Source organism: Bradyrhizobium sp. BLXBL-03 (assembly GCF_051853015.1).
GTDB lineage: Bacteria > Pseudomonadota > Alphaproteobacteria > Rhizobiales > Xanthobacteraceae > Bradyrhizobium > Bradyrhizobium manausense.
This window is the reverse complement of record NZ_CP182470.1, coordinates 57672-114584: the sequence shown is the minus strand read 5'-3', so window position 1 is coordinate 114584 and position 56913 is coordinate 57672. Positions and strand designations below refer to the sequence as shown.

Genomic DNA, 56913 nt, shown 5'->3' with positions numbered 1-56913 from the left:
AGCTGGAACTTGCCGCCTGTTATCACGACGCGGGCGCAGAGCTCCACCAGCGGCCATTCCGCATAGGTCCGGCTGATCGCGCGCTTGTAGGACGCGCGCTCGCCCTCGAGCGGAGCCGGAAGCGCAATGCTCCTGATCATCTCGCCTGCTGCGAGCGTGTGATCGGCGTGCGCGACCGAGCCATCGCCGAGCAGATCCGCGATCGAGAGTCCGCTGCGCCGGTCCGTGGCGATGGTCGCATCATAGGCGAGCAGGGCCGCGGCCATGGTGGAGGGATGCGGCGCGACGCACGGGCCGAGATCGAAGGCAACGCCATAGAGATGATTGCCCGAGCGGGCAGGGCAGGTGGTGCCGCCTTTCTTCAGGCAATCGATGTCGGCCCGGCGGAAGTACCAGCAGCGCGACCGCTGCGCGAGATTGCCGCCAAGCGTTGCGACCTGGCGCACCTGTGGCGTGGCGAGGCCTTGCGCGCTCGCCGCGATGCCGGGATAGGCAGCGGCGATGCGCGCGTCCGTTGCGATCGTGGCGATGGTGGTCAGCGCGCCGATCCGGGCTGCTCCGTTGGCGTCCCAGGTGATCGCCTTGTCGCCGCTGGCCGAGATATCGACCACCAATCCCTGCGACACGCCGCTGCGGCGGCGTTCGCTGAAATCGGTGCCTCCGGCGCGGAATTCAGGCGTGGGCCTGGCAGTCGGCCTGGCGGTCATGACGGCGACACTCATGCTGCATCCCTCCCCTTCAGCGCGGCCACCAGGCGATCGGGCCGGAACGGAATTTCGGTCAGTCTCACGCCGAGCGCATCGCGGATGGCGTTGGCGATCGCGGGCGAGGTCGGCACGGTGGCGACTTCGCCCATGCCGACGCTGCCACCGGGCACATGCTCGAAACCGGCCTCGTCGAAATGCACCTCCAGTTTCGGCATGTCGGCAATCCCCGGAATGCGGTAATCCTCCATGCTGCCGCTCAGGATGTGGCCGCTCAATGGATCAGTCTCCCGCGCCTCATAGAGTGCGTAGCCGATGCCCTGGATCACCGCGCCGGCGGCCTGGCTTCGCGCCAGCATCGGCGCGGCGAGCTTGCCGATCGAAAGGCCGGTATAGGCGTTGAGCACGCGCACATGGCCGAGCCAGGTGTCGACCTCGACTTCCATCACCTGCACCGAGCTCGGCACGCCGGCGCCGACCACCATGTGGTTCATCAGGCGCAGCACCCAACCGAACACCCGGCCCATGATGCCCGCCTCGTGCAGCGCGGGCCGGATGCCGGGCGGCGGCGTGCCGTCCTCCTGGCGTCTTGCCGACACGGCGATATCAGGGGAAGCCGCGATCATCTCGCGCCACGGCGCGTTCGAGCCCGGAGCGGGTGTGCGCGACGCGGTGCGCTTGATTTCCGCCTTCAGCTTGTCGATGGCGAGCAGGGTCGGCGGCACCACCGAGGCGGTGACGCGGCTGCCGCCGGAGCCCGGCCCTCGCGGCAGGTTGGAGCGGCCGATGCGAACCTCCACGTCCTGTGGCTCGAGATCGAACGCTTTCGCGACAGTGTTCGCGATCACGCTGCGCGTGCCCGTGCCGATATCCTGGACCGCGCAGCTTGCGACGATGCGGCCGCCCTTGACCGCGAGCTCGACCGAGGAGCCGGTCTGCCAGAGATAGAGCCAGTAGCCGGTGGCGACGCCGACGCCGCGCCGGTAGCGCCCTTCTTGCGCGGCGGCTGGCTTGCGGTTCTTCCAGACGTCGAGGCCGGCGGCCCAGTCGTATAGCCGCTGGCGGTTGGGATCGGGGTCCCAGCGCTTGCGCAGTTGGATCGGGTCGATCTTCATGCGCAGCGCGGCTTCATCAACCGCCTGCTCCAGCGCAAACGACATCGGCGGACCGCCGGGGCCGCGGAACGGCGCGCCGGGCGGCAAATTGCTCAGCACGTCGTAGTCGACGAGCTCTTTCGCGTCGGCCGGATAGATCAGCCGCGCCAAGCCCGCGATCAGCGAGTTCACGGCGGCGCCGGTATCGGCATGCGCGGTGAGCGACAGCGCCTTGAGGCGGCCTTCCGTCGAAGGCAGCAAGGACAGTTTCAGCTCGGCGGCAGGACGATAGCCGGCGACGGAAAGCTCCTCTTCGCGATCGAAGGCGACACGTACCGGCGCCTTGGCGGCGCGCGCGAGCTCGATCGCGGCGATGGTCTCGAGGCCAAGGCTGCCCTTGGAGCCGAAGCCGCCGCCGACATGATCGGCGATCACACGCACCTTGTCGTGCGGAAGGCCATAGCGCTTGGCGATCTTCTCCATGCTCTCGTGAATGGCCTGGGTCGAGATGTGCACGGTGAGCTGATCGCCGTCGAACCTGGCCACGGCGGCATGTGGTTCGAGGCTTGCGTGCTGTTGCGTCGAGACGCGGAAGGTTTCCTCGACCAGCAGCGGATTGCGTTGCGCCCGCGCTTCGTCAAGCCAGCTTTTGGCCTGCTTGGCTTTCTGCGAGAATGGCGCCGAAGGTCCGCGCACATTGCCCTTCCACGACACCGGAGCGCCGCCGGCGCCCTCGGACACGTTGCCGGCACGCTTGCGGTCCTTCTTGTCGAACACGATTGGCGCATCGTCGCGTCGCGCTGCATCGAGCCCGATCACCGCGGGGAAAGGCTCGGGCTTGAAGCTGATCGCGGCGATGGCCTGCAATGCGGTGCGGCGATCCCTGGCCGCGACGGCCGCAATCGGCGCGCCGACGAAGCGGACCATGTTGTCATCGTCGAGCAGGGGAACGACCGCGGCGACACCGGGAATAGTGCGTGCCGGCGCCAGGTCAAGGGAGGTGATCCTCGCATGCGCGACGTGCGCACGCAGGATGACGCCCTCGAGCTGGCCGTCATGGTGGATGTCGACGGTGTAGCGGGCCAGTCCCGTCACCTTGTCGCGGGCTTCCAGCCGCGGCGCGACGGGATCGTTGCCGTCGAAGCGGCCCGAACAAGCCTCCGCCACCGCGCGAAAAATGCCTTCATAAGCGCCGCAGCGGCAGAGATGCCCTGACAGCGCGGCGGCGATTTCCTCGCGCGAGGGCGTCGCCGTGCCCTTGGTGGCGCGCCAACTGTCATGGAAGGCGGTGGCTTCGACGACAAAGCCCGGCGTGCAGAAGCCGCATTGCAGAGCGTCGTGCGCCATGAACGCCTTCTGCACCGGATGCAATCCGGTGCTGCCTATGCCCTCGATGGTGGTCAGCGCTTTGCCGGCGGCCGCCTGCGCCGGCAACAGGCAGCTCACGACGGGCACGCCGTCGAGCAGCACGGTGCAGGCGCCGCAGACGCCGGAGCCGCAGACGAGCTTGGTGCCGGTGAGGCCGCCATCGCGGATCACGTCGATCAAGAGCGCATCCGGATCGTCTGGCAGCACCAGAGGCCTTCCATTGATGGTCGTGGCGGTCATCTTCGAACTCCCGTTTTGCGTGGGGACTTCTTCGCTGACGGCGCCATCGCGCCGGCGATCAGCATGCGCAGCATGGTCTCGAGCTGTTTCAGGAACGCCTCGAGCGGCTGCATGGCAGGGAAAGCGGATTTGGTGCCGTGGATCGCCATCTCGACGCAGCGCGCCAGCTCGCGCACGCTGACGCCGCTTGCGAGGGTGAGCTTTCGCTTGCGGCAGACCCGCGCGATCGTGGTCGCGATCTCGTCGGCGAAACGGCTGGAATAGCTCTGGTAGAGGTCGCGCGCCTGCGCGAGATGCTCGGAAAACAGCTCCTCGGTGTGGGGCGAGTCCTTGAGCGAAGCGAGCAGCGACTGCATCCGCGCGCCGATCTGGGCGACCAGGATGTCGGCGAGCCCGAGGCCCGCTTCTTCCGCCGCCTTCGCGGCCGCGATTTCGGCAGCGAGCCCCTGCTCGTAGAGCCGCTCGATCACGGCGCGAAACAGCGCCTCCTTGGAGGCGAAGTGATGATAGAGCGCCTGCCGCGTCAGCCCGGCTTCCTCCGCCGCCTGCTCGATCGAGGAGCGGCGGAAGCCGTGGCGACGGAACACGCGCATGGCGGCGTCGAGGATGCGATCCTGGGGAGGGGCCTTGGCCTGCATTTTGTCAGATTTGACAAATGTGAAGGAACTGTCAAATCACGGATTGATGACGGTTGCATGCGCGCGAGAGACGAGGCCTGGGTCCCGGTTCTGCGCCGCACCGCTTCGCGCTGCAGCGCGTCCGGGACAGGAGATTTCGGCGCGTCGCCGCCTCAAACTCTGTCATTGCCAGCGTAGCGAAGCAATCCAGGATCTTTCCACGGAGAGATTCTGGATTGCTTCGTCGCAAGTGCTCTTCGCAATGACGACGCGGAAGCTTCATCACCCAAAATGAAAACGGGCACGCCTTCCTGCGAAGGCATGCCCGTCAAAAATCTATTCGTGCGACGCTTGTCGCGCTCAGTGCACGCTCATCGCTTGCAGCTCGTTGCTCCAGGCGTTGGCGATTGCGGCTTCGCGGCTGTCGGTCAGCATGATCGGCGTGCCGTCGGCGGCGTGGAGCGCGAACAGCTTGAGGCCGGGCGCAATCTTCGGGGCTTCGGGGAACAGGCCGGGCACATCCTCGGAGCGGATCTGCTTCACATAGGCGATGTGGCCTTCGCCGAGGTTTGCCAGCGTCTCGGGTGAGACGTTCCTGGCTTCGTATTCGAACGCAACGTGACCTTCACTCATGGTCTCGACTCCTTCACAGAACTAAGCGGTCGAGTCCGCTACTCGTTCCATTATTCGTGCTCATTGATAGCGATTGTCTTAACGATCCTCTCCGGTTCTGGCCGGGCCAGGTCGATCGACAACAACCCGTTCTTCAGATCCGCACCCAGCACCAGCATCCCCTCTGCCAGCACGAAGGTGCGCTGGAAGTGGCGCGCGGCGATGCCGCGATGGATGTATTGCCGGGTCTTGTCGTCCTGCTGCCGCCCGCGAATGACGAGCTGGTTTTCCTCAATGGTTACATCGAGTTGGTCGCGGGTGAAGCCGGCGACCGCCAGCGTGATGCGCAAACGCTCGGGCTGGCCGTCCGATCGGTCGCACCTCTCGATATTGTAGGGAGGGTAGCCGTCGGCGCCTTTGACGACGCGATCGAGCACGCGCTCGATTTCGTCGAAGCCCAGAAGGAACGGACTGGAAAGCGTGGGAACACGAGACATAGTTTACAAAGTCCTCGCGGAAAGCGACTTTGGTGTTTCGGGGCCCCATCAAGGCACCCCTTGGTCAGCAATATGGGCATATCCCCGTGCGGGTTCAAGCACGTAGCAGCGGGCTGTGGATTCACTGCTTGCGCTGCCGCGCGGCGGTGCCGGATTTCCGGACGATTCTCCCAATGAAAACAGAGCCCCTTCTACTGTGCATGGGGTTGTTTTCGACAGGTTAGGCCGGGAGCCGATCAGACCTCGATCCGCGTCCGTCCATCGCCACTGAACAGATGCAGCTTGTTGCGGCCTGCGGCGACACGGATCCTCGCGCCGATCGCGGGCGCCTCGGTTCCGGGAATGCGGACGATGACCTCGCCCGGCGGCAGTTCGCCCGGGGTGGCCGCGACACGCTGCTCGTCCTGGGCCCGCGAGCCGTAGACGAAAGTCTCGGCGCCGACGCGCTCGATCGCGTCGACGGTCAGCGACAGCGCAACGCCGCCTGACGGCGTCTGGTCGGTGATGACGAGATCCTCGGGGCGGATGCCGAGGATGCCGGCCTCGCCTGCGGCGCCGCCGAGCTGCGACTTGATCTCGTCCTGGCGTGTCGACATCAGGTTCATCGGCGGTGCGCCGATGAATGAGGCGACGAAAGTGGTCGCCGGCTTCTCGTAGATCGCCAAGGGATTGCCGACCTGCTCGACCTGGCCGCCGTTCATCACCACCAGGATGTCGGCGAGCGTCATCGCCTCGAGCTGGTCGTGGGTGACGTAGATCGAAGTGACGTTGAGCCGGCGCTGCAATTTGCGGATCTCGACGCGCATCGAGATGCGCAGCTTGGCATCCAGGTTCGACAGCGGCTCGTCGAACAGGAACACCTTGGGCTGGCGCACGATGGCGCGGCCCATCGCGACGCGCTGGCGCTGGCCGCCGGAGAGCTGGCGCGGCTTGCGCTCCAGCATGGCGGAGAGCTCGAGCACCCGCGCGGCTTCCTCGACGCGGGTCTTGATCTCGGCTTCCGGCATGCCGCGATTGCGCAGGCCGTAGGCCATGTTGTTGAACACGCTCATATGCGGATAGAGCGCGTAGTTCTGGAACACCATCGCGATGTCGCGATCGGCGGGCTCGATTCCGTTGACGACCTTGCCGCCGATGTCGATCTCGCCGCCGGTGACGGTCTCGAGGCCGGCGACCATGCGGAGCAGCGTGGACTTGCCGCAACCGCTTGGTCCGACCAGCACGCAGAACTGGCCGTCGCCGACATCGACGTTGACGCCCTTGATGGCCTCGAAGCCGCCGCTGTAGGTCTTGCGGACGTTGCGCAGGGTGACGTTGGCCATCTCTCTTTACTTCTCCGTCTCGACCAGGCCGCGCACGAACAATTTCTGCATGGCGACGACGACGAACACCGGCGGCAGCATGGCCAGCACGGCGGTCGCCATCACGATCGGCCATTCGGTCAGCGCATCGTTGGTGGTCATCATCTTGCGGATGCCGATCTGGATGGTCTGCATGTCGTCGCGCGTGGTGATGAGCAGCGGCCAGAGATATTGATTCCAGCCGAGAATGAAGAGGATCACGAACAGCGCCGCCATGTTGGTGCGCGACAGCGGCAGCAGCGTATCCCAGAAGAAGCGCAAGGGACCGGCGCCGTCGATCCGCGAGGCCTCCAGCAATTCATCCGGCACGGTCATGAAGAATTGGCGGAACAGCAGCGTCGCCGTCGCCGACGCGATCAGCGGCAGCGCCAGGCCCGCATAGCTGTCGAGCATGTGCAAATCGGCGACGATCTTGTAGGTCGGATAGATGCGCACCTCGACCGGCAGCATCAGGGTGATGAAGATGATCCAGAAGATCGCCATCCGGAACGGAAAGCGGAAATACACGATCGCATAGGCCGAGATGATCGAGATCGCGATCTTGCCGATCGCGATCGCCAGCGCCATCACCAGCGAATTGAACATCATGTTGCCGACGGGCTCGCGGGTCGAGCCGCTCGTGCCGACGAAAATCGTCTGGTAATAGACCTCGAAGAAATGGCCGCCCGGGAGCAGGGACATCTGGCCGTTGGCGATCAACGCGTTGTCCTGGGTCGACGCGACAAAGGCCACGTAGACCGGAAAGGCGACGATCGCGATCCCGATCCAGAGGATGATGTGGGCGACGTAACGCCTGAAGCCCTCTTGCTCGACCATCAGTAGGTCACCTTGCGTTCGACGAAGCGGAACTGGATTCCGGTGAGCACGATCACCATGATCATCAGGATCACCGATTGCGCCGCCGAGCTGCCGAGATTTCCGCCGATCAGACCGTCATTATAGACCTTGTAGACCAGCGTGACGGTCGAGGTGCCGGGGCCACCGCGGGTCATGGTGTCAATGATGCCGAAGGTGTCGAAGAAGGCGTAGACGATGTTGACGACCAGCAGGAAGAAGATGGTGGGCGACAGCAGCGGGAAGGTCACGGTCCAGAACCGCCGCATCGGGCGCGCGCCGTCGATCGCGGCGGCCTCGAGCACGCTTTTCGGAATGGCCGCGAGCCCTGCGAGGAAGAACAGGAAATTATAGGAGATCTGCTTCCAGGCGGCGGCGAGGATGACGAGTGTCGCGGCCTGGTTGCCGTCGAGCAGCGGATTCCATTCAATGCCGGCGGCGCGCAAATAGCGCGAGAGCACGCCGAGCGAGGGATGCAGCATGAACACCCAGAGCACGCCAACCACCGGCGGCGCCACCGCATAGGGCCAGATCAGCAGCGTGCGATACACCGCGCCGCCGCGCAAGGGCTTGTCCGCCATCACCGCGAGCAGCAGCGCGACCGAGAGCGAGGACGTCGCGATCGCGAACGAGAAGAAGAAGGTGCGGACGACGGTCTCGAAATAGGCGGGCTCGCTGAACAGCTCGAGATAATTCTCGAACCAGACGAAGCTCGTCGAGAGCCCGAACGCGTCCTGGAGCAGGAACGACTGGATCACGGCCTGCAAGGCCGGCCAGTAGAAGAAAATCAGGACGATCGCGAGTTGCGGGGCAACCAGCGCGTAAGGCAGCAGCTTTGATTGGAAAATCGCTTGCTTTTGCATGATGGGGTAGCGCGGGCGGGCCGCTGGTCGATGCGGCCCGCCGGCGCCTTCGCCTTATTTTACGGCGGTCTTCTCGAACTGGCGCAGCATGGTGTTGCCGCGCTCGACCGAGGCGTCGAGCGCCTGCTTGGCGGTCTTCTTGCCGGCGAGCGCCTGCTCGATCTCTTCCGCCCAGACGTCGCGCAGCTGGACCATGTTGCCGAGGCGCAAGCCGCGCGAATTCTCGGTCGGCTCCTTGTTGGTCAGCTCGAGCAGCGGGGTCTCGAGATAGGGCTGATCCTTGTAGAAGCCCTCGGCCTTAGCCTTCTCGTAGGCGGCCTTGGTGATCGGCAGATAGCCCGAGGCCTTGTGGATGTAGACCTGGCGATCGGTGTCCGACAGGAAGGTCAGGAATTTCGCGACGCCCTTGTACTCGTCGGCCGACTTGCCGCCCATCACCCAGAGCGAGGCACCGCCGATGATCGAGTTCTGCGGCGCGCCCTTGACGTCGGGATAGTAAGGCATCGGAACGGCGGTGAAGTTGAACTTGGCCTGCGCCTTGACGTTGCCGAAGAAGGCCGACGAGGTCAGGTAGATCGCGCACTCGCCCGAGGTGAAGCGGCCTTCGCCCTGGTTGGTGCGGCCGGCGTAGTCGTAGGTCTTGTCCTTCTGCAGCTCGACCAGTTTCTCGAGATGCTTCTCCTGCAGCGGTGCGTTGAACTCGAGCTTGGTGTCGAAGCCGTCAAGGCCGTTCGCCTTGCTGGCGAGCGGCACGTTGTGCCAGGCAGAGAGCTGCTCGAGATTGACCCAGGTGACCCAGGAGTTGGAGAAGCCGCAGGTCGGATGGCCGTTGTCGTGCAGCTTCTTGGCGACCTCGAACACTTCGGGCCAGGTCTTCGGGATCTCGGCATTGACCTTCTTCAGCTCGTCGAGATTGACCCACATGACTGTCGACGACGAGTTGAACGGGAAGGACAGCATTTCGCCCTTCGAGGTCGAGTAGTAGCCGGTGATCGCGGACAGATAGGCCTTCGGATCGAACTTCTCGCCGGCGTCGGCCATCAGCTTGTAGACCGGCTTCACGGCGCCGGTCGCGGCCATCATGGTCGCGGTGCCGACCTCGAACACCTGCATGATATGCGGCGCATTGCCGGCGCGGAACGCGGCGATGCCGGCGTTCATGGTGTCGGGATAGCTGCCCTTGTAGGTCGGGATGACCTTGTAGTCGCTCTGCGCCGCGTTGAAGTCGTTGGCGAGCTTGACGATGACGTCGTTGTTCGCACCGGTCATCGCGTGCCACCACTGGATTTCAGTCACGGCCAGCGCCGGCGAAGCCGTCATGCCGACCGCGATTGCGACAGCGGCAGCCGCCCCAAAGAATCGAAGAGCCATCAAGAATCCTCCCTCAGCCGTCAATAAAGAAGCGCTTGCGCTAGCAGCGCCATATGACGTTCACATGACTGTGTAAGCGGCCGAAACGAAAGCGGCAAGCGCCGGAAAAGGGAAGTCGTCAAATAGGCGAACGCGCCGCGCAACGGCGGGCGTTCGCGGTGCACACCAATGCCCGCGCCGCACTGCGGCATCACGCGTCGGATGCGGCAGTTGGGCCTAGCGCTTGCGCTCGGGCCCGCAGACCACGCCGCTCTCGACCATCGCGTCGATCTCCGACCTTGAGTAGCCGAACTCGCCCAGCACCTCCTGGGAGTGCTGGCTGAACTTCGGCGGCAGCCGGCGCAGGCTCGGCTTGCTGCGATCGAGCCGGATCGGCGAAGCCACGCCCTTGTACCAGTCCTTCTCGATGACATCGCCGCGGGCGACGGTGTGCGGATTGGTCAGCGCCTGGTCGATCTTCTGCACGGGACCTGCGGGCAGGCCCGCGGCGAGCAGGCGATTGCATAGCGGCTCGGCCTCGTGCTGGCTGAACACCGCGGCCAGCTCGGCGCGCAGCGCCTCGCGATTGGCGATGCGGTCCTTGTTGCGGGCAAAGCGCGGGTCGGTGCCGAGCTCGGGCTTGCCGATCTCCTTGGCGAGCTTGCGGAAGGTGCCGTCATTGCCGACGCCGATGAAGATGTTGTCGGTCTTGGTCGGGAAGATCGCGTACGGCACGAGGTTCGGGTGCTCGTTGCCGGTGAGGCCAGGCGGCTTGCCATGCATGAAATAATTCGCGGTGTGGGGATGCATGATGGCAAGGCCGGTCTCGTACAGCGTCGTCTCCAGGAACTGGCCCTTGCCGGAGCGTTGCCGCTCGGACAGCGCCATCAGGATGCCGATCGCGGCGTAGAGGCCTGTGGTGATGTCGACCAGGGGCACGCCGATCCGCATCGGGCCGCTCTCGGGCGATCCGGTCGCCGCGATCATTCCGGTCATGGCCTGGATGATGGCGTCATAGCCGGGATTGCCGCCGCGCGGGCCGTCGGCGCCGAAGCCGCAGATCCGGCAATGCACGAGGCGCGGAAATTTCTGGGCGAGCACATCGTTGCCGATGCCCCATTTCTCCAGCGTGCCCGGCTTGAAATTCTCGATCAGGACGTCGGCCGTCTCCAGCATCTTGAGCAGCACGAGGCGGCCGCCTTCGGAGGCGAGGTCGAGACCGATCGAGCGCTTGTTTCTGTTGATGCCGATGAAATAGGCCGCGTCGTCGTCGTGGAAGGGAGGACCCCAGTCGCGCACCTCGTCGCCCGCGGGCGGCTCGACCTTGATCACGTCGGCGCCGTGGTCGGCGAGGATCTGGGTGCAATAGGGGCCACCAAGCACGCGCGTGAGATCGATGACGCGCAGTCCGCTCATTGCGCCTGTGTCAGTCATGCCTTGCTTCCCTGTGTCGATATTGATCACAGGCCTAGCGAGGTTCGAACGCGCCAGCAATGGCCTGTCGCGTGGGGGCGTATGCGTCGCCGCGCAATCCCGCAGCGTGGGAAATCTCGCGGAAGCGGCCGGCCCGAGAGGGATCCCGGGCCAGCCATTCACCGTCGGGATCAGACGACGGTCAAGCGAACGTCGACATTACCGCGCGTCGCGTTGGAGTAAGGGCACACCTGGTGCGCCTTCTCGACCAGCGCTTCGGCGTCCGCACGGGACAGGCCCGGCAGCGAGACGGCGAGATCAATGTCGAGGCCGAAGCCGCCGGCCGAGCGCGGGCCGATGCCGACCGTCGAGGTCACGGAGGCGTCGGCGGGAACCTTCGGGCCGCCCTGCGAGGCCACGAACTTCATGGCGCCGATAAAGCAGGCGGCATAGCCGGCCGCAAACAGCTGCTCGGGATTGTTGCCGGCGCCGCCGCCGCCGCCGAGTTCCTTCGGCGTGGTCAGCTTGACGTCGAGCGCGCCGTCGAGGGTCGCAGCATGGCCGTCACGGCCGCCGGTGGCTTTCGCGCTGGTCTTGTAAAGGACGTTCACGGACATTTTCGTCTCCCTGAGGGGCTTCGGTTGGGGTGCGGTCTGTATTGCAAACAATTAGATTGTGCGCAATTGAAATCCGCATGCCTCACATTTAATTGTTCGCAATTGAATGTAGGCCCGCCCGGTCCCACAATGCGGGCCAGTCTCAAGAGATTCTCTATGGCCCGGAAATCAGCGACCCTCGATCCGCAACGCCTCGACAACCAGATCTGCTTCGCGGTCTATTCGGCCGCGCACGCCTTTAACCGCGTCTACAAGCCGCTGCTCGACCGCCTCGGCCTCACCTATCCGCAATATCTTGTCATGCTGGTGCTGTGGGAGCGCGATGACGTGCCGGTGAAGGATATCGGCGAAAGGCTGTTTCTGGATTCAGGCACGCTGACGCCGCTCCTGAAGCGGCTCGAGGCCGCGCACCTGGTCAAGCGCACGCGCTCGAGCGAGGACGAGCGCCAGGTCCTGATCGCCCTGACCCCGCAGGGGCATGCGCTGAGGGAGAAAGCGCGCAGCGTGCCGCAATCGATCCTCGCGGCGTCGGATTGCACGGTGTCGGAGCTGGTCGCGATGAAAGACGAGATTGTCGCGCTGAGGGATCGGTTGAATGCGGTGATTGGGGAGTAGGCCCGCGAACGCGCACGGTCAGAAATGCTTCTTGGCGAACGCGCGACCAGAGCCAGATTTCAGATATCGCTCGAATGCGGCAGCTCGTGCAGCGTCGTCGAAAGCGAAATACGTGCGAATTCGCCAAGGGCCGTATTTTGACGTGTGCGGCACCTCGCCAGCATTGTGTTTTGCCAGGCGCGCCCGCAGATCATCGGTGATGCCGACATAGAAGTGCTCGGAATCGAGACTTTCGAGGATATAGACGTATTTCAACCTGCTTCCTCCCCAGAGGGTAGGATAGCAGATCTGAGACACGTTTAGGATGTTGTTGGCGATAGGGCAGACAGCGTGGATATCAGCCCCAGTCCGCCGTCGCCCTTCGGGCTATGGCGGGACAGCCTTCGCTCACTTCGCTACGAGGGACTTCCTCAGGCTTGCCCAGCCGAAGCTCGCGAAGCGAGCGAAGGCTGGTGGAGCCAGGCGGGATCGAACCGCCGACCTCTTGCATGCCATGCAAGCGCTCTCCCAGCTGAGCTATGGCCCCTTAACCCTTGGGATGATCCTGGGGGATCACTCCCGACCGGCGAGCCTTCCGACTCGCGCGGTGCACCCTTTTTCACAGATCAGGACTGATCTCAAGTCTCTTCATCGCCCCCGACATCACCAATGATGTCGGTCACGTCCTCATCGCCCTCTTCTTCGTCGGCAATGAAGGTCGAATCATCGTCATCGTCGTCGTCGAGGGTCTCGTCGACCTCGATATCGTCCTCGGATTCGGGCACGACGGCTTTGACCTTGCCGGTGTTCTCCTCGGCATCGGCCTCCTCGAGCGAGACCAACTCTTCGTTCTCGGCCGGCTCCGGCGCGGTGTCCGCAGCTGCAGCGTGGCGGGCCTCGGCCCCGCGGGTGCCGCGGGCGGGCGCCACAGGCGCGATCGGCACAACCTCGCCGGTATAGGGCGAGATCACCGGATTCTTGTTGAGGTCATAGAACTTCTTGCCCGTGGTCGGGCAAATACGTTTGGTTCCGAGTTCGGACTTGGCCACGGCAGAGGAATCCTGGGATGTCTGAAAAGCGGTGTTTCACTTGGCTAGTTGGCGGCCCGCTGTCAATAGCGCATTACGGGAGAAAGACATGCTCGTGACGGCGGGGAGGCCATGTGGTAGTGCCCGCCAGCCTCCGAGGCGCAGCCAAGGACACAATCTTGACCCATTCCGACAAGCCGACACCCCTGAAGTCGAGCCCAAGCGGTCCCCTGACCGGAAAAGTACGGGTACCCGGAGACAAGTCGATCTCCCACCGTGCCCTCATCCTGGGCGCGCTGGCAGTCGGAGAGACCCGCATTACGGGCCTGCTCGAGGGCGAGGACGTCCTCAACACCGCCAAGTCCATGCAGGCCCTCGGCGCGAAGGTCGAGCGCACCGGCGACTTCGCCTGGAAAGTGAATGGCGTGGGTGTCGGCGGCTTTGCCCAGCCCAAGGCGGCGCTGGATTTCGGCAACTCCGGCACCGGTTGCCGGCTGGTCATGGGCGCCGTTGCCGGCTGCCCGATCTCGGCTGACTTCGACGGCGATGCCTCGCTGCGCAGCCGCCCGATGCGCCGGATCCTCGATCCGCTCGAAAAGATGGGCGCCAAGGTCGTCTCTGGCGGCGAGGGCGGCCGCCTGCCCTTGACCATCCAGGGCGCGCGCGATCCGCTGCCGATCACCTACAAGACCCCGGTCGCCTCCGCTCAGATCAAGTCGGCGGTGCTGCTGGCCGGCCTCGCCGCGCCGGGCACCACCACCGTGATCGAGAGCGAGGCCAGCCGCGACCACACCGAGCTGATGCTGAAGCATTTCGGCGCCGACATCACCTCGGTCGCCGAGGGCGCTCACGGCCGCCGCATCACGCTGGTCGGCCAGCCCGAGCTGCATGGCGCGACCGTCATCGTGCCCGCCGATCCCTCGTCTGCAGCTTTTCCTGTCGTCGCGGCGCTGATCGTCGAAGGCTCCGACATCGTTCTGTCCGACGTGATGACCAATCCGCTGCGCACCGGCCTGTTCACGACGCTGCGTGAAATGGGCGCGTCGATCGAGGAAAGCGAAATGCGCGGTGATGCCGGCGAGCCGATGGCACGCCTGCGCGTGCGCGCCTCAAAGCTGCGCGGCGTCGAGGTGCCGCCGGAGCGCGCGCCCTCGATGATCGACGAGTATCTGGTGCTGGCCGTGGCGGCGTCGTTTGCCGAAGGCACCACCATCATGCGGGGCCTGCAGGAGCTGCGCGTCAAGGAATCCGACCGGCTCGAGGCCACCGCCGCGATGCTCCGCGTCAACGGCGTCAAGGTCGAGGTCTCCGGCGACGACCTGATCGTCGAGGGGCGCGGCCATGTGCCCGGCGGCGGGACTGTCGCCACCCATATGGATCACCGCATCGCGATGTCTGCGCTGGTGATGGGCTGCGCCTCCGACCAGCCGGTGATCGTCGACGACACCGCCTTCATCGCCACGAGTTTCCCTGACTTCATTCCGATGATGCGTTCCCTTGGGGCCGAGTTTTCATGATTATCGCCATCGATGGTCCCGCGGCCTCGGGCAAAGGCACGCTCGGCAAGCGCCTCGCCCATCATTATGGCTATCGTCACCTCGATACCGGCGTGATCTACCGCGCGGTGGCCTATGCCCTGATGCAGTCCGGCACCGATCTCCACGACGAGGCCGCGGCGGTGCAGGCCGCCTTGGAACTCGATCCCGAAAAGTTCGGCAATCCCGCCCTGAAGACCCAGGAGGCCGGTGAGGGCGCCTCGATCGTCTCGGCGATCCCCAAAGTCCGTGAGGTCCTGGTCAATTTCCAGCGGCAATTCGCCGCCGACCCGCCCGGGGCGGTGCTGGACGGAAGGGACATTGGAACCGTGATCTGCCCCCATGCCGACGTGAAAATCTTCGTCGTGGCCGACCCCAGGGTCCGCGCTCGCCGGCGCACCATGGAGGCCAGGGCGCGGGGCGAGGACGCGGACGAGGCGGCCGTGCTCGCCGACATCATCCGGCGCGACGAACGGGACAAGAACCGGCCGATTGCGCCTTTAAAACCGGCCCCGGATGCTTACTTGCTAGATAACTCCCAACTGGATATAGAAGGCGGCGTCCGGGCCGCGATCGACATTATCGAGGCTGTCCGAGCGGGCCGGTCGCGGGGTTAAGCCGCAGCCGTCATTGGAGGAAGTGCCCGCTCCCGCTCTTTGAGGTCGATACTCTCGGTCCCTGTTTGGGGATCGACGCGATCCAGGCTCCGGACACAACGATTTCCACGTATCGAACGCGCGGGCCTCTGCCGGCCCGCTTCCGCTGTTTCGGTTTCAGGCCGGAGCAGCGAGCGGTCGCTCGAAGGTCTTGCGGACCTTCCGACACTGCGCGCGCGATACGCCCATGAACCCAACGGCCGGCAAGACATCCGCAACTGGAGAACAAATGGCTTCGACTTCCGCTGATACCTATAGCCCGTCGCGTGACGATTTCGCCGCGATGCTCGACGAGTCCTTCGCGGGTGGCAACCTGCAGGAGAGCTCGGTCGTCAAGGGCAAGGTGGTTGCAATTGAAAAGGACATGGCCGTCATCGACGTCGGCCTGAAGACCGAAGGCCGCGTTGCGCTGCGCGAATTTTCCGGCCCCGGCCGTGACAGCGAAATCAAGGTTGGCGACGAGGTGGAAGTGTTCCTCGATCGCATCGAGAACGCCCTCGGCGAGGCCGTGCTGTCGCGCGACAAGGCGCGCCGCGAAGAGAGCTGGGGCAAGCTGGAGAAGGCGTTCCAGAACAACGAGAAGGTCACGGGCGTCATCTTCAACCAGGTCAAGGGCGGCTTCACCGTCGACCTCGACGGTGCCGTTGCCTTCCTGCCGCGTTCGCAGGTCGACATCCGTCCGATCCGCGACGTTGCGCCGCTGATGAACAACGCGCAGCCGTTCCAGATCCTCAAGATGGACCGCCGCCGCGGCAACATCGTCGTCTCCCGCCGCACGGTGCTCGAAGAGACCCGCGCCGAGCAGCGTCAGGAGCTGGTGCAGAACCTCGAAGAGGGTCAGGTCATCGACGGCGTGGTCAAGAACATCACCGATTACGGTGCGTTCGTTGATCTCGGCGGCATCGACGGCCTGCTGCACGTCACCGACATCGCGTGGCGCCGCGTCAACCACCCGACCGAGGTGCTCTCGATCGGCCAGACCGTGAAGGTCAAGATCATCAAGATCAACCACGAGACGCACCGCATCTCGCTGGGCATGAAGCAGCTGCTGGACGATCCGTGGCAGGGCATCGAAGCCAAGTACCCGCTGGGTGCCCGCTTCACCGGCCGCGTCACCAACATCACCGACTACGGTGCGTTCGTCGAGCTCGAGCCGGGCATCGAAGGCCTGATCCACGTCTCCGAGATGTCGTGGACCAAGAAGAACATGCACCCCGGCAAGATCGTGTCGACCTCGCAGGAAGTCGACGTGCAGGTGCTGGAAGTGGATTCCGTCAAGCGCCGTATCTCGCTCGGCCTCAAGCAGACCATGCGCAACCCGTGGGAGGTCTTCGTCGAAGGTCACCCGACCGGTTCGGTGGTCGAGGGCGAGGTCAAGAACAAGACCGAGTTCGGTCTGTTCCTGGGCCTCGAGGGCGACGTCGACGGCATGGTCCACCTCTCCGACCTCGACTGGAAGCTTCCGGGCGAGCAGGTGATCGACAACTACAAGAAGGGCGACATGGTGAAGGCCGTGGTGCTCGATGTGGACGTCGAGAAGGAGCGCATCTCGCTCGGCATCAAGCAGCTCGAAGGCGACCCCTTCGCCGAGCCGGGCGATGTCAAGAAGGGCGCGGTCGTGACCTGCGAAGTGCTCGAAGTGAAGGAGAGCGGTATCGAGGTGAAGATCGCCGGGACCGACTTCTCGACCTTCATCAAGCGCTCGGAGCTCGCGCGTGACCGCAACGACCAGCGCGCCGAACGCTTCGCGGTCGGCGAGAAGGTCGATGCCCGCGTGATCCAGTTCGACAAGAAGGCCCGCAAGGTCCAGGTGTCGATCAAGGCGCTCGAGGTCGCCGAAGAGAAGGAAGCCATCGCGCAGTACGGCTCCTCGGATTCGGGTGCGACGCTCGGCGACATCCTGGGCACCGCGCTCAAGAACCGCGACAGCAAGTAAGCGAAACGCTGGTTTCGCTGACATCGAAGCCCCGGCTCTGGCCGGGGCTTTTTTGTTGGTGCCCGTAGCCCGGATGGAGCACAGCGAAATCCGGGACAGTCTTCCGTGCGGCAGAACCCGGATTGCGCTGCGCTGCATCCGGGCTACGCAGCCACAGCCTTGTTTTCTTCAAATTGCGCCGCAATTGATGTATCGAGACGAGCTGAGGGTCACAATGTGACCGCACAACGCCAGCGGCCTTTCATTTGGAGATATCTCGATGTCGCTCGATTCGGACATCATCGTCGATCGCCGCAAGATCCGCCGCAAGCTGACGTTCTGGCGCGTGGTGGCCGCGCTGATCGCGATCGCCGCGATCGCGGGCTTTGCGCTGATCGCAACGCCCGGTGCGCGCGGCAGCTTCGTCTCCGCCGGCTCCATCGCGCGTGTGCAGATCGAGGGCCTGATCCGCAGCGATGCCGAGCGCACGCGGGCGCTGGAGCGGCTGGAGAATTCGCAGGCCGCCGCCGTGATCGTTCACGTCAACTCGCCCGGCGGCACCACCGCCGGCTCCGAGCAGCTCTATGATTCCTTGATGCGCCTGAAGGCGAAGAAGCCGCTGGTCGTGGTGGTCGAGGGCCTTGCGGCCTCCGGCGGCTACATCACCGCGATCGCGAGCGACCACATCATCGCCCAGCAGAGCTCGCTGGTCGGCTCGATTGGGGTGCTGTTCCAGTTCCCCAACGTCGCCGAGCTCCTGAAGACCATCGGCGTCAAGGTCGAGGAGGTAAAATCCACGCCGCTCAAGGCCGCGCCCAACGGCTTTGAGCCGACCAGCCCGGAAGCGCGCGCCGCACTGGATGCGCTGGTGAAGGATTCCTATGCCTGGTTCAAGGATCTGGTGAAGCAGCGCCGTGGCATGGATGACACGCAGCTCGAAAAAGTCGTCGATGGCCGTGTCTTCACCGGCCGCCAGGCCATCGATCTCAAGCTGATTGATCAGCTCGGCGACGAGAAGACCGCGGTCACCTGGCTGGAGGAACAGAAAGGCGTCAAGAAGGGTCTTTCCGTGCGCGATTACAAGCTCGAGCCGCGCTTTGGCGACCTGACCCTCTTCAAGACGGCGGCCTCAGTGACCCTGGAAGCGCTTGGATTCAGCGCGATTGCGCATCAAATCGAGCAAACCGGCGTCGTGCAGGCGGTTGATCGTGCCGGGCTGGATGGAATGCTGGCGCTGTGGCAGCCGGCCGCGTCCAATTGAGCTGAAACTGACGGAACCGCGCGAGCTCCGGACCCTTTTCCCGTCCGGCGGGTGGCTTTGCAGCCCGCTTTTTCGGCAAATGTCACGCACTTTCACGACGCCTACCCTTCATTTAGCGTCTTGACAGATCAAGGCATTTTCACGGAAATGGTCATCCGCACGCTTCCGGGTCCTATCTCTCGATGATCAAATCCGAACTTGTTCAGCGTATCGCCGAGCACAACCCGCATCTGTACCAGCGGGATGTCGAGAACATTGTGAATGCGATTCTCGAAGAGATCGTAGCGGCACTCGCGCGCGGTGACCGCGTCGAGCTGCGCGGCTTCGGCGCTTTCTCGGTCAAGCATCGCCCCGCCCGCGCCGGTCGCAATCCGCGCACCGGCGCGCATGTCCCCGTCGATCAGAAGAGCGTTCCGTTCTTCAAGACCGGCAAGGAAATGCGCGAGCGGCTTAACCGCGACCATCCCGATCCAGGCGCGCCCGATTAGGTCTGTCGTCCGGGTTTGGCCGAACCGCCGTTTGATGCGGCGGCAGGTGATTCAAGGCGAGCGACACGCGATGCGAAAGTTTCTGACCTGGCTGTTCGTGACTCCGCTGGTCCTGATCCTGGTGACCTTTGCGGCCGCCAACCGGCATGAGGTCACCGTCTCCTTCGATCCCTTCATGGCGAAGGATCCGGCGCTGTCGCGCGACATTCCGTTGTTCCTGCTGCTGATCCTGACGGCTGCCTTGGGCGTCGTGGTCGGCGGCTGCGCGGTCTGGTTCGGCCAGCGGCACTGGCGCCGCGCCGCACGCCGGCATGAGGCGGATGCCCGGGCCGCGCGGGGCGAGTTGGCCGGGCTGCGGGCTCAGGCGGCAGCGGCCAAGCCCGAGGCCCAGCGCCTCCCGGTGCCCTCAGGAGTGGGCCTTTACGGGCCTATCGGGCGAGACAAGCAGCGCGCGACGTTGTAGAAGCGGCCCGAACTGAAAAGCCCGTTTCCCGGCCGCCGCTTGCGGCCTCCAACTGCTTTGAGGCCATGTCCCTGCTCGTCAAGATCTGCGGCCTGTCCACGCGCGAGACGCTTCAAACGGCGCTCGACGCGGGCGCCGACATGGTGGGGTTCGTGTTCTTTCCGCCCTCGCCGCGGCACGTCTCGTTGGAGACGGGACGCGATCTCGGCCGGCAGGTGAAAAAGCGCGCGCTGAAAGTGGCGCTCACGGTCGATGCCGACGATGCCACGCTCGACAACATCATGGACGCGCTGTCGCCTGACATCTTCCAGCTCCACGGCCAGGAGAGCGTGGCGCGGTTGCGTGACATCAAGCAGAGGTTCGGCCGCCCGGTGATGAAGGCGGTGCCGGTCGCGGCCGCGGCCGATCTCGCCGTGCTGCCCGGTTACGCCGCGGTCGCCGACCGCATCCTGTTCGACGCCCGTGCGCCGAAGGACGCCACAAGGCCTGGCGGCCTGGGGGAGCCGTTCGACTGGCACCTGCTCGAAAATCTCGATCTCAAGCTGCCCTATATGGTCTCGGGCGGGCTTCACGCCGGCAATGTTGTCGAAGCCCTGCGCGTCACCGGCGCCGGCGGCGTCGACGTGTCCTCCGGCGTCGAGAGCGCTCCCGGCGTGAAAGATCCTGAAATGATCGAGGCCTTCATTCGCGCCGCGCGCGCCACTCAAGAGTTGAGCGTTCGATGACCATCGCCAAACCAAATTCCTATCGCAGCGGGCCCGACGAGCGCGGCCATTTCGGCATTTTCGGCGGACGCTTCGTCGCCGAAACCCTGATGCCGCTGATCCTCGATCTGGAGAAGGCCTACACCGCGGCCAAGGCCGATCCGGCCTTCCAGGCCGAGATGAACGGCTATCTCAAGAACTATGTCGGCCGGCCCTCGCCGTTGTATTTTGCCGAGCGTCTCACCGAACATCTCGGCGGCGCCAAGATTTACCTCAAGCGCGAAGAGCTCAACCACACCGGCTCGCACAAGGTGAACAACGTGCTCGGCCAGATCATGCTGGCGCGGCGCATGGGCAAGAAGCGCATCATCGCCGAGACCGGTGCCGGACAGCACGGTGTCGCCACCGCGACGCTGTGCGCGCGCTTCGGCCTCGAATGCGTCGTCTATATGGGCGCCGTCGACGTCGAACGGCAGCAGCCCAACGTGATCCGCATGGAGATGCTGGGCGCAAAGGTGTTCCCGGTGCAGTCGGGCACGCGCACGCTGAAGGACGCCATGAACGAGGCCCTGCGCGATTGGGTCACCAACGTGCACAACACCTTCTATTGCATCGGCACGGTGGCGGGCCCGCATCCCTATCCGACGCTGGTGCGCGACTTCCAGTCGATCATCGGTGTCGAGACCAAGACGCAGATGCAGGAGGTCGAGGGACGCCTGCCGGATTCGCTGGTCGCCTGCATCGGCGGCGGCTCCAATGCGATGGGCCTGTTCCATCCGTTCCTCGACGATCCCAGCGTCGAGATCTTCGGCGTCGAAGCCGCAGGCCACGGCCTCACGCAGCTGCATGCGGCCTCGATCGCGGGCGGCCGCCCCGGCGTGCTCCACGGCAACCGCACTTATCTCCTGATGGATGCCGACGGCCAGATCCAGGACGCGCATTCGATCTCGGCCGGCCTCGACTATCCTGGCATCGGCCCCGAGCATTCCTGGCTGCACGAGGTCGGCCGCGTCAATTATCTCTCCGCGACCGATGACGAAGCGCTTGCCGCGTTCCAGCTGCTCTCCAGGCTCGAAGGCATCATCCCCGCGCTCGAGCCCGCCCACGCCATCGCCAAGGTGATGGAGCTCGCGCCGCAGCGGCCGAAAGACCACCTGATGGTCGTCAATCTCTCCGGCCGCGGCGACAAGGACGTCCCGCAGGTCGGCGACATCCTGAAGGGCAAGAGCAAGTGACCACGCGTATCGACACCCGTTTTGCCGAGCTGAAGAAGCAGGGCCGCTCGGCCTTTGTCACCTATGTGATGGCCGGCGATCCTGATCCGGCGACGTCGCTCGAGATCGTCAAGGCGCTGCCCAAGGCCGGCGCCGAAATCATCGAGCTCGGCATTCCCTTCACCGATCCGATGGCGGATGGGCCCTCGATCCAGGCGGCAGGTCTGCGCGCGCTCAAGGTCGGCATGACCTTGAAGAAGACGCTGGAGCTGGTGCGCGACTTCCGCAAGGATGACAATGCCACGCCGCTGGTGCTGATGGGCTATTACAATCCGATCTACATTTACGGCGTCGACAAGTTCCTGGCCGATGCCAAGGCTGCAGGCGTCGACGGCCTCATCATCGTCGATCTGCCGCCGGAGGAAGACGACGAGCTCTGCATTCCCGCGCTGAAGGCGGGCCTCAACTTCATTCGCCTGGCGACCCCGACTACCGACGACAAGCGCCTGCCCGCGGTGCTCGCGAACACGTCAGGCTTTGTCTATTACGTCTCGATCGCCGGCATCACCGGTGCAGCGGCGGCGGATGCGAATGTCGTCGGAGACGCCGTCGCGCGCATCAAGCGGCATACCGGCTTGCCCATTTGCGTCGGCTTTGGCATCCGGACGCCGGAGGCGGCGCGCGCCATCGCCGAGAAGGCCGATGGTTCGGTGGTCGGCACTGCCTTGGTCGACGCGCTCAGGAACAGCCTCGATGCGGAAGGGCGGGCGACCGCCAAAACCGTTGACGCCGTGGCCCAGCTGACCGCAGCCCTGGCCCGGGGCGTCAAGGGCGCCAAACAAGCGGCCGAATAGGCCATAATTCCGCTTTTGCGGTGGATGACACGACGGCTTGCCGGGCAACGGCCCGGCCGCCATATATCCTTTCAGGCGATTCCCAGCGGGATCGCACATCGGAGCAAACCATGAACTGGCTTACCAATGTGGTCCGGCCGAAGATCCGCAACATGCTGCGGCGGGAGACGCCGGAGAATCTCTGGATCAAGTGCCCGGATTCCGGACAGCTCGTGTTCTACAAGGACGTCGAGGCCAACCAGTTCGTCATCCCCGGCTCGAACTATCACATGCGCATGGGCGCGGTGGCGCGGCTGAAGTCGATCTTCGACAACGAGACCTGGTTCGACGTCGCCCTGCCCGAGGTGACGGCCGATCCGCTCAAGTTCCGCGACGAGAAGAAGTATGTCGATCGCATCAAGGATGCGCGGGCGCGCACCAATCTGAACGATGCGATCAAGGTCGGCTACGGCAAGCTCGAAGGTGCCGGCGTCGTCGTCGCCGTGCAGGATTTCGATTTCATGGGCGGCTCGCTGGGCATGGCCGCGGGCGAAGCCATCGTCCGCGGGCTCGAGCTTGCGGTCGAGAAGAAGTCGCCCTTCATCGTCTTCGCCGCATCCGGCGGCGCGCGCATGCAGGAGGGCATCTTGTCTCTGATGCAGATGCCGCGCACCACCGTCGCGGTGCAGATGCTGCGCGAAGCCAAGCTGCCCTACATCGTGGTGCTGACCAATCCGACCACCGGCGGCGTCACTGCGTCCTACGCGATGCTCGGCGACGTCCAGATCGCCGAGCCCGGTGCGCTGATCGGCTTTGCCGGCGCGCGCGTGATCGAGCAGACCATTCGCGAAAAGCTGCCGGAGGGTTTCCAGCGCGCCGAATATCTGAAAGAGCACGGCATGGTCGACATGGTCGTGCATCGCCATGAGCTGCGTCCGACCCTGGCGCGGCTGTGCCGCCTGCTGACCAAGGCGCCCGCGCAGGAGAACGTGTCCAGGCCGACGCAGCCCGTCGCTAGCCCGGCGCAGATCGTATCGGCTGCTGAGACGGCGCCGGCTGCGCCCCACGCGTGAACGCGTCCCCCGACAGCGCAAAGGCCTCGCTCGATGCATTAATCGGGCGGCTGCCGGCCCTGCATGAGAAGCGCATCGATCTCGGGCTCGAGCGGATGCACCGTCTGCTCGAGCGGCTCGATCATCCCGAACGCAAGCTGCCGCCGGTGATCCATGTCGCCGGCACCAACGGCAAAGGCTCGACGGTGGCCTACCTGCGCGCGACGCTGGAGGCAGCCAGCCTGCGCGTCCACGCCTACACCTCGCCCTATCTCGTCCGCATCAACGAATGTTTCCGCCTTGGCCGCCTCGGCGGTGGCGTGCTCGTCACCGACGACGAATTGCTTGCTGCGCTGGAACAGGTCGAGCGCGTCAATGCCGGCGAGCCCGCGACAGTCTTCGAGCTGAAGACCGCGGCGGCATTCCTGCTGTTCGCGCAAAATCCTGCCGATGCGGTGCTGCTCGAAGTCGGCTTGGGCGGCCGGCTCGATTCGACCAACGTGGTCGATACGCCCGCTGCCTGCGTGATCACGCCTGTCAGCATGGACCACATGGATTTCCTCGGGGATACGCTGGCGTCGATCGCCGCCGAGAAGGCCGCCATCATCAAACGCGGCGTGCCGGTGGTTTGCGCCGAGCAGACGGGCGAGGCGATGGCTGTGATCGAGGCGCAGGCCAGGCAGATGCGCGCGCCGCTGTTTGCCGCGAACGAAAGCTGGCACGTCAATGTCGAGCATGGGCGCCTGGTCTATTCCGACGAGCGTGGCCTGATGGATCTGGCCGCGCCGCGCTTGTTCGGCCGTCATCAGTTCGACAATGCCGGCCTTGCCATCGCGACACTGCGCGCGATTTCGATCTTCAAGGTCAACCAGGCGGCATTCGAGGCCGGCATCGTCGCTGCCGAGTGGCCGGCGCGAATGCAGCGGCTCACCTCGGGCGAGTTGCTGGCTCTCGGGCCGCAAGGCGGCGAGATCTGGCTCGACGGCGGCCACAATGCCGACGGCGGCCGCGTCGCCGCCGCCGCGCTCGGCGATCTCGAAGAACGCGTGTCGCGGCCGCTCGTCGTCATCGCGGGCATGATGGCGAACAAGGACGCGAAGGCGTTTCTGGCCAATTTCGCCGGGCTCACCCGTCATATCATCGCGGTGCCGGTCCCTGATACCGAGCATGCGATGCCGGTCGACCATCTTGCGGACGCTGTCCGCAGCCTCGGCATGCGCGTCGAGACCGCCCCCGGCGTCGAGGCCGCCCTGCGTTCCCTGACGAAGCTCGCCTACGAGGTACCGCCGCGCATCCTGATCACGGGCTCGCTCTATCTCGCCGGCCACGTGCTCGGCCTCAACGGCACGCCTCCTGCATGAGAGCCACGTAGCCCGGATCGAGCGAAGCGCAATCCGGGACATTTCGCCAAGCAGTTAGAGTCCCGGATTGCGCTGCGCTTCATCCGGGCTACGGTGACCCACAATGCGTTTTGCCGCGATTGCCGACGTCCACGGAAATTATCTCGCGCTGGAGGCGGTGCTCTCAGACATTCGCGCGCTTGGGATCACCGACATCGTCAATCTCGGCGACATGCTGAGCGGGCCGCTCGATGCTGTCAGGACCATCGAGATCCTGATGGCGATCGATGCCGTGCATGTGGTCGGCAACCACGACCGCTATCTGCTCGACCGGCCCCCGGAGAAGATGGGCTCGTGGGATCGTCCTGCGCATGCGCAGCTCAATGCCGCCCAGCTCGACTGGCTGCGCGCGCAACCGATGACGCGCGTGTTTCGGGATCAGGTTTTCCTCTGCCACGCAACGCCCGAGAACGATGAAATCTATTGGCTCGACACCGTGCACCCTGATGGCACCGTCGCGCTGTCGCCGCTCGATCGCATCGAGCAGTTCGCGCAAGGCATCACGCAATCGCTGATCCTCTGCGCCCACACCCATCTTGCCCGCGCCGTGCGGCTTCGCGATACCAGGCTGATCGTCAACCCCGGCAGCGTCGGCAGCCCCGGCTATCGCGACAAGCACCCGTTCCCGCATGTCGTCGAAGCCGGCACGCCGCACGCGCGCTATGCAATTCTCGAACTCATTGATGGCGCCTGGCAGGTGACGTTCCGCCAGATCGCCTACGACCATGAAGCGATGGCCGCGCTCGCCCGCCGCAACAATCAGCCCGAGTTGGCGAACGCGCTGGCGACGGGGTGGATCACGTAGACGCCCGTAGCCCGGATGGAGCGCAGCGCAATCCGGGGCCGTCATCGTTTGTGGCACAGATCCCGGACTACGCCATCCGGGCTACGATCAAACTCACTCCAGCAGCTTCATCGGATCGGCCGCCTTCTGCTTCAACTGCTCGAAGGTACACTGCCGGGGCGCCTTGTCGGGGCGCCAGCGCAGGATCGAGGTGCCGTGGCGAAAGCGCTCGCCGCTGAAATGGTCGTAGCAGATCTCGATCACCAGCTTCGGCTTGAGCGGGCACCATTTGGCCGAGCGCTCGGTCGACCATCGGCTTGGCCCGCCAGGTGCGTTGCCGGTGAAGCCGGGCTCGCCGATCAGCGCTTCCAGCCGGTCGGTCAGAGCAGGCTTCTCATCAGCCTTGATCGCTGACGTGAAGCCGACATGGTGCAGCAGGCCCTTGTCGTCGTAGAGCCCGAGCAGCAGCGAGCCCACGACCTTCCGGCCCGCGATCTTGTTGGTCGCATAGCGGAAGCCTCCGACCACGCAATCGGCGCTACGAAACTTCTTGATCTTCTGCATGCCGTCGCGATTTCCGGCCTGGTAGGGCAGGTCGATTCGCTTGGCGATCACGCCGTCCGAACCGCCGCCGGATTGCGCCAGCCATTTCTTGGCCGTCGAGTAGCTCATCGTGAAAGGAGAGAGGCGGAAGAGACCGCCTTTCAGGTTGGCCCTCGCAAACGCCTCCAGCGCCGGCCGGCGCTCGGTGAGCGGCGCATCGGCAAGCTCCCTCCTGTTCGCCGTCGCCAGCAGGTCGAACACGAGATACAGCGCCGGTGTTTCCTCCGACAGTTTCTTCACCCGGCTTGCGGCAGGATGAATCCGCTGCAGCAGCGCGTCGAAGGAAAAACCTTTGCCCTGCGGAACGACGATCTCGCCATCGAGCGTGAACCGATCCGCCTTCAGCTTCAGCGCCGTGGCGACGATCTCGGGAAAATAGCGCGCGAGGTCCTCGCCGGATTTCGAGCGCAGGTCAACGGTGCTGCCGTCGCGCGACAGCAGGCAGCGGAAGCCATCCCATTTCGGCTCGTACTGCCACTCCCCGCCGCGCGGGATGGCATCGACCGAACGCGCCTCCATGGCGGCCAGCCGGGCGGGCTTTCGGCGGGTTGCGCGGCGAGGAGAGGGCACGGCGAACGCTCTTTGATTCAGGACATGCGCTTCAACGCCGGGCCCGTAAATTTGCTCCTGCCAGCTGCCTTGACAAGATAATATGTTCGCTTATTATATGCGCGCATATTAAAAGAGAGGCCGCATCGTGAGCGACGAAAACACCTGGCAGACGGAATACGCCATCGAGACCACGGCCTCTCCGGAGGCGATCTGGAGCATCTTTCGCGATGTCGCCGCCTGGAAAAACTGGAACGCGGGCATCGAGCAGATCGCCATCGATGGGCCGTTTGCATCAGGCACCTGGTTCACCATGAAGCCGCCCGGCGAGGAGGCGCTGCGCTCGCAACTGGTCGATGTGCGCGAGAACGTCTGCTTCGTCGATGAAACGCGGCTCGGCGACCTCGCCATCCTTGTCGCCCATCGCATCGAATCGCTTGGACCCGGACGGACGCGTATCGTTTACGCGGTCGACGCCCGCGGGCCGCAGGCTGCCGAAATCGGCCCGGCTGTTTCCGCCGATTTCCCGGAGGTGCTGGCGAGCCTTGCCAAGCTGGCTGAAGCGACACGATGACCAAGCCGCCGCTTCCGACCCGTCTGTCCGGCCCCGCCGAAAGCCCGGGCTTCCTGCTCTGGAAGATATCGAACGCGTGGCAACGCCGGTTGCGGGTGGCGCTTCAGCCTTACGGGCTCACGCATTCCCAATTCGTGCTGCTGGCGACGGCAACCTGGTTTGGCGCCGAGGAAACGCTGACCCAGGCGCGGCTCTCTCAGCTCAGTGGCATCGATCCGATGACCACGTCGCAGGTGTTGCGCGCGCTGGAAGCGGCAGGGTTGATCGAGCGGATCGATCATCCTCAGGACCCGCGCGCCAAGGCGATCACCGTCACCAAGGCGGGCCGCGATCTCGCACGGAAAGCCGTCGTGGCCGTCGAGGACGCCGACGCCGCGTTCTTCAAGCCGCTCGCGTCCGACACCAAGCGGCTGGTTGCGATGTTTCAGTCGCTCGTCGAGGGCAACGAGCGCGTTGATGAGTAGCCCGGATGGAGCGCAGCGCAATCCGGGAAGGTTCGCGTGGGGCACGACCCCGGATTACGCTTTCGCTCCATCCGGGCTACCAGCAAAACAAAACGGCCGGCGTTTCGCCGGCCGTTGTAAAATTCGCTCGTGCTCGCGACGTGGATCAGACCGCGGAGGTGATCCACTGCTGCAGCTTCGCCTTCGGCGCGGCGCCGACCTGGCGGGAGGCCATCTCGCCGCCCTTGAAGATCATCAGGGTCGGGATCGACATCACGCCATATTTCGACGCGGTCTTCGGGCTCTCGTCGACATTGAGCTTCACGATCTTGACCTTGTCGCCCATCGCGCCGGCGATCTCGTCGAGGGCGGGGGCGATCATGCGGCAGGGGCCGCACCACTCGGCCCAGAAATCGACGACGACGGGGCCGTTCGCCTTGAGCACTTCGGCTTCGAAATCGGTGTCAGAAACCTTGCCAACGGCCATTGGAGTACCTCACTCGGTTGAAAGAGAATCGGCGCGACCTGGAATCGCGCCGGAGATCATGGTCCCAACCTATGAACGGCCCCTTGCCGGGTCAAGGACGCTCACGCCGAGATGAAGGGATGCCAGCGCCGCGTCCAGCGCGGGGGCCGAAATCTCCATATATTCAAGGGCCTCGGTCCAGAGCAGCACGGCGCGGACGGGCTTCCGGGGATAAAGCCTGGAAAGCACCGCCCGGTAGAGCGCGAGCTGCCTGACATAGGCGGCGGGCGCCTCGGCCGCGCTGCTGGGCGCCGTCTGGTTGGTCTTGAAATCGACGATCAAAACCTCTGATGCCGTCACCACCAGGCGGTCGATCTGCCCCGATACCAGCGCCGGCGGCCGGCCCGGCCGATCGAGCTTGCCGACGATGGCGACCTCCGCCCGGCTGCCGGCGGCAAAGACCGGCGCAAAGCGCGGCTCGGCGATCAAGGCGAGCACCTTGTCGGCCAGCGCGAAGCGATCGGCCTCGGTCCAATCAGCGGCGTTGCGGGCCATGAAAGCGAGCGCGGCCTCGCGCCGGCGCTCGGTGGCGATATCGGGCAGGGATTGCAGCAGCCGGTGCACCAGCGTGCCGCGCTGCAATGCCAGAGCGCGCGATTGCACGGATTCGCCTGATCGCACGCGGCGGCCGTCCTCGGCCTGCTGGCCGGAGGGGCGCAATGGATCGTCCTCGATCATCTCGCGCGGTGCCGGCGTCCGCAGCCAGTCCGGCAGCGCGATCGTCTGATCGACTGAGTTCGCCGGCGTGCCCAGCGCCGCCACATCCTCGGGGCGGGCGAAGCGGGTCACCTTGCCGAGCGGCGTCTCGATCGTCTGCTTGTCCAGGCCCGAGCCTGACAGACCGGTGTCGACCAGATCGTACCAGCTCAGCTTGCGGACGGTCCTCATGTTGCCGGGCATGCAGCCGCCGACGATCAGGCGGTCGGCGGCGCGCGTCATCGCGACGTAGAGCAGGCGGCGATATTCGTCCTCGGTCTCCTCCAGCATCGCCTTGCGCGCCTCGGCGACAGGTTTTGGATCGTCCGCCTTGCGCCCAGCCCAGACCACGACCTCGCCGCCATTGCCGCGCGGCACGTTGATGAGCCGCACCCGCTGCGAGTCCGCAGGTGACGACGTGGTGTCGACCATGAACACGACCGAGGCCTCGAGGCCCTTGGCGCCGTGCACCGTCATCACCCGGACTTCGTCGCGGGTGATCTCCATGTCGCGCTTCACTTCGGTGTCGGCCGAGCGCAGCCAGGCCATGAAACCCTGCAGCGAGGCAGGTGCCTTGCGCTCGTAATTCAGCGCCAGCTCCAGAAACTCGTCGAGCGCGTCATTGGCTTCGTGACCGAGCCGGCGCAGGATCCGCGCGCGGCCGCCGTCGCCGCCGAGCAGCCAGGCATAGAAGGCAAACGGCGTTTCCTCGCGGGCCCGGATCCCGCAGGCTTCCAGGCGCCGCAACACGGTCGCAAATTTCCCGTTTCCAGCCGCATGCTCGCCGAGGGCGCGGCGCAGCGATCCCTTGCGGTCATGGGCGAGCTGAAACAGATCGTCGTCGTCGAGACCGAACAGCGGGCTCTTGAGCGCCACCGCCAGCGCAAGGTCGTCCTGCGGCAGCAGCAGCGCGTCCGCAAGGTTCATCAGATCGATGATGGCGATGTGCTCGGTCAGCTTGAGCCGGTCGGCGCCGGCGACGGGGACGCCGGCGTGCTTCAGCGCCTGGATCACCGCGTCGAACGCATTGCCGCGCCGTCGCACCAGGATCAGCATGTCGCCATAGCGCAAGGGGCGTCGCTCGCCTTCATGGCCCGTCAGCGTGCCGCTCTCGACCAGCCGCTTGATCTCGGCCTGGATGCGCCGGGCGAGCTTGACCTCGGGACTGGTCACGGCGACGCCATCGAACGGCGCGCGCCATCCCTCGATCTCCTGCCGGTCGTCGGCTTCGGCCAGATCCCAGAGTTCGATCACGCTCGGGCCGGCATCGGCGAGCGCATTGTGCAGGGGATGGCCGATCTCGACCGAATGGATGCTCTTGTAGATCTGGGGATCGCGGAAGACGTGGTCGACCGAATGCAGGATCGCCGCGCCCGAGCGGAACGAATAGGTGAAAGCCACCGGATCGAATTTCAACCCGGCCGCGGTGAATTTGCGGTGCAGCTCGCGCCGGCGCGCATCGAACTCGTGCGGGGCTGCGCCCTGGAACGAGAAGATCGACTGCTTCTCGTCGCCGACCGCGAAGACCGTGCGGTTCAACCCCTCGCGCGCGCCTTCGCCGGCCGTGAATTCCGAGATGATGTGCGCGACGATATCCCATTGCCGCGGGCTGGTATCCTGCGCCTCGTCGATCAGCACATGATCGACGCCGCGGTCGAGCTTGTAGTGCACCCAGCCCGAGGAGATGCGGTCGAGCATCGCCAGCGTCTTGTCGATGAGGTCGTCATAGTCGAGCAGGCCACGTTCCTGCTTCTCGCGGCGGTAGTTCGCGGCGGCTGCGGTCGCGATATGCAGCAGAGCCGCGGTGCGGTCGCGCATGGCGACCGCGCGGCGCTTCTCGATCAATCCGTTCAGGCGGACTGCTTCATTCTCGAACAGGCGCGCGACGGACGGATTGAGTTCGCCGAACTTCTTGGTCAGCACCGCCTTGCGCGGCAGCTTTTCGTCGGTGAGGAAGACGCAGAGATAGGCGTCGACCTGCGACGCGCCTGAAAACGCCTTGGCCTCGCGCAGCCGGCTTGCCTGGTCGTTGTCCGATTTGCTGCCGTCCTCCAGCGCAAACGCAATGTCGTCCCAGCGGGAGCGCGGCAGGTATGGTCCGTCGAGAATTTCATTCTCGACATCCTCGATGCGATCGCTCGCATCCACGCCCAATACGGCCGTCATCTGCGCAGCGGCGGCTTCCGCGTTGCCGGCCCCATCGGTCCAGGCCATGAAATGGTCGCGGCTCAGGCACGCCTCGCGGACGACCTCCTTGAAGGTGACGTCGGCGGCGCTCGCCATCGCCGTCAGCAGCGCGCGGCCGGTGACGCTGTCAGGATCGCGCGCGGCCTCCAGGAGCACCTTCAGATTGGCGCGCTCCATCATGTCGTTCTGGTCGCGGTCATCCATCACGGCGAATCGCGCCGGCACGTTGGCCTCGAACGGAAATTGCTGGAGCAGGCGGGTGCAGAGCGCGTGGATGGTCTGCACCTTCAATCCGCCCGCCGTCTCCAGCGCGCAGGCGAACAGCTTTCGTGCCTCGCGCCGCAGCCTTGCGCTGGGATGCGGGATGCCGATGGCGCGGATCGCAGCGTCGAGCCCGGCATCGTCGAGCGTCACCCAATGTCCCAGCGTGGTGAACACGCGCTCGGCCATATTGGCGGCGGCGGCCTTGGTGAAGGTGATGCAGAGGATCTTTTCCGGCGGCACGCCCGACAGCAAAAGGCGGATCACGCGCTGCACCAGCACATGCGTCTTGCCCGAGCCGGCATTGGCCGACACGAAAGCTGACGCGGTCGGGTCCGACGCACGCGCCTGCCGTGCGCGCACCTCGTCGGGAATCGGGCGCGGAAGCTTCACCATTCCTCGATCCCCAGGCCGCCGGCCGCTGACCATTCCTTGATCCGGGCGAGATCGTCATAGGCGCCGTAGCGGTTGGTCCACATCGGCAGGTTCAGCGAGGTGTAAGGCTGGCTCTCGTCGTCGAAGGCACGGATCAGCGCTTCCAGCTTGGCGCGCGCTTCCGCGGCCGCGGTGTCCGGCGGCTGCGGCTCGTCGCCGGGCTTGTATTTGAGCTCGAGGATGCGTTCCTCGCCCGGCGGGTTGTTGCCGCTGAGGCGGACATAGACGAGCTGGCTCACCGATGCGCCGGCGTCGATGTCGGGGAAACCGCCCTCGCGCAGGATGGCGGCTTCCAGGGTCAGCTGCGGCGACAGGCCCATGCGGACCTGCTTGCCGGTCGGTGGCTGACCGGTCTTGTAATCGAGGATGGCGTAGCCACCGCCCCGGCGCCGCTCGATGCGGTCGGCGCGGGCGGAGAGAATGAAGCTGCGCTGATGATCGAGCCGGATCGAGATCTCGCCGCGGGTCTCGGCCGCGATCGCCTCGATCGCATCGCGCCGCGCCGTCTCCCATTCGCCGAACCATTGCGCGATGCGCTGGAAGCGCGGCCACCACAGCGCGCGCGCCTCGGGCCGCTCCATCAGCAGGGCGAAATGCTTCTCGCCGATCGCGCGCAACACGCGGGCGGGATCGTCGGGCAGATGCCTGGCGTAGGTTTCGGTGAATTCGCCGATGGCATCGTGAATGGCCGAGCCGCGGTCGGCTGCCGACAGCGGCATGTCGATGGGATCGAGCGTGTCGAGCTTCAGGATGTATTTGGCGTAGATCGTGTAGGGATCGCGCAGCCAGTCCTCGATCGCGGTGACCGACATCTTCAGCGGCCGCGTCGCGCGCGGCGGCCGAGGCTCGGGCTGCTTGACCGGCCTGACCTCGGCGGGCTGGTCCAGCGCGCCAGCGAACTGCACGTATTTTTCGCCGGCGCCAACCGCCGCCTTCCAGAGCTCGTCGCCCGCGACCGCCTCCAGCCGGTGCAGGAAGCGCGAAGCCACCGCCGGTGCGCCGCCCGCCTTGGCGGAATGGGTGAGGATTACTTCGTCGCCGCCGAGCAGCTGCGCGAAATCGTGAGCGGAGAGGCCGATACGCCGCTCCGGCAGATCGAGACCGAGCTCGTGCCGCATCGGCCGGCTCAGCCAGGGATCGATCCGCGGCGCCGGCGGCCAGACGCCTTCGATCAAGCCGCCGATGATGATGCGGTCGGCCTGCATCAGGCGCGATTCCAGCGGGCCGTAGATCTGCAGGCGCGCGCCGGGCTTGTCGCGCCGTCGCACCGCGCGATCGCTGAACGCGGTCTGGAACACATCGGCATAGTCGGGCAGCGTCACCATCAATCCGCTGGTGGTGCCGCCGCGCAGGAGATCGTCGAATGCACTGGCGAGCGCAAGGCCCTCGCGCTCCTCGAACGCGAGCGGAACGCCTTGCTCGTCGCGCGACAGCTCGATCAGGATCTCGCGATGGCGATGCGCCAGCTCGGCGAAGTCGAACGGCTTTGATGATGCGAGGCTCTCGATCGGCGCCAACGCTTGTCGGAGCGTGTCGATCAGCGCCTGGATGCGATCGAGATCTTCCGCCTTGAGACGCGCGCGCGGCTCGGCCGCGTGCAGCGCGGAGACGTCATGGCGCCAGAGCTTTGCCAGCTCCTCGCGAAAGCGGTTGAACTCGCGCAGCAGGCCACCCGTGCCCGCCGGCGGGCGCGTGCCGCGCAAAACTGCAAGCTCCAGCCCCTCGATCGCCGCCTTCCATGCGCCGCTCGCGCGGCCGAGCCGGCACAGCGGGTGTTTCAGCATCGCCAGCAGCGTCGGCGGCTCCAATCCCCTGGTCGCGGCCTCCGCCACAAGGCGCGCGAAGACGCCGGCTGCGGTCTCCATCAGCACGTCGCCGCCGGAATCATCGAAGGCGAGGTCCCAACGGGTCAGCGCCGCCATCACGCGCCGCGCCAGCGCGCGATCCGGCGTCACCAGTGCCGCCGATTTATCGAGATGCCGCGCCTCGCGCATCGCGATCGCGATGGCAAGCGCTTCCATCTCCGGATTGGGCGCCGCGACGACGGCGAGGTTCTTCATGCCGCCAGCGATCTTCGCGGCGACGTCAGGCTGCTTCAGCCGGTCGTGCCAGACCTCCGTCTTGGCGGATGGCCGCATCGATTCCGAGGCGAGCAAGTCACGGCCGCTTTGCGCCGGCGGCTGCAGGATCTCGACATCGCTGCGCTTGATGCCGAAGCGCTGGAGCAGCGCATGCAACGCATATTGCGGATGGTTCGAGGTGGGAGTCTCGGTGATGCCCAGCAGGTCCCTGCTGCCGCCGATGCCGCGCCAGGCTTCCTCATCGAGATCGGTGTCGAGCCCCGGCAGCACCACGGCGCCATGGGGCAGCGAAGCGACGGCATGGAGGAATTTCGCTGTGGCCGGCATCGAGCCGGTCGAGCCTGCTGCGATCACGGGACCACGGGGATGCGCGGTCAGCCGCCTGGCTTCGGCCGCGATCAAGAGATCGCGCCGCGCGGCGGGCTCGATGCGGTTGATCTCGGCGAGATGTTGCGGCCAGGCGACGCGTGCGATGCGCAGGAAATCGAGCGAATGCTGCCAATAGCGATCGAGCATGTCAGGCACGAGACCGTCGAGCGCGCTCCAGTCGACGCCGCGCGTCACCATGTCGTCGATCAGCCGCGCGAGGTCGCCGGCCAGCGCCAGGGTGGAAGCGGGGCCGCCGACCACCAGCGGCGCCAGCACCGGGCCCTTGGCCCAGGCGGCGACCAGCTGCGCCAGGGTCAGCCGCCGCTCGAGCTCGCCGAGCCGCGGCGGAATCTCGAGCGGCGTCGTGCCGGAAAACTGCTCGGCTTCGTCAGCGAAAGCGAGCTCGTCCTCGTCGATGTCGCCGAGCGCGACGATCCGCGGCAGCACCACGGCGTCGGCCTTCATCTCGTCGAGAAAGATCTCGCGGACCACGCGCATGGCGCGCCGCGTCGGCAGATAGAGCGTGGCGTCCGCCAGCCGCGCCGGTTCCTGGCGCGCCTCGAATCGCTCGACCAGCCGGCCGTCGAGCAGGGCAGAGACGATGGTGCGCAGGAACGGAACTGAGAGGGGGACGCTGAAAACGCGCATGAGCTGCCTGATTCGAACGATCAGGCAATATAAGGAGGCGGACTCGAATGGTCATGTGTGGGGGCGAAATCGTCCCCGCTGTTTGTGCACCAGGAACAGGTCTCGTAGGGTGGGCAAAGCGGAGCGTGCCCACGTATTCTCGCAATCGAGAGAGATGGTGGGCATGGCGCAAGGGCGCCTTTGCCCACCCCACGGCACCATGCCTGGAGTGGCCCCTACGCCACGCTCTCCAGAAACGCCTCTTCCGCGGCGTGCACCGCATCGGGCGTGCCGACATGCATCCAGACGCCGTCGAGGCGCAGGCCGAACAGGCGCTCCTGCTCACCCGCGCGGTCGAACATCCTTGTCAGCGAGAACTCGCCCTGCGGCGCGCCTTCGAAGATCTTCGGCGACAGGATCGCCGCGCCCGCATAGACGAACGGGACGATCTCCTTTTCCTTGCGCTTGCGTAAGGCTCCGTCGGGCAGCATGCCGTAATCGCCGCGGCCGCTATAGCCGATGCTGGTTGCGGTCGGCGCCATCAGCAGCAGGATGTCCATGCTTGCCGGGTCGAAGTTTTCCGCGAGCCGCGTCAAATTGGAGCGCACGCCGTCGATCCACAGCGTGTCGGAATTGACGTGGAAGAACGGCGCATCGCCGAGCAACGGCAGCGCCTTGACCACGCCGCCGCCGGTGCCGAGCACCTGGTCGCGCTCGTCCGAGATGGTCACGCGCGGATGCTGGCGTGCCCTGGTGTGCTCGATGATCTGGTCGGGCAGGTAGTGCACGTTGACGACCGCGTCGGTGACGCCGGCCTGGGCAAGCTTGTCGAGCACGTGGTCGAGCAGCGGCTGGCCGGCCACCGGCACCATCGGCTTTGGCATCGTGTCCGTCAGTGGACGCATGCGCAGGCCGAACCCCGCGGCGAGCACCATGGCTTTGGTCGGTTTGACGGACATGCCTGACTTTCTCGAACCTCAAATTCGCGTTTGCAGCAAACCTAGCACGGACCTGACACGGCCGCACCGCATCTCAACGGCCTTAGCCGGCCGCCGTGACGGTTGTGCGACGTGTGTTGCCGTCACGCCCCGACGGCTGTGGAACGCGCCTTTTTCCTCTTGTCGCCGACTTTCAGGAAAGTGACGCCGATCTGGTCGCCATTCACCCAGGCCAGTTCGCAGCGCCGGTACGCAAGTCCGGTCGACGACAGCAGCAGAAAGAATTCCTTCAGATGCAGGCCTTCGACCGAGCCGTCGATGGTCAGCTTGGCGCCGCTGTCGGAGACGTCCTCCATGATGCATTCACGCCGCCAGGTGCCGTCAATGCCCATCATCTGGGCCGAAATCCCGCGTTCGAAAACAACCCTGTTGTTCCCGCGATGATCCGCCTTGACCGCCATCTGCCTCAAGCTCCAGCCCCGTATTTGTCCGGCTGCCCGCGGGGCGATGATACCGGCGTGATGGCTAACAGCCGGTAAACCGGTTCCGGCTCAGGCTTCAGGCGGCCGTTGCGGCGGCGGGACGTTGGCGAGATACCAGTCGCGCAGATGCTCCAGCGCGGGATGCGCCAGCGAGCGCTGCAGATAGGTCCAGATCCGCGGCTGGTGGCGCAGATAATGCGGCTTGCCGTCGCGGCGGTTGAGCCGGGCGAAGGTGCCGAGCAGGCGTGTGTTGCGCTGCGCCGACATGATCGCATAGAGCTCGGCAAAGCTGGCGGCATCGAAGCTCGCATCATCCTTGCGGCGCGCCTTGATGTAGCGCGACAGCAGCGTCAGCTCGAGGCTCTCGGGCACGTCGATGCGGGCGTCCTGAAGCAGCGACACCACGTCATAGGCGTGCGGCCCGAGCACGGTGTCCTGGAAGTCGATCACGCCGACGCGCGCCATGCCGGCACGGTCCGCCAGCCAGATCAGATTGGGCGAGTGGTAGTCGCGGATGATCCAGGTCTTTGGCGCGGCCATCGGCTTCTTCAGGAGCTCGCGCCACATCGCAAAGAATTCGGCGCGCTTCTCACGGCTCAGCGGCGCGTTGCGATCGGGCAGATACCATTCCGGCATCAAGCCGATCTCGATCAGCAGCGCGTCGGTGTCCCAGGCGGGAATGGTATAAGTCTGCCCGTCCAGCGGCAGCGTCTCCGGCATCCTCTCGCCGTGGAGCACGGCCAGCACATCGGTCGCGGCTTCATAGCGTTCGGCAATCGGCCGCGGCGGATTGCCTTCGATCACGCCTTCGCTGCCGAAATCCTCCGAGATCAGAAAGCCGTGCTCGAGATCGCAATGGTGGATTTTCGGCGCCGAGATACCTGCCGCGCGCAGGCCTTCGTCGATGGCGACGAACGGCTTGATGTTCTCGGCCAGATGCACCGCGGCGCTGTAGGATTTTCCGTTGTAGATCGCGGCACCATCGGGGCGCTGCGGGGAGTTCATCAGGATGACGGCGCGATCGCCGCGGATCAGGCGCGCATAGGAGCGGGTCGAGGCGTCGCCCGGCATGCGCTTGCGCGTCGCGGCGAGATAGCCTGAGGCATCGAGGAATTCGCGCAGCGTCTTCAGTCGCGCAACAATGGCTGCGCTCTTGCCATGGCCGGTGATGTCGGCGGCCCGCGCAGTCGAGCCCAGCGCCGGGCGATGCGTCAGCGCGATGTCGATGCGGTCTTCAGGCATCGCCGATGGCGCACGCTCGGGCCATTCGATCAGCACCAGCGTCGCATCGGGGAGCGGCGACAGCCCGATCTCCTCGAGCTCGCTCTCGTCCTCGACGCGGTAGAGGTCGGCATGCATCACGGCAAAGGCCGGCAGCTCGTAACCCTGCACCAGCGTGAAGGTCGGGCTCGGCACTTCCAGCTCGTCGTCGGCGGCGAGGTAACGGATCAGGCCGCGGGCCGCGGCCGTCTTGCCGGCGCCGAGATCGCCTGTCAGCGTGATGGTGTCGCCGGGTCCGACCAGCAGCGCGAGGTCGGCCATCAATTGCGCGGTCGCCGTCTCGTTGTGGAGCGCGACGGAGAGTTTGGTGGGTTCGCTCATTCGGCGGCGTCGCGATGCGCCGCCTGGTCGGTCGGGAAGTCGCAAGTGACGACCGTGCCCTTGCCGACGGCCGAATCCACCTGCACCTTGCCGCCATGCAGCTCGACGAAGGAGCGCACCAGCGACAGGCCGAGCCCGGCGCCGCGATGACGCGAGCCCTGCGAGCGGCTTTCGAACCAGTTGAACACCCTGTCCTTCATGTCGGCGGGTATTCCAGGTCCGGAATCTGTCACAATGAAGACGACGCTGCGCTCGGTGCGTCGCGCGCTGATCCCGACGGTGGAATCCTGCGGCGAGAAGCCGACGGCGTTGGCGAGGAGGTTATAGAGCACCTGCACCACGCGCTTCTCGTCGCCGATGAAGCTGCCGACATCGGGCGCGATCTCGACCTTGAGGCGGATGCGGTCGGTGGCGAGCCGGTCCTGGATACCCTCGGCGGCCAGCTCGATGGTCTTGCTGACGTCGACCGGGCCAAGCTCCAGCTTCATGGCGCCGGCGTCGATGGTGGCGAGATCGAGAATGTTGTTGGTCAGCGCCAGCAGCGCATTGGTCGATTTGGTGACGTAGTCGAGATATTCGGCCTGCTTCGGCGTCAGCGGCCCGGTCGAGGGATCGCTGAGGAAATGCGCGAAGCCGATGATGGTGGTGAGGGGGGAGCGCAGCTCGTAGGAGACGTGGTGGACGAAATCCACCTTCATCTGGTCGGCGGCCTCCAGCGCCTCGTTGCGCTCGCGCAGTGCGCGCTCGACATTCTCGGTGTCGGTGATGTCGAGGAAGGTCAGCATGGTCGCGCCGTCATGCAGCGGACGGATCATGCCGTCGAGCACGCTGCCGTCCTTGCGCTCCAGCTTGATCGGGACGTCGACGCGGTTCTCGATCGAGGTGATGGCCTCGCGGATCTGCCGCCACACCACGGGGTCGTCGAACAGCTGATGGCACCAGCCCTCGACGGTCTGGATATGCGGCTCCTCGCGCATGGCATCGTTGGAGAGCTTCCACATCCGCAGGAAAGCCGGATTGAACAGCTGCGCCTTGCCGTTGCTGCCGAACACGGCGACGCCCTCGGCGAGGCTGTCCAGCGTCTCGCGCTGCACCCGGATCATGCCGTCGAAGCGGCGGGCGAGCTCGAGGCTTTCGGTGACGTCGTCGAACAGATAGGTGACGCCGCCTTCGGGGTTCGGCGTGGTGACGACCGAGAGCGCGCGGCCGTCGGGCAGGTACCAGGTGTCCTTCGCGGTCTCGACCGCGCGATAGGCCTCGTGCAGCTTGGCCTTCCAGGCGCGGAAGTCAGGCTGCTCCTGCAATTTGCGCGCGGCGCGGAGCTGGTCGAGCACGCTGGAATCATCGGGGTGGGCGTCGAGGAAATTGCGGTCGAGGTCCCACAGCCGCCGGTAGGAATCGTTGTAGAAGGCAAGGCGCCGCTGGCCGTCGAACACGGCAACGCCTGACGAGAGCTGGTCGAGCGTGCGGCGATGCGCCTCCGCCATCCGCACCAGCGCGGCGCTCAGGGCATCGGCTTCGCTCGCATCGATCGCGACACCGACACTGCCCTGGCCGACATTGACGGAGCGCACGTCGTACATGCGCCGCTCGCCGCCGATCACGATCGGCAGCCGCGAGGTGAACTGGGCGCTGTCCTTCAGGCTGCGCTCCATGGCGGTGCGGTCGGCGCTGTCGAGCAGCTCGAGCTTGCGGTGCTGGGCGTCCGCGATGCTGGTCGCTTCCGTCGCGCGCACATAGGCCGGGTTGGCGAAGGTCAACGCGCCGTTCTCGCCTTTGGCCCAGATCGGCCATGGCGCGGCGGCGGCGAAGCCGCGCAGCATCTCGGTCTCGTCCGAAAGCGCCTGGTAGCGCAGATGGGTCTCGGCGAGATCGCGCCGCAGGCCGGAGAGCTCGCGAATCCGGACGATGGCCTGGCCGCCGATGGCGCGGCCGATCGCTTCCAGCGTGCGGCCGTTGGCGGTGGTCAGCGTCAGCTGGAAGCCGTCGCCGCGTTCGCGCAAGCCGTCGACGGCGTGATCCATTTGCAGCGCCGGGTCCGGCGGCAGCCAGGTTCCAAAGGCGAGCACGCGCTGCGGCGACGAATCGCGCGGCAGCACCATGGAGATGTCGCCCGAGATCTGCGCGCGATCATCGCCGGCCGGCCACGAGATCAGGATCTGCGGCTCGGCGAACAGCAGCGCGCCGAAGCGGTCGGTCTGCAACTGAAGTTCCCGGATCCGTTCAAGCAGCGCCGCCTCGTTCTTGGCGGTGCGCACGCGGGTCCGCATCAAGAGGATCGCGGCCATGACCGAGAAGCCGAGCAGAGCCAGCGCGGTGGCCAGCACCGCGAGTTCCTGCCGGTTGAAATCCAGCAATATCGAGAGTGTGTCGACAAGGTCGGCGGCATCAGCCGGCTCAGCCGGCAGCAGCGCTGCGAGAGCGCCTCCCAACAGGCTGTTACGCACCAGCGAAGTGCATGACAGCAGCGTCCGACGCATCGACACGATCACGCCTGACATAGTTGCCCCAAGACCGCACGAATTGACCTCGCGGCGACCCCCGTCGCGCGCGAATCAAACGACAATACCCCCACCGCGACTCCACCGGTAAGAGTCCAGACCGTGAACGCAAACGCAGCCCCAAAAAAATGCGGGGCGTGGAGTTCCAGCCTCACGTAGATCTGCGGGTGATTCGGCTGGAGTTGTCGTGTGTTGGCGGCCAGATGAGATTGTTGCCCCGACTACCGCCCCGTCGAGCCAAACCCGCCGGCGCCGCGATCGGTCGGCGACAGCGTCGCAACCGGAACCAGCGCGGCCTGCACCACCGGCGCGATCACCATCTGTGCGATGCGCTCGCCGCGCTTGATCACGAATGGTGCCGGGCCGTGGTTGATCAGGATCACCTTGATCTCACCGCGATAGTCGGCATCGACAGTGCCGGGCGAATTCAGCACGGTGACGCCGTGCTTGGCCGCAAGGCCGGAGCGCGGCCGCACCTGCGCCTCGTGCCCAGGCGGCAGGGCAATCGCAAGGCCCGTCGGCACCAGCGCATATTGGCCCGGCGTGAGCGTCATCGGCTCGCCCTCCGCCACCGCCGCCATCAGATCGAGGCCGGCGGCCTCCGCGCTCTGGTAGGCCGGCAGCGCCAGACCGTCCGCGTGGGGCAGGCGCTGCAGTTCGACCGTGACTTTGCTGCTCAAGATGCCGGCTCCAGTGATTTGTCGGTCACGCTTTTGACGATATGCGCGACCAGTTCGGTAGCGACCTGTTCCTTGGTCATGACAGGCCAGGAATCAACTGTGATCTCGCCGTTATCAGCAGCATTCTTGCTGATCAGGTGCACGGTGTTGCGGTCGCCGCCCATCACGCCTGATGAGGGCGAGACGTCGTTGGCGACGATCCAGTCGCAGCCCTTGCGCGCGAGTTTTGACTTCGCGTTGTCGATGAGATGCTCGGTCTCGGCGGCGAAGCCGATCACCAGCGGCGGGCGCTTGTCGGTCAGTTTCGAGATGGTGGCGAGGATGTCGGGATTCTCGACCAGCTGCAGCGGCGGCATGCCGGCCGAAGTCTTCTTCAGCTTCTGCTCGCCTTCGACGGCAACACGCCAGTCGGCGACGGCGGCGGCGAAGATCGCGATGTCGGCAGGAAGCGCCGCCTGCACCTGCTCCAGCATCTGCCGCGCCGATTCCACATGCTTGACGGTGACGCCGGCGGGATCGTCGAGATCGACCGGACCGCTCACCAGGACCACCTCGGCGCCCGCGGCCTGCGCCGCGGCGGCGATGGCAAATCCCTGCTTGCCGGAAGAGCGATTGGCAATATAGCGCACCGGATCGATCGGCTCATGCGTGGGCCCTGCGGTGATCAGTACGCGCTTGCCCGCGAGCGGCCGCGGCACCGGCGGCCGCAGCAATTTCTCCGCGGCATTGGCGATCTCGATCGCCTCGGACATGCGCCCCATTCCGGCTTCACCAGCTTCCGCCATCTCGCCGGAATTGGGGCCGATCAGCAGCACGCCGTCACGCTGCAGCTGCGCGACGTTGCGGCGGGTCGCGGCGTTGCTCCACATCAGTGGATTCATCGCCGGCGCCAGCAGGATCTTTCTTGAGGTCGCGAGCAGGATGGCGCTGGCGAGATCGTCGGCATGGCCGTTCGCCATCTTTGCCATCAGGTCGGCGGTAGCAGGCGCCACCACGATCAGATCGCAGTCGCGGGCGAGGCGGATATGACCGGCGTCGAACTCGCTCTGGGGATCGAACAAATCATTGTAGACGCGCTCATGGGAGAGCGCGCTGACCGAGAGCGGGGTGACGAATTGCTCGGCGGCCTTGGTCAGCACGCAGCGGACCTCGATGCGCCGCTCCTTCAGCCGGCGGATCAGGTCGAGCGACTTGTAGGCCGCGATGCCGCCGCCGATGATCAGGGTGACGCTGGCCTCAGGGACGGCACTGGAGCGCTGGGGCGCCGGCGCCGGGGATGCCTCGGGCGGCGCCGAGAACGGCGTCAGCGGCTCCTCGCGGCCCTCGATCAGCTCCCGCAGGATGACCCGGACCTCCTCCTCGACCGAGCGGTGGTTCCTGGCCGAGCGCAGCCGCAAATAGGCTTTGACGGTGTCGTCGAGCTTACGGATGGTCAGGCTTGCCATGACGCTCTCCAGCACGGAATGATAGCGATGCTATCACTTTCGTGATTGCAGTGCAATCAAGCTTTTGGCGTCACAGATTCCGGACGGCGATCAGGATGCCGATGAAGGTCACGGCGATGATCCAGACGGCCACGGTGCGCCAGCGGTTCTTGCGGCCCTCGCTGCGGCCCATGGCGGCGATGCTCTCCGGCGACAGATGCAGGCCTTCCCGGGTCATGGTCTCGAGCTGCTCCAGCACCGCGACCGAGCGCTGGGCGATATCAGGCAGGCGCATCAGCACCTTGGCGAGATCGCCGCCGCCGGCGAGCGCGCCCTGCACCCGTCCGATCGGTCCGAGATTGCGCTCGATCCATTCCCGCACCACGGGGTCAGCGACCTTCCAGATATCGAGCCTGGGATCGAAAACGCGCGCCACGCCCTCGACCACGACCATGGTCTTCTGCAGCAGGATCAGTTCGGGCCGCGTCGTCATGTCGAACAGGCCGGTAACCTCCAGCAGCAGCGTGAGCAGCCGCGCCATCGAGATTTCCTCGGCGGTGCGGTTGTGGATCGGCTCGCCGATGGCGCGGATGGCCTGCGCGAAATTCTCGACCGAATGGTGCGAGGGCACGTAGCCGGCCTCGAAATGCACTTCGGCGACGCGGCGATAATCGCGGGTGATGAAGCCGAGCAGGATCTCGGCGAGGAAGCGCCGCTCCTTCATGCCGAGCCGGCCCATGATGCCGAAATCGACCGCGACCAGACGGCCGGCGTCATCGAGGAACAGATTGCCCGGATGCATGTCGGCGTGGAAGAAGCCGTCGCGCAGCGCGTGGCGCAGAAAACTCTGGATCACCTTGCGGCCGAGATCGGGCAGGTCGACCTGAGCCTCGGCGAGCCGCTTGTGATCGTTCAGCGCGATGCCGTCGATCCACTCCATCGTCAGCACGTTGTGCGTGGTGCGGTCCCAGTCGACGGCGGGCACGCGGAAATCGGGATCTCCTTCCGTATTCTCCGCCATCTCCGACAGCGCAGCCGCTTCCAGCCGCAGGTCCATCTCCATCGCGACCGAGCGCGACATGGTGTTGATGACTTCGACCAGGCGCAGGCGCCGTGCCTCCGCCGAATAGGCCTCGGCCTTGTGTGCCACGTAGAAGAAATCGGAGAGGTCGCGGCGGAAGCGCGCCGCCACGTTGGGCCTGAGCACCTTGATCGCGACGGGTTTGCGGATGCCGTCGCGCAAGACCTCGCCGCGATGCACCTGCGCGATCGAGGCGGCCGCGACCGGCGGTCCGAAGCTTGCGAACACATCCGTCAGCGGCCGTTCCAGCGAGGTGGTGATCGCAGCTTCCGCTTCGGCTTGCGAGAACGGCGGCAGGCGGTCCTGCAGGCTTTCGAGGTCGCGCGCCATGTTGAAGCCGACGACGTCGGGGCGCGTCGCCAGGAATTGGCCGAGCTTGAGATAGGCCGGGCCCATTCGTGTCAGCGCGCGCGAGATCCGCGGCCCCTGCTTGGCGCCGCGGCGTTCGACGAGCCGCGCCAGCTTCAGCGCCAGCTGTCCGGGCGCAGGCACCAGGCTCGGGTCGACGGCGCCGAACACGCCCTCGCGCGCAAACACGAACGCGGCGCGGATCAGGCGCGTGATGTGGGTGATGGCAGAGATCACAAACGCCAGCCCGAATGCAGTGCGACGATGCCGCCGGTCAGGGTCTGCCAGCTGACGCGGGAAAAGCCGGCCTCGCGGATCATGTCGGCGAAGGCGGCAGGCTTCGGAAACTTGCGGATCGATTCGACCAGATACTGGTAGGACTCGGCATCTCCCGTGACCATGCGTCCGAGCGGCGGGATCACCTTGAACGAGAACAGATCGTAGAGCTTGTCGAGACCGGGCACCTCGACGGTGGAGAATTCCAGGCACAGGAAGCGGCTGCCGGGCTTCAGCACGCGATAGGCCTCGCGCAGCGCCTTGTCGATTTGCGGCACGTTGCGGATGCCGAAAGCGATCGTATATGCGTCAAAGCTGCGGTCGGCGAAGGAGAGCGCTTCGGCATTGCCCTCGACGAAATCGACCTGGCCCTCGAGATGGCGCTTGGCCGCACGCTCGCGGCCCACGGCGAGCATGTCGGAATTGATGTCGCAGACGGTGGCGTGGAAGCCGGGGCCCGCCGCCTTGGCAGCCCGGAACGAGATGTCGCCGGTGCCGCCGGCCACGTCGAGCAACGCGAACGGCCGGTCGCTGCGGGGCGGGTCGAGCGTGTTGATCATGATGTCCTTCCAGACCCGGTGCAGGCCACCGGACATCAAATCGTTCATCAAGTCATAGCGCGACGCCACGCTGTGAAACACATCGTTCACCAGCGTCTGCTTGTCCCCCAGGGGAACGTCTTTGAAGCCAAAATGCGTGGTTTCGCCCGGCCGATCCATTACTCTACTCCGTGGAGCGGACCATAGCCCGCCCGCCGCAATGGCGCTATCACACCGCCTTCATAAGGTGAATGCCTGACCATGCCTGAATTGCCCGAAGTCGAGACCGTCCGCCGCGGCCTTCAGCCCGTCATGGAGGGTGCGAAAATCGTCGTCGCGGAGGCCCGCCGGCCGGATTTGCGCTTTCCGTTCCAGCCCGATTTCGTGGCCCGGCTGCAGGGACAGATCGTGACGGGGCTCGGCCGCCGTGCAAAATATCTCATGGCCGATCTCGGCTCCGGCGACGTGCTGTTGATGCATCTGGGCATGTCGGGCTCGTTCCGCGTCATCAAGCCCGACAACGAGGCTGTATCAGGCGAATTTCACTATCCCAAGGGCAAGGACTCCGCGCATGATCACGTGCTGTTTCGGATGTCCTCGGGCGCCGACATCATCTTCAACGATCCCAGGCGCTTCGGTTACATGAAAGTGATTGCGCGCCATGCGCTCGAGGACGAGCCGCTGCTGCGCGGCCTCGGTCCCGAGCCGCTCGGCAACGAGTTCGACGCCGCGATGCTGGCGCGCGCCTGCCAGGACAAGACCACCAGCCTGAAGGCCGCGTTGCTCGACCAGCGCGTGGTGGCAGGGCTCGGCAACATCTATGTCTGCGAAGCGCTGCACCGGGCGCACCTGTCGCCACGACGGATCGCCGCGACGCTGTCGACCAAGTCCGGACAACGCAAGGGCGTTGCCGGGGGTGAGCCGACGGATCACGCCAAGCGCCTGGTCGCTGCGATCCACACCGTGCTGAACGACGCCATCAAGGCCGGCGGCTCGTCACTGCGCGATCATCGCCAGACCTCGGGCGAGCTCGGCTATTTCCAGCACTCCTTCAAGGTTTATGACCGCGAAGGCGAGACATGCACCACGCCGCGCTGCGGCGGCACGATCAGGCGCTTCACCCAGAACGGCCGCTCGACCTTCTGGTGTCCGAAATGTCAGAAGTGACTTAGCTTCGTAGCCCGGATGGAGCGAAGCGTAATCCGGGACCTTTGCGCGACAGATGCAGATGCCCCGGATTGCGCTTCGCTCCATCCGGGCTACGAAAGCTCGCGCGCGGCTATTTAGCCCGACAGGTCAAATGCCTGCGCTCCGTCACCGGTTCGCCATGACCGGAAGCGGTTCTACTGTGCATGGGGTTGTTTTCGAGATTTGTTCGAGGACACATTCGCCCGCGCCAAAAACGACCGAAGCAGCCCGGCCGGGCTGGTGGCCGGATTGCTTCGTCGCTTGGGTTCATTCATCGGATGGCGACGAGCCCGCCCGCGCCTGGAGCGATCGCCCCGCTCAGGACGCCAGAACTGTGGTCTCGCCCGCAGACAGCCCGCTGGCTGCATGCAGCACTTCGTGGACCGCCGACAGGACCTGATCGATCAGGAGATTGCCGGCGGAGAGCTCGAGGCGGGTCTCGATCCAGCGCCAGAGGCCGCGGACCTCCTCGGTCGACTTGCCGCTCGGCGCGAACTCGCTGACGGCAAGGCCCGAGGCGAGCGAGTCCTGGTGGTCGTTGCGCATCACGATCAGCGGACGGGCGAGCACGTCAGCGAGATCGAGCGCGGCTTCCTCGGCGAGCGTGTTGGCCGCGTTGTCGATGCGCTGGCCGCGGATCGGCGTCTGGTTCAAGACGAAGCTGTAGGGCCGCTTCCAGGCGCGGGCGACGCTGACGGTGGAGGCGGTCGCCTCGATGTCGGCGACGCTCGGGCGGGCCGGGATCAGGCAGAGGTCGGAATAGCGGATCGCGGCGGTGGTCGCGGCGGACAGGCCGGCTGCGGTGTCGACGATCGCGAGCTGGAGACCGCTGTCGGCCAGCATCTTCAGTCGCGGCGCGAAATCGGCGGCGTGATAGATCGGCTCGACCACGACATCGTCGTTGTTGCGGCGGCGCGACCAGTTGGAGAGGGTGCCCTGCGGGTCGGTCTCGATCAGGCGAACGGTGAAGCCGGCCTGCTTGGCGGCCAGCGCGAGGCCGATGGCGAGGGTGCTCTTGCCACTGCCACCCTTTTGGGTGGCGAGTACGATCGTGTGCATGGAGAGTTGAATCCTTTGGAGTGCCTGGGTCTTGGGATCACGCCACGCGAACGTGCATCGTTTTTTCGATGCTGAGCTCTTCTCGCTCAGGACGTGCCCTGCCCGATCCAAAGGGACCGCGGATGTCCGAATCAACGGTAGCGATGATGGCAGAATCAGGAATGCCAGCTAATCCGTACCATTACTGGACCCGTCATCCCGCGTGTGATGTGCTCGGTATCGCGAACAGGAAGGACATCAGGCATGGGCGGAAACTGGCGCGACCGGACGGCAACGAGCTTTGAATGCCAGAAGATGCCGGCGGTCTCGAGCCGCGGCATGGTTGTGAGCAACCACCCGCTGGCGTCCAGCGCCGGAGCCGAGATGCTGGCCGCCGGCGGCAACGCTGTCGATGCTGCCATAGCCACGCTGTTCACGCTGACCGTGGTCGAGCCGATGATGGTCGGCATCATCGGCGGCGGCATGGCGCATATTCGTCTCGCCGACGGCAGCCACCGCGTCATCGATGGACAGAGCACCGTGCCCGCTTCGGTGCACGACACCACCTACACCTCGAAGCCGGGCTCGGCCCATGACGTGTTCGACACCGTCGGCAATGAGAACCTCAACGGTCCAAAGGCGGTCGCGACGCCAGGCTCGCTGAAAGCCTGGTGCGAGACGCTGCAACGGTTCGGCACCATGTCGCTTGCCGACGTCATGCAGCCCGCGATCAAGCATGCCGCGCGTGGCTATGCAGTCACGCCATATTTGCATGAATGCATCAGCGAGAGCGCGGCCACGATGCGCAAGGACAAGCCGATCGCGGCGATCTATTTGCCCGGTGGCGAGCCGCTCAAGGTCGGCGAGCGCGTGGTGCAATCAGAATATGCCGAGACGCTCCGCACCATCGCCGATCACGGCGAGAAGGCTCTTTACGAGGGACCGCTCGGCGACATCCTCGTCGACTACATGGAGAAATCAGGCGGCTTCATCCGCCGCAACGATCTCACCAATTACAAAACCGTCGAGCGGCAGCCGATCCGCGCCGACTATCGCGGCTGGACCATTTTGGGCCCGCCGCCACCCGCGGCCTCCGGCGTGCACATCGCGCAGATGTTGAATATTCTTGAAGGCTACGACATCGGCCGCCTCGGCTTCGGCACGTCGGAGACGATTCACTACCTCGCCGAGGTTCTCAAGATCGCCTTCGCCGATCGCGCCGCGGCCAGCGGCGATCCTGATTATGTCGGCGTGCCCGTGGAGAAGCTGACCTCGAAGGCCTATGCCGAGGAGCGCCGTCGCACCATCGATCCGGCGCGCGCGCAGGCCTTTGGCGCCGGCGTGACCCAGCTCGAAAGCGCGCACACCACGCATATGACGGCGGCGGACAGCTTTGGCAATGTCGTCGCGACCACGCAGACCATCAACAATCTGTTCGGCGCCAAGATCATGATCCCGGGTCTGGGGGCCATCGCCAACAACTACATGAACCTGTTCGATCCGCGGCCGGGCCATGCCCTGTCGCTTGCGCCGGGCAAGCGCGTGACGACCTCGATGTCGCCGATGATGGCGCTGCGTGACGGCAAGCTGCGCTATGCGCTCGGCCTGCCCGGCGGCAAGCGCATCTTTCCGAGCGCGATGCAGGCACTGGTCAACCTGATCGACCACGGCATGAGCTTGCAGGAAGCGGTCGAAGCGCCGCGGGTCTGGACCGAAGGCAACGCGCTCGAGGTTGAGCACGCCGTGCCGGAGACCGTGCGCGCGAAACTCGCCTCGCTCGGTCACGAGGTCCAGCCGGTCGCAACCGTCGCTGGCGGCATGAACGGCATCGCCTTCCACGACGACGGCACCATGACCGGCGCCGCCTGCTGGCGCGCAGACGGCACGCCGGTCGGGATCTCCGGCGGGCTCGCGAAGGCGGGGATCAGGTTCAGGCTGAGTTGAGCGTTATTTCCGTACGCAGATCACGCGCACGACGGCGGCTTTCGCATCGGTCGACGTGCCGTTCGCCGGGACGGCGTTCGCCTTCAGGAAATCGCGCACCGTCTCCGCAGAGACCATCACCGCTTGTGACGCCGGCATCGAGGTCGCGGGACCCGCAACCATCGCCGGCTTCAACAAGGCAACACCGACGAACTTGCCCTCGCCGTCGATGGCCGCGCCGCCGGAGAAGCCGACCGCGGGCGGAGGCGACAGCGCGGAGTCGCTGCTGGTCACCGGCGTCAGCGCGCCCTTGACGCTCGACACGCCGGCCGCGCCGCCCTGGCTCTGCGGATCGGCGATGCCGACGACGTCGACACTCGTCTTCGCCACGCCGCCGGTCAGGCTGAGCGGCTTCAATCCGCGCGCGCCATAGATGTGCAGCAGCGCGAGATCGTGATCCTTGTCCTCGGCGAGGCGGTCGGCACTGCCATAGCCGCCGATCGTAATGGCAAGGCAGGCATCGGTGACGAGACGGTCCGCCAGAATCGCGCCGCCGTCGCTGACGACGATACCCGTGCCGTACTCGACGGTCCTGCGCGGCGGCGGCCCGGCTTGCGGCCCCGACGGAAACGCATTGAACGCGCTCGACATCGCGATCACGACCGGCTCGACCGTGTTCTCCATCGCTTGGTCATACAGGATCGTCATGATGCGGACCTCGTCGCCCTTGAACGTGCCGCGCACGTAAAACTTCTTCAGGCCCTGCAACCCTGAAAGCACGAAGAAGTCGGGCTTCACCACGGTGTAGTCGACCTTACGCCCGGCCGGCTGCTTCTTCTCGGTTTCAGCAAGTTTTGCGGTGGTCGGATTCGCCTCCTTGCGGCGGTTCAGCAGCACCTGCACCGTGCCGGTCGGCGAGCTCCATTTCGAGCCGTTGGCGTCGGTCGCCTGATTGGGCACCAGCTTGGAGGGAATGCCGAGCCGCGCGCCGCTGGTCATCTCCGTCACGATCTTCCAGCCGACGCCGTCCTGCTTGCGCCGTGCGGTCTCGGCCAGCGCGGCGCGCTCCTGCGGATTGAGCACGCCGGTCGGCTTGCCGCCCTTGGCCTTCTGGTACTCCTTGATGGCGTCAACCATGCGCGAGCTGACGTCGCCGGTGATGGCGCCGTTATATTGGCCGACCCAGGCAAGGTCGGACTGCAGCGCCAACCGCTCGGCCTGCGCCATCGCGTCGGCGGTTTCCGAGGGTGTTTGCAGGGCGGGCGGCTTGATCGGAACGGTCTGGACCACCTTCGGCTTGGTGCCGGGGATCGGGGGCGTTGTCATCTGGGCGCCGGCGCCTGTGGCGGACGCCAACATCAGTGTTGCCGCAAGCATCGATCTCATGACAAATCCAGCCAGCCCATTGAACGCGCTGCCATTGAAGCACATCTCGTTGGTCGCGAACAATGTTGGGCTGGTTCAGGAGTAAGAGACGGTGCTGAGCCCGGACGAACTCGAACGCTATGCCCGCCATATCGTGCTGCGCGATGTCGGCGGTCCCGGCCAGGCCGCGCTGAAGCGGGCCTCCGTGCTGGTGATCGGCGCCGGCGGGCTCGGCGCGCCTGCGCTGATGTATCTGGCCGCCGCCGGCGTCGGCACGCTCGGCGTGGTCGATGACGACGTGGTGTCGCTGTCAAATCTCCAGCGCCAGGTCATCCACACCACGCCCGACATCGGCCGGCACAAGGTCGAGAGCGCGGCTGAGCGGATCGCCGAACTTAATCCGCATGTTCGCTTCGTCGGCCACGCCACCTGGCTCAATGCCGACAATGCGCTCTCGCTGATCGGCGATTACGATCTCGTGCTCGATGGTTCCGACAATTTCTCGACGCGCTATCTGGCCTCCGACGCCTGCTTCTTCGCCAAGCGGCCGCTGATCACCGCGGCGCTGGGCACCTTCGACGGCTCGCTCACCACGATCCGCGCGCATGAGACCAACGAGCAGGGCGAATTCAATCCGACCTATCGCTGCCTGTTTCCGGAGCCGCCGCCGCCCGGCACCGTGCCGGCCTGCGCCGAGGCCGGCGTCATGGGCGCGCTCGCGGGCGTGATGGGCTCGATGATGGCGCTGGAGGCGATCCGCGAGATCGTCGGTTTCGGCGAGGGCCTCGTCGGCCGCCTTCTGATGATCGATGCGCGTGCGATGCGCTTCGAGACGCTGCGCTATGCGCGCGATCCCGCCAATCCGCTCAACGGCGATGGGCCCGTGTTCGAAGATCTCAGCGTGCACCGCGAGTGAGCGCGATCGGTTGCGAGCTCACAGCATGCTCGGCAGCACGCGATCCGGCGGCTTGTGGGCGTCGAGGAAGGTGCGGATGTTGATGATCACCTTCTCGCCCATCTCGACGCGGCCCTCGATCGTGGCCGAGCCCATATGCGGCATCAGGATCACCTTGCCGGCCTTCGCAAGCCGCACCAGCTTCGGGTTGACTGCGGGCTCGTGCTCATAGACGTCGAGAGCGGCGCCGCCGATCTCGCCGCCTTCGATCAGCTTGATCAGCGTGTCTTCGTCGGTGACTTCGCCGCGCGCGGTGTTGACGATGTAGGCGTCCTTGCGGATCAGCTTCAGCCGTCGCGCCGACAACAGATGATAGGTCGCCGGCGTATGCGGACAGTTCACCGAGATGATGTCCATCCGCGCCAGCATCTGGTCGAGGCTCTCCCAATAGGTCGCGCCAAGCTCTTCGGCGATCTTCGGCGCGACGGGACGGCGGTTGTGATAGTGGATCTGAAGGCCAAAGGCGCGGGCACGGCGCGCGACCGCCTGGCCGATGCGGCCCATGCCGATGATGCCGAGGCGCTTGCCGCCGATGCGGTGGCCCAGCATCCAGGTCGGCGACCAGCCGGCCCAGGGCTTTCCTTCCGTCAGCACCGAGGCGCCTTCGATCATCCGGCGCGGCACGGCCAGGATCAGCGCCATGGTCATGTCGGCGGTGTCTTCGGTCAGCACCTTCGGCGTGTTCGTCACGGTGATGCCGCGGGCATGCGCGGCCTCGACATCGATATTGTCGACGCCGTTGCCGAAATTGGCGATCAGCTTCAGCTTGCAGTCGGGCTGGTTGACGATGTCGGCGCTGATGTGATCGGTGACTGTTGGAACCAAGATGTCGGCGGTGCGCGCGGCTTCGGCGAGCCGCTCGGCCGACATCGGCGTGTCGTCGAGATTGATGCGTGCGTCGAACAGTTCGCGCATCCGGGTCTCGATCGAGTCCGGCAGCTTGCGCGTCACGACGACGAGGGGCTTTTTCTTCACCGACATGTCCTGCCCTCATGAGGCGTTGCAGGCCGCCTTTGTCGCCAAAGGCCGGCTGTTGAGGCCTCATTAACCCGGTTGTTCGACACTGGCTTTGCCGTGTCGTCCCCGGCGTTTCCTTCAAGCTTTCCCGAGATTTCCGGCCGGAAAATCGGGGCAAACTGGTTGTTCAAGCGTCCGTCCTCTCTAGCAGAAGGCCGGGCCAAGACAAGTTGGCATCGGGAACACCCGCGTGGGGCGGGAGAGGGGCGTTGCGGGGCAGGTTTTGGAATTTGGGGTGAGGACCCGGTTCAGCCGGGTCTTCGACAGGAGACGGTTGATGGCGTTGGGGCGTTTTTGTTCGGTGATGGCGCTCGTTTGCACCTGGTGGAGCGCCTCGGTCGGGCCCTCGCACTCGGCCAAGGACACCACGCCGCAGACCGCCAGCGGCCTGCCGGTGCCGCGCTACGTCAGCCTCAAATCGGATCACGTCAACGTCCGCGCCGGCCCGACCAAGGACAATGATGTGGCCTGGGTCTACACCCGTGCCGGCCTGCCGGTCGAAATCACCGCCGAGTTCGAGAACTGGCGCCGGGTGCGCGATTCCGAAGGCGCCGAGGGCTGGGTCTATCACTCCCTGCTGTCGGGACGCCGCACTGCGGTGGTCACCATGAAGAACAAGGACGAGCTCGCGCCGATCTATGACCGCGCCGATCCCGACAGCGCGGTGGCCGCAAAGCTCCAGGCCGGCGTCGTGGCGACGGTGAAAAAATGCACCACCAGCTGGTGCCACGTCACCGGCAACGGCTTTGACGGCTGGATCCAGCAGGAGCGCCTCTGGGGCGTCTATGCCGACGAGCAGGTGAATTGACGGCGCAGGCGTCGTCCCGTGATGGCGCGAAGCGCCAGACCCGGGATCTCGAGATTCTCAGGTGCGCAAGTGCGCACCATAGTTCGGTGCTGCGCACCGCCTCGGAATGACGAGCTGAAAGGAAATGGCCGGGACAAGCCCGGCCATGACGATCTAACTGGCAGTTGAAGACCGCTTCAGCGCTTCTTGCGCAGGCGCACGACCATGTCGATGCGCGCGATCTCGTAGCCCTCCGGCACCTCCGGCATCTTGGACAGCGCCAGATGCGGATCCTCGATATCGACCAGCTCGTGGCTGTTCTCGAGGTAGTAATGGTGGTGGGTGGTGACGTTGGTGTCGAAATAGGTCTTGGTGCCGTCGACGCTGACCTGGCGCAGCAAGCCGGCATCGGTCAGCTGGTTCAGCGTGTTGTAGACGGTCGCGAGCGAGACCGGAACCTTGGCCAGCGTCGCTTCCTCATAGAGCATTTCGGCCGTGAGATGGCGCGCGCCCTTGCCGAACAGCAGCCAGCCGAGCGCCATACGCTGACGCGTCGGGCGCAGACCGGCAGATTGGAGCATTTCGTTGACGTCGTGCCAGGGGCAGCCGGTCAGGGCCGGCTGGCGGCCGGACAGAAGGGCCGCATGGGCATCTTCGTCGTGACGGATCGCGTTATTTTCGCTCATTTCCAGAATTCGGGCACGCGTGAACACTATCTGTCTGCAATATATGGACAGATAGATGCAGATGCAAGTTTCTCGCAACTAGACTGGTTCTAATCAGGGAGGAACCGGCCCGAAGCTCCGTCATTTTACCTTCATGGGACGGCTTTGCTACCCGAAAAGGCCTGTGTTAGAGAGCGCGCGGTTCCGCCCAACCGATTTTGGCGCGGCCAGGCATTGGGGCCCGGCCCGCGGCCGATCCGGCTCTCGGTATTGGCGCCTGAGGACGGCAATCGGTGTTGCCGTCCGAGCAGGACGGGGCCCATTTTTGCCAGAAACGCCGCTCAATCGGGGTTCAAACAGAGGCTTCCGCATGCTGAACAGGCGCAACGGTTACGAATACGAAGATTTGCTGGCATGTGCCCGCGGTGAGATGTTCGGCCCGGGCAATGCGCAATTGCCGCTGCCGCCGATGCTGATGTTCGACCGCATCACGGAAATCAACGACAATGGCGGCGAATTCGGCAAGGGCCTGGTGCGCGCCGAGCTCGACGTGAAGGCCGACCTCTGGTTCTTCGGTTGCCACTTCAAGAACGATCCGGTGATGCCGGGATGCCTCGGACTTGATGCGCTGTGGCAAATGGTCGGCTTTTATCTGGGCTGGATCGGTGGCGAAGGTCGCGGCCGTGCGCTTGGCCTCAGCGAATTGAAGTTCGGCGGCCAGGTGCTGCCCGAGGCCCGCAAGGTTGTGTACAATGTCGATATCAAGCGCGTGATGCGTTCAAAGCTGGTGCTCGGCATTGCCGACGGATGGCTTTCGGTCGACGACCAGATTATTTATCGCGCCAAGGACCTGAAGGTCGGCCTGTTCAAGCAGGGCACGAGCCTGGGCTAAGCACATCACCAAGAAGACAACGATTTAGGCGAGGCTGTCATGAGGCGGGTTGTGGTCACCGGGATGGGTATCGTCTCGTCGATCGGAAACAACACCCAGGAAGTGCTTGCAAGCCTTCACGAGGCGAAGTCGGGCATTTCGCGGGCCGAGAAATATGCCGAGCTCGGTTTCCGCTCGCAGGTGCAAGGTGCGCCCACGCTCGATCCTTCGACGGTCGTCGATCGCCGTGCGATGCGTTTCCTCGGCCAGGGTGCCGCGTGGAATCACATCGCAATGGAGCAGGCGATCCAGGACTCCGGTCTGTCGCCGGACGAAGTCTCCAACATTCGCACCGGTATCATCATGGGCTCCGGCGGTCCGTCCGCCCGCACCATCGTCGAAGCCGCCGACATCACCCGCAGCAAGGGACCGAAGCGCGTCGGTCCGTTTGCGGTGCCGAAGGCGATGTCGTCCACGGCGTCGGCAACGCTTGCGACCTGGTTCAAGATCAAGGGCGTGAACTATTCGATCTCCTCGGCCTGCGCGACGTCGAACCATTGCGTCGGCAATGCCTATGAGACGATCCAGATCGGCAAGCAGGACGTCATCTTCGCCGGCGGCTGCGAGGAGCTCGACTGGTCGTTGTCGGTGCTGTTCGACGCCATGGGTGCGATGTCCTCGAAGTACAACGACACGCCCGCCACCGCCTCGCGTCCCTATGACGTCAACCGCGACGGCTTCGTCATCGCCGGCGGCGCCGGTGTGCTGGTGCTGGAAGAGCTCGAGCACGCCAAGGCGCGCGGCGCGCGGATCTACGGCGAGATCGTCGGCTATGGCGCGACCTCGGACGGCTACGACATGGTCGCGCCGTCGGGTGAAGGTGCCGAGCGCTGCATGCGCATGGCGATGTCGACGGTGAAGACCAAGGTCGACTACATCAACCCGCACGCGACCTCCACGCCGGCCGGCGACCCGCCGGAAATCGACGCGCTCCGTCGCGTGTTCGGCGCCGGCGAGAAGTGCCCGCCGATCTCGGCGACCAAGGCGCTGACCGGCCACTCGCTGGGCGCGACCGGCGTGCAGGAGGCGATCTATTCGCTGCTGATGATGAACAACGGCTTCATCTGCGAGAGCGCGCACATCCAGGAGCTCGATCCCGTGTTTGCCGACATGCCGATCGTGCGCAAGCGCATCGACAACGTCAAAATCGGCACCGTGCTGTCGAACTCGTTCGGCTTCGGCGGCACCAACGCCACGCTGGTGTTCAGCCGCATGGACGTGTGACGGTGCACGCTGTCATGCCCCGCCTAGTGCGCAATTGCGCACGGGAGCGGGGCATCCGGTACGCCGCGGCTTCTCGATTTCTCACGACGGTCTCTGGAATACTGGATCGCCCGCCCCAGTGCGCAAGCGCGCACGAGGCGGGCGATGACCCCGAATATTGGAGTTAGGAAGCAATGGAAGGTTTGATGAAAGGCAAGCGCGGTCTGATCATGGGCATCGCCAATGATCATTCGATCGCCTGGGGCATGGCGAAGACGCTGCATGCCCACGGCGCCGAGCTCGCCTTCACCTTCCAGGGCGAAGCTTTGGGCAAGCGCGTCAAGCCGCTCGCGGAGTCCCTCGGCGTGGAGCTGGTGCTGCCTTGCGACGTCGAGGACATCGCCAGCGTCGATGCGACCTTCGCCGCGCTCCGCGGAAAATGGGGCAAGCTCGATTTCGTCATCCACGCCATCGGCTTCGCCGACAAGAACGAGCTGAAGGGCCGCTATGCCGACACCAGCCGCGAGAATTTTTCGCGCACCATGGTGATCTCCTGCTTCTCCTTCACGGAGGTTGCAAAGCGCGCGGCCGAACTGATGACGGACGGCGGCAGCATGCTGACGCTGACCTTCGGCGCTTCAGAGCGATCGATGCCGAACTACAACGTGATGGGCGTCGCCAAGGCGGCGCTGGAAGCCTCGGTGCGCTATCTCGCCTCCGACTTCGGACCGCGCGGCATCCGCGTCAACGCGATCTCCGCCGGCCCCATCCGTACGCTCGCCGGCTCCGGCATCGGCGAGGCGCGCGCGATGTTTGCATTCATGCAAAAGCATTCGCCACTTCGTCGCGGCGTCACGCTCGACGAGCTCGGCGGCTCGGCGCTATATCTGCTGTCTGATCTCTCCGGCGGCGTGACCGGCGAGATCCACTATGTCGATAGTGGCTATAACATCGTGCTGATGCCAAGGCCGGATGATCTGAAGGCGCCGGAATAGGTGCCGTAGTGCCGTAGGGTGGGCAAAGGAGCGTCAGCGACGTGCCCACGATCTTTCAATCATCGCAACCAAGTGGTGGGCACGCTGCGCTTTGCCCGCCCTACGAGAGCTCGCAGTCCGGTGCCTT

At 65.4% G+C, this 56913-nt stretch carries 51 protein-coding genes, 1 tRNA gene and 1 pseudogene (2 of these 53 running past the window's edge); 22 read left to right on the top strand and 31 right to left on the bottom strand.

Going from position 1 to position 56913, the window contains the following annotated elements; all coding sequences use genetic code 11:
- The 11 genes from ACNJX9_RS00500 to ACNJX9_RS00450 all read right to left on the bottom strand — a co-directional run.
- Positions 1–722, bottom strand: partial view of an FAD binding domain-containing protein gene (locus ACNJX9_RS00500; RefSeq protein ID WP_439407503.1) — the 5' portion only. The gene continues 211 nt to the left of window position 1, outside the view; the window shows 722 of its 933 coding nt (coding positions 1–722); the start codon lies at positions 720–722; its stop codon lies off the left edge, out of view.
- Positions 719–3406 carry a molybdopterin-dependent oxidoreductase gene (locus tag ACNJX9_RS00495; protein ID WP_439407502.1) on the bottom strand — a complete coding sequence of 896 codons (2688 nt, stop codon included), beginning with the start codon at positions 3404–3406 and terminating at the stop codon, positions 719–721. The genes ACNJX9_RS00500 and ACNJX9_RS00495 overlap by 4 nt, the downstream gene beginning before the upstream one ends.
- Positions 3403–4044 carry a TetR/AcrR family transcriptional regulator gene (locus tag ACNJX9_RS00490; protein ID WP_439407501.1) on the bottom strand — a complete coding sequence of 214 codons (642 nt, stop codon included), beginning with the start codon at positions 4042–4044 and terminating at the stop codon, positions 3403–3405. Before ACNJX9_RS00490 ends, ACNJX9_RS00495 begins: the two co-directional genes overlap by 4 nt.
- Before the next feature lie 339 nt (positions 4045–4383).
- A complete protein-coding gene (locus ACNJX9_RS00485; RefSeq protein ID WP_057752251.1) occupies positions 4384–4656 on the bottom strand; it encodes a DUF1150 family protein in 273 nt (90 codons plus the stop codon).
- Between the two features lie 50 nt (positions 4657–4706).
- Positions 4707–5132: an Hsp20 family protein gene (locus tag ACNJX9_RS00480; protein ID WP_011083554.1), complete on the bottom strand. Its 426-nt coding sequence runs from the start codon at positions 5130–5132 to the stop codon at positions 4707–4709.
- Between the two features lie 236 nt (positions 5133–5368).
- Positions 5369–6454, bottom strand: coding sequence for a sn-glycerol-3-phosphate import ATP-binding protein UgpC (locus ACNJX9_RS00475; protein WP_439407500.1), 1086 nt, complete (start codon positions 6452–6454; stop codon positions 5369–5371).
- Between the two features lie 6 nt (positions 6455–6460).
- The gene (gene ugpE / locus ACNJX9_RS00470) at positions 6461–7309 is read right to left on the bottom strand and encodes a sn-glycerol-3-phosphate ABC transporter permease UgpE (protein ID WP_057752257.1); all 849 of its coding nucleotides are present in this window, start codon (positions 7307–7309) and stop codon (positions 6461–6463) included.
- Positions 7309–8190 carry a sn-glycerol-3-phosphate ABC transporter permease UgpA gene (gene ugpA, locus ACNJX9_RS00465; protein WP_057752260.1) on the bottom strand — a complete coding sequence of 294 codons (882 nt, stop codon included), beginning with the start codon at positions 8188–8190 and terminating at the stop codon, positions 7309–7311. The genes ugpE and ugpA overlap by 1 nt, the downstream gene beginning before the upstream one ends.
- 54 nt (positions 8191–8244) lie before the next feature.
- On the bottom strand, positions 8245–9561 hold the full coding sequence (gene ugpB, locus ACNJX9_RS00460) for a sn-glycerol-3-phosphate ABC transporter substrate-binding protein UgpB (RefSeq protein ID WP_057752261.1): 1317 nt from the start codon (positions 9559–9561) through the stop codon (positions 8245–8247).
- 216 nt (positions 9562–9777) lie between these two features.
- The gene (locus tag ACNJX9_RS00455) at positions 9778–10974 is read right to left on the bottom strand and encodes a CaiB/BaiF CoA transferase family protein (RefSeq protein ID WP_439407499.1); all 1197 of its coding nucleotides are present in this window, start codon (positions 10972–10974) and stop codon (positions 9778–9780) included.
- A 170-nt stretch (positions 10975–11144) separates the two neighbouring features.
- Complete coding sequence (locus ACNJX9_RS00450) at positions 11145–11570, bottom strand: organic hydroperoxide resistance protein (protein WP_194478699.1); 426 nt, start codon at positions 11568–11570, stop codon at positions 11145–11147.
- A 156-nt stretch (positions 11571–11726) separates the two neighbouring features.
- Between ACNJX9_RS00450 and ACNJX9_RS00445 the strand changes: the two genes are divergently transcribed.
- Entirely contained in the window at positions 11727–12185 is a 459-nt protein-coding gene (locus ACNJX9_RS00445) for a MarR family winged helix-turn-helix transcriptional regulator (RefSeq protein ID WP_439407498.1), read from the top strand.
- An 18-nt stretch (positions 12186–12203) separates the two neighbouring features.
- Here the strand turns inward: ACNJX9_RS00445 and ACNJX9_RS00440 are convergent, their stop codons facing one another.
- The 3 genes from ACNJX9_RS00440 to ACNJX9_RS00430 all read right to left on the bottom strand — a co-directional run bounded on the left by ACNJX9_RS00440 (position 12204) and on the right by ACNJX9_RS00430 (position 13213).
- Entirely contained in the window at positions 12204–12440 is a 237-nt protein-coding gene (locus ACNJX9_RS00440) for a GIY-YIG nuclease family protein (RefSeq protein WP_271620205.1), read from the bottom strand.
- A 195-nt stretch (positions 12441–12635) separates the two neighbouring features.
- Positions 12636–12711 (bottom strand) — tRNA-Ala (locus ACNJX9_RS00435).
- 91 nt (positions 12712–12802) lie between these two features.
- Positions 12803–13213: a TIGR02300 family protein gene (locus ACNJX9_RS00430; RefSeq protein ID WP_057752270.1), complete on the bottom strand. Its 411-nt coding sequence runs from the start codon at positions 13211–13213 to the stop codon at positions 12803–12805.
- 158 nt (positions 13214–13371) lie between these two features.
- Between ACNJX9_RS00430 and aroA the strand changes: the two genes are divergently transcribed.
- The 12 genes from aroA (at position 13372) to ACNJX9_RS00370 (ending at position 25518) form a co-directional block, all read left to right on the top strand.
- A complete protein-coding gene (gene aroA, locus ACNJX9_RS00425; protein WP_439407497.1) occupies positions 13372–14709 on the top strand; it encodes a 3-phosphoshikimate 1-carboxyvinyltransferase in 1338 nt (445 codons plus the stop codon).
- Entirely contained in the window at positions 14706–15344 is a 639-nt protein-coding gene (gene cmk, locus ACNJX9_RS00420) for a (d)CMP kinase (protein WP_057752273.1), read from the top strand. Before aroA ends, cmk begins: the two co-directional genes overlap by 4 nt.
- Positions 15345–15612: 268 nt before the next feature.
- Positions 15613–17319: a 30S ribosomal protein S1 gene (gene rpsA, locus ACNJX9_RS00415; protein WP_057752276.1), complete on the top strand. Its 1707-nt coding sequence runs from the start codon at positions 15613–15615 to the stop codon at positions 17317–17319.
- A gap of 259 nt (positions 17320–17578) precedes the next feature.
- The gene (gene sppA, locus ACNJX9_RS00410; RefSeq protein ID WP_057752279.1) at positions 17579–18559 is read left to right on the top strand and encodes a signal peptide peptidase SppA; all 981 of its coding nucleotides are present in this window, start codon (positions 17579–17581) and stop codon (positions 18557–18559) included.
- A 182-nt stretch (positions 18560–18741) separates the two neighbouring features.
- Complete coding sequence (locus tag ACNJX9_RS00405) at positions 18742–19047, top strand: integration host factor subunit beta (protein ID WP_007598410.1); 306 nt, start codon at positions 18742–18744, stop codon at positions 19045–19047.
- A gap of 70 nt (positions 19048–19117) precedes the next feature.
- A complete protein-coding gene (locus tag ACNJX9_RS00400) occupies positions 19118–19510 on the top strand; it encodes a lipopolysaccharide assembly protein LapA domain-containing protein (protein ID WP_057752378.1) in 393 nt (130 codons plus the stop codon).
- A 65-nt stretch (positions 19511–19575) separates the two neighbouring features.
- Positions 19576–20235 carry a phosphoribosylanthranilate isomerase gene (locus ACNJX9_RS00395; RefSeq protein WP_057752282.1) on the top strand — a complete coding sequence of 220 codons (660 nt, stop codon included), beginning with the start codon at positions 19576–19578 and terminating at the stop codon, positions 20233–20235.
- A complete protein-coding gene (trpB, locus tag ACNJX9_RS00390) occupies positions 20232–21449 on the top strand; it encodes a tryptophan synthase subunit beta (RefSeq protein WP_057752285.1) in 1218 nt (405 codons plus the stop codon). The genes ACNJX9_RS00395 and trpB overlap by 4 nt, the downstream gene beginning before the upstream one ends.
- The gene (trpA, locus tag ACNJX9_RS00385; protein WP_439407496.1) at positions 21446–22282 is read left to right on the top strand and encodes a tryptophan synthase subunit alpha; all 837 of its coding nucleotides are present in this window, start codon (positions 21446–21448) and stop codon (positions 22280–22282) included. Before trpB ends, trpA begins: the two co-directional genes overlap by 4 nt.
- Before the next feature lie 110 nt (positions 22283–22392).
- Positions 22393–23334, top strand: coding sequence for an acetyl-CoA carboxylase, carboxyltransferase subunit beta (gene accD / locus ACNJX9_RS00380; protein WP_439407495.1), 942 nt, complete (start codon positions 22393–22395; stop codon positions 23332–23334).
- Positions 23331–24674 (top strand): bifunctional folylpolyglutamate synthase/dihydrofolate synthase, encoded by a 1344-nt coding sequence (locus tag ACNJX9_RS00375; RefSeq protein WP_439407494.1) that lies wholly within the window; start codon positions 23331–23333, stop codon positions 24672–24674. The genes accD and ACNJX9_RS00375 overlap by 4 nt, the downstream gene beginning before the upstream one ends.
- A gap of 103 nt (positions 24675–24777) precedes the next feature.
- Complete coding sequence (locus ACNJX9_RS00370; RefSeq protein ID WP_439407493.1) at positions 24778–25518, top strand: metallophosphoesterase family protein; 741 nt, start codon at positions 24778–24780, stop codon at positions 25516–25518.
- A 93-nt stretch (positions 25519–25611) separates the two neighbouring features.
- Here the strand turns inward: ACNJX9_RS00370 and ACNJX9_RS00365 are convergent, their stop codons facing one another.
- On the bottom strand, positions 25612–26619 hold the full coding sequence (locus tag ACNJX9_RS00365; RefSeq protein ID WP_439410229.1) for an ATP-dependent DNA ligase: 1008 nt from the start codon (positions 26617–26619) through the stop codon (positions 25612–25614).
- A gap of 178 nt (positions 26620–26797) precedes the next feature.
- Here ACNJX9_RS00365 and ACNJX9_RS00360 point away from each other — a divergent pair, with 178 nt between their 5' ends.
- Together ACNJX9_RS00360 and ACNJX9_RS00355 are read left to right on the top strand one after the other, a co-directional pair.
- Positions 26798–27223, top strand: coding sequence for an SRPBCC family protein (locus ACNJX9_RS00360; protein ID WP_439407492.1), 426 nt, complete (start codon positions 26798–26800; stop codon positions 27221–27223).
- The gene (locus ACNJX9_RS00355) at positions 27220–27687 is read left to right on the top strand and encodes a MarR family winged helix-turn-helix transcriptional regulator (protein ID WP_057752305.1); all 468 of its coding nucleotides are present in this window, start codon (positions 27220–27222) and stop codon (positions 27685–27687) included. The genes ACNJX9_RS00360 and ACNJX9_RS00355 overlap by 4 nt, the downstream gene beginning before the upstream one ends.
- A gap of 145 nt (positions 27688–27832) precedes the next feature.
- Here the strand turns inward: ACNJX9_RS00355 and trxA are convergent, their stop codons facing one another.
- The 11 genes from trxA to ubiE all read right to left on the bottom strand — a co-directional run bounded on the left by trxA (position 27833) and on the right by ubiE (position 44899).
- On the bottom strand, positions 27833–28153 hold the full coding sequence (gene trxA / locus ACNJX9_RS00350; protein WP_007598398.1) for a thioredoxin: 321 nt from the start codon (positions 28151–28153) through the stop codon (positions 27833–27835).
- 69 nt (positions 28154–28222) lie between these two features.
- Positions 28223–31732, bottom strand: a complete 3510-nt coding sequence (addA, locus tag ACNJX9_RS00345) for a double-strand break repair helicase AddA (protein ID WP_439407491.1) — start codon at positions 31730–31732, stop codon at positions 28223–28225.
- Positions 31726–34869: a double-strand break repair protein AddB gene (addB, locus tag ACNJX9_RS00340; RefSeq protein WP_439407490.1), complete on the bottom strand. Its 3144-nt coding sequence runs from the start codon at positions 34867–34869 to the stop codon at positions 31726–31728. Before addB ends, addA begins: the two co-directional genes overlap by 7 nt.
- Positions 34870–35084: 215 nt before the next feature.
- A complete protein-coding gene (locus ACNJX9_RS00335; protein WP_439407489.1) occupies positions 35085–35807 on the bottom strand; it encodes a nucleotidyltransferase family protein in 723 nt (240 codons plus the stop codon).
- 122 nt (positions 35808–35929) lie between these two features.
- Positions 35930–36247 carry a PilZ domain-containing protein gene (locus tag ACNJX9_RS00330; RefSeq protein ID WP_057752314.1) on the bottom strand — a complete coding sequence of 106 codons (318 nt, stop codon included), beginning with the start codon at positions 36245–36247 and terminating at the stop codon, positions 35930–35932.
- A gap of 90 nt (positions 36248–36337) precedes the next feature.
- Entirely contained in the window at positions 36338–37870 is a 1533-nt protein-coding gene (tsaE, locus tag ACNJX9_RS00325) for a tRNA (adenosine(37)-N6)-threonylcarbamoyltransferase complex ATPase subunit type 1 TsaE (RefSeq protein WP_439407488.1), read from the bottom strand.
- Positions 37867–40371 (bottom strand): ATP-binding protein, encoded by a 2505-nt coding sequence (locus tag ACNJX9_RS00320; protein WP_439407487.1) that lies wholly within the window; start codon positions 40369–40371, stop codon positions 37867–37869. Before ACNJX9_RS00320 ends, tsaE begins: the two co-directional genes overlap by 4 nt.
- Before the next feature lie 221 nt (positions 40372–40592).
- Positions 40593–41051 (bottom strand): dUTP diphosphatase, encoded by a 459-nt coding sequence (dut, locus tag ACNJX9_RS00315; protein ID WP_057752323.1) that lies wholly within the window; start codon positions 41049–41051, stop codon positions 40593–40595.
- On the bottom strand, positions 41048–42496 hold the full coding sequence (gene coaBC / locus ACNJX9_RS00310) for a bifunctional phosphopantothenoylcysteine decarboxylase/phosphopantothenate--cysteine ligase CoaBC (RefSeq protein WP_439407486.1): 1449 nt from the start codon (positions 42494–42496) through the stop codon (positions 41048–41050). The genes dut and coaBC overlap by 4 nt, the downstream gene beginning before the upstream one ends.
- A gap of 70 nt (positions 42497–42566) precedes the next feature.
- The gene (gene ubiB / locus ACNJX9_RS00305) at positions 42567–44141 is read right to left on the bottom strand and encodes a 2-polyprenylphenol 6-hydroxylase (RefSeq protein WP_439407485.1); all 1575 of its coding nucleotides are present in this window, start codon (positions 44139–44141) and stop codon (positions 42567–42569) included.
- Positions 44138–44899 (bottom strand): bifunctional demethylmenaquinone methyltransferase/2-methoxy-6-polyprenyl-1,4-benzoquinol methylase UbiE, encoded by a 762-nt coding sequence (gene ubiE, locus ACNJX9_RS00300; protein ID WP_439407484.1) that lies wholly within the window; start codon positions 44897–44899, stop codon positions 44138–44140. Before ubiE ends, ubiB begins: the two co-directional genes overlap by 4 nt.
- An 81-nt stretch (positions 44900–44980) precedes the next feature.
- Between ubiE and mutM the strand changes: the two genes are divergently transcribed.
- Complete coding sequence (gene mutM / locus ACNJX9_RS00295; protein WP_439407483.1) at positions 44981–45886, top strand: bifunctional DNA-formamidopyrimidine glycosylase/DNA-(apurinic or apyrimidinic site) lyase; 906 nt, start codon at positions 44981–44983, stop codon at positions 45884–45886.
- 339 nt (positions 45887–46225) lie between these two features.
- Here the strand turns inward: mutM and ACNJX9_RS00290 are convergent, their stop codons facing one another.
- Positions 46226–46966 carry a nucleotide-binding protein gene (locus ACNJX9_RS00290; RefSeq protein WP_439407482.1) on the bottom strand — a complete coding sequence of 247 codons (741 nt, stop codon included), beginning with the start codon at positions 46964–46966 and terminating at the stop codon, positions 46226–46228.
- A gap of 243 nt (positions 46967–47209) precedes the next feature.
- Between ACNJX9_RS00290 and ggt the strand changes: the two genes are divergently transcribed.
- A complete protein-coding gene (gene ggt / locus ACNJX9_RS00285) occupies positions 47210–48889 on the top strand; it encodes a gamma-glutamyltransferase (RefSeq protein ID WP_439407481.1) in 1680 nt (559 codons plus the stop codon).
- A gap of 3 nt (positions 48890–48892) precedes the next feature.
- Here the strand turns inward: ggt and ACNJX9_RS00280 are convergent, their stop codons facing one another.
- Positions 48893–50254, bottom strand: a complete 1362-nt coding sequence (locus ACNJX9_RS00280; RefSeq protein WP_439407480.1) for a serine protease — start codon at positions 50252–50254, stop codon at positions 48893–48895.
- Positions 50255–50345: 91 nt separating this feature from the next.
- Between ACNJX9_RS00280 and ACNJX9_RS00275 the strand changes: the two genes are divergently transcribed.
- Positions 50346–51149 (top strand): HesA/MoeB/ThiF family protein, encoded by an 804-nt coding sequence (locus ACNJX9_RS00275; protein WP_057752341.1) that lies wholly within the window; start codon positions 50346–50348, stop codon positions 51147–51149.
- An 18-nt stretch (positions 51150–51167) separates the two neighbouring features.
- Here the strand turns inward: ACNJX9_RS00275 and ACNJX9_RS00270 are convergent, their stop codons facing one another.
- On the bottom strand, positions 51168–52169 hold the full coding sequence (locus ACNJX9_RS00270) for a 2-hydroxyacid dehydrogenase (RefSeq protein ID WP_057752344.1): 1002 nt from the start codon (positions 52167–52169) through the stop codon (positions 51168–51170).
- A gap of 313 nt (positions 52170–52482) precedes the next feature.
- Between ACNJX9_RS00270 and ACNJX9_RS00265 the strand changes: the two genes are divergently transcribed.
- Entirely contained in the window at positions 52483–53013 is a 531-nt protein-coding gene (locus ACNJX9_RS00265; protein WP_057752347.1) for an SH3 domain-containing protein, read from the top strand.
- Between the two features lie 176 nt (positions 53014–53189).
- On the opposite strand, the gene irrA is transcribed toward ACNJX9_RS00265, so the two are convergent.
- A complete protein-coding gene (irrA, locus tag ACNJX9_RS00260) occupies positions 53190–53678 on the bottom strand; it encodes an iron response transcriptional regulator IrrA (RefSeq protein WP_057752350.1) in 489 nt (162 codons plus the stop codon).
- Positions 53679–54027: 349 nt separating this feature from the next.
- On the opposite strand from irrA, the gene fabA reads away from it, so the two are divergent.
- From fabA to fabI, 3 genes are all read left to right on the top strand, one after another.
- Positions 54028–54549, top strand: a complete 522-nt coding sequence (gene fabA, locus ACNJX9_RS00255; protein ID WP_057752353.1) for a bifunctional 3-hydroxydecanoyl-ACP dehydratase/trans-2-decenoyl-ACP isomerase — start codon at positions 54028–54030, stop codon at positions 54547–54549.
- Between the two features lie 39 nt (positions 54550–54588).
- The gene (fabB, locus tag ACNJX9_RS00250; RefSeq protein WP_057752357.1) at positions 54589–55812 is read left to right on the top strand and encodes a beta-ketoacyl-ACP synthase I; all 1224 of its coding nucleotides are present in this window, start codon (positions 54589–54591) and stop codon (positions 55810–55812) included.
- A 173-nt stretch (positions 55813–55985) separates the two neighbouring features.
- Positions 55986–56786 (top strand): enoyl-ACP reductase FabI, encoded by an 801-nt coding sequence (gene fabI / locus ACNJX9_RS00245; protein WP_057752359.1) that lies wholly within the window; start codon positions 55986–55988, stop codon positions 56784–56786.
- Positions 56787–56901: 115 nt separating this feature from the next.
- Here fabI and ACNJX9_RS00240 read toward each other — a convergent pair.
- A pseudogene (locus ACNJX9_RS00240) lies at positions 56902–56913 on the bottom strand (glutathione S-transferase family protein); its annotated part runs 115 nt beyond the window's last position; the annotation flags it as partial.

Coding starts and splice junctions, on each gene's coding strand:
- ACNJX9_RS00330 (WP_057752314.1), bottom strand. CDS start 36,247: ATGGCGGTCAAGGCGGATCATCGCGGGAACAACAGGGTTGTTTTCGAA.
- ACNJX9_RS00365 (WP_439410229.1), bottom strand. CDS start 26,619: ATGGAGGCGCGTTCGGTCGATGCCATCCCGCGCGGCGGGGAGTGGCAG.
- addA (WP_439407491.1), bottom strand. CDS start 31,732: ATGGTGAAGCTTCCGCGCCCGATTCCCGACGAGGTGCGCGCACGGCAG.
- ggt (WP_439407481.1), top strand. CDS start 47,210: ATGGGCGGAAACTGGCGCGACCGGACGGCAACGAGCTTTGAATGCCAG.
- ubiE (WP_439407484.1), bottom strand. CDS start 44,899: ATGGATCGGCCGGGCGAAACCACGCATTTTGGCTTCAAAGACGTTCCC.
- ACNJX9_RS00495 (WP_439407502.1), bottom strand. CDS start 3,406: ATGACCGCCACGACCATCAATGGAAGGCCTCTGGTGCTGCCAGACGAT.
- ACNJX9_RS00370 (WP_439407493.1), top strand. CDS start 24,778: ATGCGTTTTGCCGCGATTGCCGACGTCCACGGAAATTATCTCGCGCTG.
- fabA (WP_057752353.1), top strand. CDS start 54,028: ATGCTGAACAGGCGCAACGGTTACGAATACGAAGATTTGCTGGCATGT.
- tsaE (WP_439407488.1), bottom strand. CDS start 37,870: ATGAGCGAACCCACCAAACTCTCCGTCGCGCTCCACAACGAGACGGCG.
- ACNJX9_RS00480 (WP_011083554.1), bottom strand. CDS start 5,132: ATGTCTCGTGTTCCCACGCTTTCCAGTCCGTTCCTTCTGGGCTTCGAC.
- accD (WP_439407495.1), top strand. CDS start 22,393: ATGAACTGGCTTACCAATGTGGTCCGGCCGAAGATCCGCAACATGCTG.
- ACNJX9_RS00335 (WP_439407489.1), bottom strand. CDS start 35,807: ATGTCCGTCAAACCGACCAAAGCCATGGTGCTCGCCGCGGGGTTCGGC.
- ACNJX9_RS00265 (WP_057752347.1), top strand. CDS start 52,483: ATGGCGTTGGGGCGTTTTTGTTCGGTGATGGCGCTCGTTTGCACCTGG.
- ACNJX9_RS00280 (WP_439407480.1), bottom strand. CDS start 50,254: ATGAGATCGATGCTTGCGGCAACACTGATGTTGGCGTCCGCCACAGGC.
- coaBC (WP_439407486.1), bottom strand. CDS start 42,496: ATGGCAAGCCTGACCATCCGTAAGCTCGACGACACCGTCAAAGCCTAT.
- addB (WP_439407490.1), bottom strand. CDS start 34,869: ATGCGCGTTTTCAGCGTCCCCCTCTCAGTTCCGTTCCTGCGCACCATC.
- ACNJX9_RS00475 (WP_439407500.1), bottom strand. CDS start 6,454: ATGGCCAACGTCACCCTGCGCAACGTCCGCAAGACCTACAGCGGCGGC.
- ACNJX9_RS00490 (WP_439407501.1), bottom strand. CDS start 4,044: ATGCAGGCCAAGGCCCCTCCCCAGGATCGCATCCTCGACGCCGCCATG.
- mutM (WP_439407483.1), top strand. CDS start 44,981: ATGCCTGAATTGCCCGAAGTCGAGACCGTCCGCCGCGGCCTTCAGCCC.
- ACNJX9_RS00290 (WP_439407482.1), bottom strand. CDS start 46,966: ATGCACACGATCGTACTCGCCACCCAAAAGGGTGGCAGTGGCAAGAGC.
- ACNJX9_RS00405 (WP_007598410.1), top strand. CDS start 18,742: ATGATCAAATCCGAACTTGTTCAGCGTATCGCCGAGCACAACCCGCAT.
- ugpB (WP_057752261.1), bottom strand. CDS start 9,561: ATGGCTCTTCGATTCTTTGGGGCGGCTGCCGCTGTCGCAATCGCGGTC.
- irrA (WP_057752350.1), bottom strand. CDS start 53,678: ATGAGCGAAAATAACGCGATCCGTCACGACGAAGATGCCCATGCGGCC.
- ACNJX9_RS00320 (WP_439407487.1), bottom strand. CDS start 40,371: ATGTCAGGCGTGATCGTGTCGATGCGTCGGACGCTGCTGTCATGCACT.
- ugpA (WP_057752260.1), bottom strand. CDS start 8,190: ATGCAAAAGCAAGCGATTTTCCAATCAAAGCTGCTGCCTTACGCGCTG.
- ACNJX9_RS00395 (WP_057752282.1), top strand. CDS start 19,576: ATGTCCCTGCTCGTCAAGATCTGCGGCCTGTCCACGCGCGAGACGCTT.
- ACNJX9_RS00355 (WP_057752305.1), top strand. CDS start 27,220: ATGACCAAGCCGCCGCTTCCGACCCGTCTGTCCGGCCCCGCCGAAAGC.
- trxA (WP_007598398.1), bottom strand. CDS start 28,153: ATGGCCGTTGGCAAGGTTTCTGACACCGATTTCGAAGCCGAAGTGCTC.
- ACNJX9_RS00400 (WP_057752378.1), top strand. CDS start 19,118: ATGCGAAAGTTTCTGACCTGGCTGTTCGTGACTCCGCTGGTCCTGATC.
- ACNJX9_RS00445 (WP_439407498.1), top strand. CDS start 11,727: ATGGCCCGGAAATCAGCGACCCTCGATCCGCAACGCCTCGACAACCAG.
- ACNJX9_RS00485 (WP_057752251.1), bottom strand. CDS start 4,656: ATGAGTGAAGGTCACGTTGCGTTCGAATACGAAGCCAGGAACGTCTCA.
- rpsA (WP_057752276.1), top strand. CDS start 15,613: ATGGCTTCGACTTCCGCTGATACCTATAGCCCGTCGCGTGACGATTTC.
- fabI (WP_057752359.1), top strand. CDS start 55,986: ATGGAAGGTTTGATGAAAGGCAAGCGCGGTCTGATCATGGGCATCGCC.
- ACNJX9_RS00455 (WP_439407499.1), bottom strand. CDS start 10,974: ATGACTGACACAGGCGCAATGAGCGGACTGCGCGTCATCGATCTCACG.
- ACNJX9_RS00450 (WP_194478699.1), bottom strand. CDS start 11,570: ATGTCCGTGAACGTCCTTTACAAGACCAGCGCGAAAGCCACCGGCGGC.
- cmk (WP_057752273.1), top strand. CDS start 14,706: ATGATTATCGCCATCGATGGTCCCGCGGCCTCGGGCAAAGGCACGCTC.
- trpB (WP_057752285.1), top strand. CDS start 20,232: ATGACCATCGCCAAACCAAATTCCTATCGCAGCGGGCCCGACGAGCGC.
- ACNJX9_RS00270 (WP_057752344.1), bottom strand. CDS start 52,169: ATGTCGGTGAAGAAAAAGCCCCTCGTCGTCGTGACGCGCAAGCTGCCG.
- fabB (WP_057752357.1), top strand. CDS start 54,589: ATGAGGCGGGTTGTGGTCACCGGGATGGGTATCGTCTCGTCGATCGGA.
- sppA (WP_057752279.1), top strand. CDS start 17,579: ATGTCGCTCGATTCGGACATCATCGTCGATCGCCGCAAGATCCGCCGC.
- ugpE (WP_057752257.1), bottom strand. CDS start 7,309: ATGGTCGAGCAAGAGGGCTTCAGGCGTTACGTCGCCCACATCATCCTC.